A 57671-nucleotide genomic window follows, 5' to 3' on the forward strand; every position below is an offset into this window, starting at 1 on the left:
TGGTGCGCGGCTTGCGGTCTGGATTGTCGCCGCAAGCACGAGCGCAGCAGCCCGATTGGACCGCTGGCGGGTCAAGTTTGCCCTGCGCACGCCGGGATTCGAGCGTTTTGCCAGCCTGAGAAATGAAGCAACAGAAGCAAAATTGCTATTAAATTAGTAGCTGTTTGCGCTTATTTATAAAGGGCTCAATGCACTTTTTCTCAAGTTCTGCCGCACGGCGTTGCTTCGATGGACCGAGCTTGCGGTATACCGTGGCGCGGCTGATGCCCAGGGCGCGGGCGGCTTCGGCTACGTTGCCCCGGGCATCCTGCACGGCCTGGCGGATGAGGGCGGTTTCGGCCGCGCGCAGGGGTGCCGTGCCGCTGGCAACAGGCGCAGCCGGGGCTGCGTGGGTCGGGCGCGCAGGCCCACGGGCCCCATGGCTGCGCAGGGCCATGCCCTGCAGGCGCAGGCCCGACCACAGGGGCAGGTCCAGCGGTGCGGCAGGCTGGCGCTGCGCCGCATCGAACAGCAGGGGCCAGGGCAGGGCCAGCAGATCGCTGCAATGCACCGGCATGCCGGGACGGCGCAGCGGCTGCGGCACCAGCTGGCGCGCCATGCTGTTGGTGCCCACCAGGGTGCCGTCGGCGTCCAGTGCCACCAGGCCGTCGCCTTCGCCACCCAGGGTGCTGCCCGGCCAGTTGATGCGCAGCAGCAGCGCATGTGGCCGTTGCAGCAGCAGGGCGTCTTCCATGGCGCGGGCCGAGCGGGCGACCAGGTGGCGCAGCTCGGGCCGCTCGGGCACATCCACGCCCGTCAGGTCCAGCATGCCCACGCACTGGCCCTGGGGGTCGAACAGGGGTGCACCGGCGCAGCTGTAGCCGCTGTTGGCATCAAAGAAATGCTCGCCCCGGTGCAGCCACACCGGCTGCAACTCGGCCAGTGCTGCGCCGATGGCGGTGGTGCCAACGGCGGCCTCGGACAGGTCAATGCCCACGCGGCCGATGGCGCGGGCGCGGGGATCGCGGCGTTCCACCGCGCCCTGCACCTCGATCACCACGCCGCGCGCGTCGGTCAGCAAGGCGAAATAGTGCATGCCCGCAATGGCGCGGCTCAGTTGCGCCAGCACGGGCCGGGCGGCGCGCAACAGCGTGGCGTGCTGGTCGGCAGTGCGCTGCACGGTGGCGGCGCTGACGGTGTTGAACGCCACCGGCTGCGCGGGCCGGTGCCCATGGGCCAGGCAGCGCTGCCACGAGCGCACGATCCAGGGCTCGACCAGCGCAGCGGGCAGTGGCCGCTGGCTGAGCAGGGCGCTGCGCGCCTGGGCGATCAGCTGCTGGCGCTCGGCGGGCGGTGGCGGGGCAACGGCAAGCATGGAGATTCCCGAAGAAGGTGTTGTGCTGGCCGCCCGGGATGGGGCCCAGCGCTGGGCGTGCACGTTGCACACGCAGTGCGCATGATGCTGCGGGTGTGCGCTGCAACATGTTTCATTTTGAGAATATCCCGCGCAGCCTGCGGAGAATCTAGGGTTCTCCCTAGGGATCGGTGAATGTGCGCGGCCCAAGATGCGGATTGCAATTCCAGCCAACACCGATCCAGGAGACAGCCAGATGCAAGTCCAGTTCACGGTCAACGGGCGCGCCGCCAGTGTTGACGTTCCTCCCAACACCCTGCTTGTCCATGCGCTGCGCGAGCACCTGCTGCTCACCGGCACCCATGTGGGTTGCGACACCAGCCAGTGCGGCGCGTGCACCGTGCTCGTCAACGGCCGGGCTGTCAAATCCTGCGCCATGCTGGCCGTGCAGGCGCAGGGCGCCGAGGTGCAGACCATCGAAGGCCTGGCCGCACCCGACGGCACCATGCACCCCATGCAGGCAGCGTTCAAGGAGTGCCACGGCCTGCAGTGCGGTTTTTGCACGCCCGGCATGGTGATGAGCGCGGTGGACCTGTGCAAGAACCACCCGGGCGCCAGCGAAGGCGAGATCCGCGAGCTGCTCGAAGGCAACATCTGCCGCTGCACGGGCTACCAGAACATCGTGCGTGCGGTGCAGGTCGGCCAAAAAGCCATGGCGTCGGCTTGAGCGCACGCCGATTCACACAAGAATCCAAGGAGACAAGACCATGGGTGCATCCGACTTTTCCAAGCTGCCGCACATCGGCGAGTCGCTCAGGCGCAAGGAAGACTACCGCTTCCTGACCGGCGCGGGCCAGTACACCGATGACGTGGTGCTGGCCGCGCAAAGCCATGCCGTGTTTGTGCGCTCGCCGCACGCGCACGCCCAAATCAACCGCATCAACGTGGATGCCGCCAGGGCCGCGCCCGGTGTGCTGGGCGTGTTCACCGGCGCCGATGTGGCGGCCGACCACATCAACGGCCTGCCCTGCGGCTGGCTCATCACCAGCACCGATGGCCAGCCCATGAAAGAGCCGCCGCATCCCATCCTGGCGCAGGGCAAGGTGCGCTACGTGGGCGACCATGTGGCCATGGTGGTGGCGCAGACCCAGCAGCAGGCACGCGACGCCGCCGAGCTGGTGGAGGTGGACTACGACGTGCTGCCTGCGGTGGTCAACGTGGCCGATGCGGCGTCAGGTGCCGTGGCCGGTGCGGGTCTGCACGACATCGCGCCCGACAACCACTGCTTCAAATGGGCCATTGGCGACAAGGGGGCGGTGGACACCGTGTTCGCCAGCGCCGCGCATGTGACCCGGCTCGACCTGGTCAACAACCGCCTCATCCCCAATGCGATGGAGCCGCGCGCCGCCATTGGCAGCTACAGCCGCGCCAACGACGAATACACGCTGTATGTCAGCAACCAGAACCCGCACGTTGAGCGCCTGCTGATGACAGCCTTTGTGATGGGCCTGCCCGAGCACAAGGTGCGCGTGATCGCGCCGGATGTGGGCGGCGGCTTCGGCTCCAAGATCTTCCTGTATGCCGAAGACGTGTGCCTCACCTGGGCCTCCAAAAAGCTCAACCGCAACATCAAGTGGGTGGCTGACCGCAGCGAGTCGTTCCTCTCGGATGCCCATGGCCGAGACCATGTGAGCCACGCCGAAATGGCGATGGACGCCAACGGCAAGTTCCTGGCCCTGCGGGTGCACACCGATGCGAACGTGGGCGCCTACCTCTCCACCTTTGCCAGCGCGGTGCCCACCATCCTGTATGCCACGCTGCTGGCCGGGCAATACAGCACGCCCCAGGTGTATGTGGAGGTGGACGCGTGGTTCACCAACACGGCGCCGGTCGATGCCTACCGTGGCGCGGGCCGGCCCGAGGCCACCTACCTGCTCGAGCGCCTGGTCACGCGCTGCGCCTGGGACATGGGCCTTGCGCAGGACGAGATCCGCAAGCGCAACTTCATCACCAGCTTCCCCCACCAGACGCCCGTGGCGCTGCAATACGACATTGGCGACTACCACGCCTGCATGAACCAGGCCGAGCAACTGGCCGATGTGGCGGGCTTTGCCGCCCGCCGCGCCGCCAGCGAGGCCAAGGGTCTCAAGCGCGGCATCGGCTACAGCAGCTACATCGAGGCCTGCGGTATTGCGCCGTCGAACATTGCTGGCGCCCTGGGCGCACGCGCGGGCCTGTTCGAATGCGGCGAAGTGCGCGTGCACCCCACCGGCAGCGTGACGGTTTTCACGGGCTCGCACAGCCACGGCCAGGGGCATGAAACCACGTTTGCGCAGGTGGTGGCCGCGCGCCTGGGCATCCCGGTGGAGAACGTGGACATCGTGCACGGCGACACGGGCCGCGTGCCGTTTGGCATGGGCACCTACGGCTCGCGCTCCATCAGCGTGGGCGGCGCGGCCATCATGAAGGCGCTCGACAAGATCGAGGCCAAGGCCAAGAAGATTGCCGCGCACCTGATGGAGGCGAGCGACGCCGACATCGACTTTGCCAATGGCGAATTCACGGTGAAGGGCACCGACAAGAAAATCCCGTTTGGCCAGGTGGCGCTCACGGCCTATGTGCCGCACAACTACCCGCTCGACAAGCTTGAACCCGGGCTCAACGAAACGGCCTTTTACGACCCCACCAACTTCACCTTCCCCGCAGGCACCTACATCTGCGAGGTGGAGGTAGACCCGGCCACCGGCTTGACCCGCGTGGACCGGTTCACGGCGGTGGACGACTTCGGCACCATCATCAACCCCATGATCGTGGAGGGCCAGGTGCATGGCGGGCTGGTGCAGGGCATTGGCCAGGCGCTGATGGAAAACTGCGTGTACGACCGCGAAACCGGCCAGTTGCTCACCGGCAGCCTCATGGATTACGCCATGCCGCGTGCCAATGACTTTCCCACGTTCCAGCTTGGCCATGTGTGCACGCCCTGCACACACAACCCGCTCGGAACCAAGGGTTGCGGCGAAGCGGGCGCCATCGGTTCGCCGCCGGCCGTGATCAACGCCGTGCTCGATGCGCTGCGCCCGCTGGGCGTGCGCGACTTCGACATGCCCGCATCGCCGCACCGCGTGTGGGAAGCCATCCAGTCGGCCAACGCATAAGGAGGTTGAACATGTACGCATTCACCTACGAAACCCCCGCCAGCGTGGCCGACGCCGCCAGGCTGGCCGCTGCGGGCGGCAAACCCATGGCCGGCGGGCAAAGCCTGCTGCCCTCCATGCGCCTGCGCCTGGCCAATCCGGGCCAGGTGATCGACCTCAACAACATCCCCGAACTGGCCGGCATCCGTCTCGACGGCAATGCGCTGGTGGTCGGCGCCATGGCGCGCCACATGGACGTGGCCGCGAGCAGCGAGGTCAAGGCCGCCATCCCGGCCCTGGCTGAGCTGGCCTCGCACATCGGCGACCGCCAGGTGCGCGCGCGCGGCACGCTGGGCGGCTCGGTGGCCAACAACGACCCCGCCGCCTGCTACCCCAGCGCCGTGCTGGGCCTCTCTGCCACCGTCATCACCAACCGGCGCGAGATCGCAGCCGACGACTTCTTTGTGGGCATGTTCACCACCGCCCTGGAAGAGGGCGAACTGATCACGGCCATCCGTTTCCCTATCCCGAAGCGCGCGGCCTACCTCAAGTTCAAGCAGGCGGCATCGCGCTTTTCGCTGGTGGGCGTGTTTGTGGCGCAGACGGATAGCGGCGTGCGCGTGGCCATCACGGGCGCGGCCAGCTGCGTGTTTCGGCACGCGGGGCTGGAGGCTGCGCTCAACCAGAGTTTCACGCCGCAGTCCGCTGCCGCCGTGAAGATTGACACCAGCGACTTGAACGCCGATATCCATGCCAGCGCCGCCTACCGCGCCAATCTGATCAGCGTACAAACCCAGCGGGCCGTGGCGCAGATGCTGGGCTGACGGGCGGTAGAGCACCCGCCGCCACCGTACTGCATCCAGGGGCGGGTGTTTGAATGAAATTGGCCTCTTGCGCTTTTCAATCAAGCGCTGGTAGCTATTAAAAATATAGTGATGAACGTGTCCCTTCCTGCAGCCATGACCGCACCCGCGCTGACCTCCATCGATGCCCTGGTGCAGGCTTTGCAGGGCGTGGGCTACTTTGCCGACCGGCGCCTGGCCACCGCCGTGTTCCTGGCGCTCAAGCTGCAGCGCCCGCTGCTGCTGGAGGGTGAGCCGGGCGTAGGCAAGACGGCGCTGGCCCAGGCGCTGGCCAAAGTGCTCACACGCACCCTGATCCGCCTGCAGTGCTACGACGGGCTGGAGCAGCGCGAGGCGCTGTACGAGTGGAACTACGCCGCCCAGCTGCTGCACATGCGGGCTGCAGAAGGCAAAGGCAGTGCCGACATGGCGCAGCTGGAACGCGAGGTGTACCAGGACCGCTACCTCATCCGCCGCCCCCTGCTGCAGGCGCTGCAGGCTCCGGCGCCCGGTGCGGTGCTGCTGATCGACGAGGTGGACCGCGCTGACGAGCCGTTCGAGGCCTTTTTGCTCGAATACCTGGGCGAGTACCAGGTCAGCATTCCCGAGATCGGCACCGTGCGGGCCACGGCCACGCCGGTCACCATACTCACCAGCAACCGCACGCGCGACCTGCACGACGCCGTCAAGCGCCGCTGCCTTTATCACTGGCTGGACTACCCCGAACGCGAGCGCGAGCTGGCCATCGTGCGCGCCCAGGTGCCGGGTGCCAGCGAGGCGCTGGCGCAGCAGGTGGCGGATTTTGTGGGCCGGCTGCGCAGCCAGCCGTTTGCCAACGCATTTCAGCGCGCACCCGGCATTGCCGAGAGCGTGGAGTGGGCCAAGGCGCTGGTCGCGCTCGACACCATCGTGGTGGATCCCGAAGTGGTGTCCGACACCGCAGGCATTCTGTTCAAGCAGCGCGAGGATGTGGCGGCGCTCACGCGCGACATGGCGGTGCAGTTGCTGCAGCCCGTGCCGGAGCCGTCTTGAGATGAGCCGCTTGAGCGCCGCCGGGCCGCCCCAAGGCGCGAGGACCCCACGGACCAGCGAAGCGCAGGCTGCGCCTGCGAAGGGGGGCGGCGAGGACACGGCAGTGCCGGGCGTGGGGGTTATCTCCCAGCTGGGCGACGCCCGCACCGGCAATCTGGCCGATAACCTGAGCGGCTTTGGCCGCACCCTGCGCCGCGCCGGTGTGCGGGTAGACGCCGCGCGCATGGCGCTGGCCCAGCAGGCGGTGCTGCTGGTGGGCCTGCGGCGCGAGGATTTCAGCGCCGCGCTAGAGGCTGTGCTGGTCAGCCGCGAGCAGGACCGCCTGGTGTTCCGCGAGCTGTTCGACGCGTACTTTCGCAACCCGAATGTGGCGCAGAAGCTGCTGGCGCAGATGCTGCCCAGTGCCGAGTCCAGGGCCGAGCCCATCAAGCGCCGCCCCGCGTGAGCGAGGCGCTGGCCCCGTGCGCGCCGCCCGCAACGCGCCAAGGCCGCGCGAGAACGACAAGGTGGATTTCGACGCCGCTATGACGGCCAGCGACCTGCAGCGCCTGCGGCAGGCCGACTTCAACCAGCTCTCGGCGAGCGAATACCTGCTGGTGGAGCGCCTGGCGCGTGATGTGCCCTTGCCTGTGCCGCGCTATGCGGCCCGACGCACCCGGCCGGGCGTGCGCGGCAGCCGCCCGCACTGGCCGGGCGCCATGCAACAGGCCGCGCGCAATGGCGGTGAGGTGTTTCGCGTACCGCTGCTGCAGCGGCGCCAGCAGCCCCTGCCGCTGTTGGTGCTGGTGGACGTGTCCGGCTCGATGGAGCGCTACGCGCGGCTGTTGCTGGCCTTTTTGCACGCCGCCACTGCGCCGCGCCACACGGGCGTTGCCGTGCGCCGCGATGTGTTTGCCTTTGGCACGGGGCTGACCGACCTCACGCCCGCCTTTCGCCTGGCCGACACCGATGCCCTGCTGCAGATGGCCAGCCATGCGATCACCGACTTTGCCGGTGGCACCCGCATGGGCGACAGCCTCGCGCAACTGCGCCTGCGCCATGCGCGGCGGCTGGTCGGGCGGCGCACGCTGGTGCTGCTGATCAGCGACGGGCTGGACACGGGCGCGCCCGAGGTGCTGGCGCAGGAACTGGGCTGGCTGCGCCGCCACTGTGGCCGGCTTTTGTGGCTCAATCCCTTGCTGCGCTTCGAGGGCTACGCGCCCACGGCGCGGGGCGCGGCCGCGTTGCAGCGCCAGTCCCATGGCACGGTGGCCGTGCACAACCTGAGTCGCCTGCAGGAACTGGCGGGCAGCCTGGCCGCGGTGATGCGCCAGTAGCCGCGCTGCTTTGTGGACCCACAGAATCGTTCAGAACCACGAGAGAGGAAATCCCCATGGAAATGCAAGCCACCCGCACCCTTGCCGTCAGCCAGCAACAGGCCTGGGATGCGCTCAACGACCCCGAGGTGCTCAAGCTGTGCATTCCCGGCTGTGACAAGGTCGAGCCCACGGGCGAGAACCAGTATGCCGTGGCCATGGCCGTCAAGATCGGGCCGGTGTCTGCCAAGTTCGCGGGCAAGATCACGCTGGCCGACATCGTTGCGCCCAAGAGCTACACCATCGCCTTTGATGGTTCGGGCGGCGTGGCCGGCTTTGGCAAGGGCCATGCTCAGGTCTTGCTGGTGCCGCTGCCTGTTGACGCGGCGGGGCAGGAGGGTTGTGAACTGAACTACACCGTGCAAGCCAGCGTGGGCGGCAAGATCGCCCAGCTGGGCCAACGCCTGATTGACGGTGCCGCCAAGGGCATGGCCGAAGATTTTTTCAAGCGTTTTGACAACGAGATGCAGCGCCGTTACCCGCGCGATGACGATGCGCTGGACACGGTGCCGTCGGAATATGACCAATTGCGCGGTGCGCCCGATGCCGCGGCGGGTGATGGCAATTCCCCCGGTGGCATCCCGGTATGGGTGTGGGTGGCTGGCGCGGCGGCGCTGGTGCTGGTAGCGTGGTGGTGGACTTGAGCTAACTTTGCGCCGCTTGGCGTCTTGCCTCAGCGGGGAACGCCACCCGTGGTCCGGCAAAGCCGGTTCCACGGGGGTACGCGCAGGGGCGCGCCAGTTTCATCGGGAATGGGTGTGGCGGCGCAGGGTGCTGTTGGAAACCGTGCAAATAGATTTGGTGAAGAAGCCATGGAAAACCTGGATGTGATGGTGTTGCGCACCCTGCACGGCTGGCGTGCTAGCGGCCGGCGCGCGTTGCTGGCCACGGTGGTGCGCACCTGGGGCTCGTCGCCCCGACCGGTGGGCTCCATCATGGCGTTGTGTGACGACGGCGCGGTGGTGGGGTCGGTGTCTGGTGGCTGCATTGAGGACGACCTGATTGACCGGCACACCCGGGCCTATGCGCAGAGTGCGCCGGCAGGCGATGCCCGCCCCGGTGCGGACCACCGCATTCCCAGTGGCCCGCCATCGTTCGTGAAATATGGCGTGTCTGCCGATGAGGCGCACCGCTTTGGCCTGCCCTGCGGCGGCACGCTGGAGCTGCTGCTGGAGTACGACCCCGATCCGGGCAGTCTGGCCGAGCTCATCGCGGCGCTCGAAGCCGGCCGGCTGATGCAGCGCAGCGTGCGCCTGGCCGACGGCCGGGTCACCCTGTCGTTGGCCAACACCCCCGGCGATCTGGTGGTGGATGCGGTTCAGCTCACCAACACCTTCGGGCCGGAGTACCGCATGCTGCTGATCGGGGCGGGCCAGCTGGCCGAATACCTGGCCACCATGGCGCTGTTCAGCGGTTTTGCGGTCACGGTGTGCGATCCGCGCGAGGAATACCGGGGCAACTGGAGCGTGCCCGGCGCCACCGTGGTGAGTGACATGCCCGACGACGTGGTGCGGGCCTTCAAGCCCGACCGCCGCAGTTGCGTGGTGGCGCTGACGCATGACCCCAAGCTGGACGACCTGGCGCTGCTGGAGGCCTTGTCCACCGAGGCGTTCTATGTGGGCGGCATTGGCTCGCGCCGCAACAATGAAGCACGCCGCGCCCGCATGATCGAGCATTTTGACCAGACGCCCGAGAGCCTGGCGCACTTGCGTGGACCGATTGGCATCTACATCGGCAGCAAGACGCCACCCGAGATCGCAGTGAGCGTGATGGCGGAAATCCTCGCCGTGAAGAACGGCGTGACCTTGCCGCGCGACATGGAAGTGGCCCAGGCCAAGAACGACCGGGAGCTTGCGCACAACGGTCCGGGGGCCTTGGTGTGTGGCGTGCGCTAGGCCGAACACCACACGATTGCATTGAAGCCTGTTCGGGGGCGCGTTCTGGTCACGCTTCAGGTGGTCTGGTGGCGCCTGCTGCCAACCGAGCGTTGCATCCATTGCACATACAAGTCCAGTGAGATGAGCATGGCCATGGCAAAGGCGCAGGCCGCCACAACGGAGCCCAGGCCGAGCGAACTCACCAGACCGGTGCCCTGCACGGTGGCGTAGCGGTTGGGCGTAGTGCAGATGAACTCGGCGGCGCCCATGCCGGTGTAGTGCATGGCGCACACGGCCGTGGCCATGAGCAGCGCAGCACCGATGCGGCTGGCGAAGCTGCGGGTGTTGAAGGCGAGCCACAGCGCGGCGGTGCCCGCCGCCACGGCGATCAGCACCGACAGTGCCACGGTGCGCATGTCCCAGTTGATGTAGCCGCCAATTTTCATGCCGTACATGCCCAGGTAGTGCATGCCTGTCACGCCCAGGCCGAGCAGCAAACCGGCGGTCAGGATGCGGGGCAGCTCCTTGGGTGCCTTGGACACGACGATAAGCGCCGCCGACGTGCAGACCACGGCGGCGATCAGCGACACGGCGCTTTCGACAATCCCGTAGCTGCTGGCCACGTCCAGCTTGAGCGCCACCATGCCGACAAAGTGCATGGACCATACACCGATGCCACCGAGCGCCACACCCGCCGTCAACGCAGCCGTGCGGTGCACGGAGCCGTCTTTATGGCGAATTCGCCGCGTGACCATCAGGGCAATCAATGAACCAATGAACGCCAGCGCGAACGAGATGGCAACAAGGTGGGGGCGGTATTCGGAGACGACGACGGGATCCATAGGGCTGCCTTATTTCAGTGGTTGAAGTGGACTTGCGTTGCACCAGGGGTGATTGAAACCATTTGTTTTTATATTAAACCAATTGGTAACAGTGTGTTGTTTGTGGTTATTTTTTGGTTTGCATGGTGATGCCTGATGCCGGACTGGCACATGGCCCGGGTTTTGGACGGTTGACGGGATGGGTGGGCGCAGCCACTGGCACTGCTGCTGCGTGGGCGGAAAGTGATGCGCGCGCAGGTCGGACGGTGCGTTCGGATCCGAATACCCAAGGGGTGGTGGTGGGTTGCAGGCGCGATCTGCCAGAGACCGGTCAGGCGATCGTGCCGGTGGCATCGGCAGCGGATGTCGCCAATAACAAAGCCCTCGATCGAGGGCTTTGTTATTGGTGCGTGGGGCGTTGTGGCGCCCCGGGGGGCGAATCAGCCGCCCTTCTTGGAGCGCTTGCCGGGGTTCTTCTTGCTGCGGGTAGCGACACCGCGCTCCAGGCTCACGCGCTGGCCACGGCCAGACGTTGGCAGGCTCACTCCGGGCATGGGCTTGGGTTGGGGGGTGCGCTTGCGGTCTGCTTCGGTGACGATCTTGTTGCCCATGGTAGGTCTCTGTGATGGTGGAAAAGGGGTGATTTTAGGCCACAGCTGCCCTCGCGGGCGAACAGCAGGCCTTTGCCGAGCCGTCGCCTGATGGTGTGTGCGGGGAAAGCGTGGGTGCAAATCGGCGTGAGGCACGCGCGCCGAGTGATGTGTGCTCAGACCGCGATGGACAGTTTTGCCAGCACCTGGGGCCCTGCATTGCGATGGGCCCGCACAATGAGTGCTTCGCCCGACCGGGTGCTGTCGCTGGCCAGATCGGACTGCACGAACATGTGGGTGAACCACACCTCGAACTGGCCGCTGCGCGCCGACGCGGCTGCCAGTGCCTGGCGCAACTCGCGCAGGTGGGCCGCTCCCGTTGTCTCGGGGTAACCAAGGGGAGAGCCCAGTGCGGCCCATACCTGCGGTGCACCAAAGGCCAGTGAGGCGCTGTCGATGCAGCGGCACCAGGGGCTGGAGAGCACTTTATGGGGTTGCAACTGCCGCTGCTGGAACCATTCACCGATGCGCCGGGCCTGGGCCCGGCCTTCGTCGTTCAGGTTGCGCTGGGTGCTGCAGTCGCCAAGGCGAAAACCCGGCGGATCAAAAGTGCCGGGAGCGAGCGCGTGGCGGAATACGGCTACCACGCCACCGTGGCGCAGCAGTGTCTCGGCATCCGCGTCCTGTGCGGCCCAGGCCTGCAGTGCCATGAGTGCCAGGCCGCCGCCCAGCGCACCGGCCGCACCGGTGCCAAGCAGAGCGCGCCGGGTAACCAGGGCTTCAGTCCGCCGGCTGGAAGGCATAGCCGTTGCCCGAAGCCGCCAAGCGGCCAAAGGCCGGGAACGGGAAGTGGAAACCGCCCAGCATGGCATTGCTGGCGGTGATGCGCTGGAACACCTCGCGGCGCACCTTGCGGGCGGCTTCGGCATCCATGTCAAAGGTCACGGCCCAGTCGGGGTTGCGCGCGAACAGGGCGGGCACATTGGTGAGGTCGGCCACGTAAAAGAAGTTCTGGCCCGCAGAGTGGAGCTCGAACAACGTGTGGCCGGGCGTGTGGCCATAGGCCGCCACCGACTGGATGCCCGGTGCGACTTCGGTGCCCGCGGCAAACTGCACCAGCGTGTCGGCGGGCATGGTGGCAAAGGTACGTCGCACGTTCTCGAATGCACCCTTCATGCCTGCGGGGGCAGCGGCCATGCGGGCGTCGTCCATCCAGAAGGCGTGCTCGGCGGCGGGCACCATCACCTTGGCCTTGGGGAACATGAGCTCTCCTGCCTTGTTGCGCAGGCCGTTGATGTGATCGCCATGGAAGTGGCTGATCAGCACCGTGTCGATGTCGGCGGCCTGCAGGCCCGCTGCGCGCAGGTTCTCCAGCAGCTTGCCCGTGGTGGGGCCACCAAACTCGCCCAGGCCGGTGTCGATGAGGATCCTGCGCGCGCCCGCCACCACCAGGAAGGGTGTGTACGGCACATCGATGTAATCGGTGGGCAGGCCCTGGGACGCCAGCAGCGCACGCACTTCTGCCAGCGGCGCGTTCTTCACAAACTCTTCCCCCAGCGGGCGGCGCGTGATGCCGTCATTCAACGCAATCAGCTCCACATTGCCCAGCTTCATGCGGCTAAAGCCGGGGCGGGGCAGAGTGGGTGTTCCGAAGTTGGGCGCGTTCTGGGCCCATACGGGCACGAACGAGCCCGCTGCGTAAACGGTGGTGGCCAGGCTTGCGCCCAGGAAGTGGCGGCGTGACAGCATGAGACTCTCCAGTTTTGTGTTGAACCAAGGAGTCGCGACTGTAGCGCCAAGCGCATGACGGGTGCAGCCCCACGCATTAACCTGTTTGCAACGTGGGGCTTTGTGCGAGTAACGGGGGTTAACCCGATGCGACCTGCTTATTCAATGCCAAAGGCTTCGCGCAGTGCCGCACAGAAATCGGCGTTGCCGCTGATCGTCAGGGTCATGGTGGTTCGTGGTGGTGCGGGGCTGCCCGCCACGCTGCGGAGTTGTCCCGCGGTTTTATCAAATTCGAGCACCAGTGGCGTGCTGACCTCCTGCACGCCCCGCAGGTCGTACTGCCATGCACCACCTTCTTCCGAGGGGCCGCAGGCATCGGGCCAGTGCTGGTGCGCCCATGCGAGCACGGCGCTTATTTCTGCCTGCAAGGGGGAACCTGCGCTGGCGCAACGCTCGCCATGGCATCAAAGGTGCCTGTGCCTTCGGCGTCTTCACTGAAATCGAAATCAAGGTAGCGCAGGGGCATGGCGGTAAAAGGGCAGCGGGGTGTTGCGGGATTGTCGTGGAGCGTGGCAGGGTTTTTAGAATGCCAGCATTTGCCGACCCCGTTGCGGCGCTTACCGGGCGTTATCGCCGAACTTCATGACCCACCCATCGCCTGACCTGCAGGTGCACGGCCTGTCTTTTGGCTACCCGCAATGCGCAGTGTTGGACAATTTTCACGCCACCTTGTCTGCGGGGCTGACGCTGGTGCGCGGGGACGAAAGCTGTGGCAAGACCACGCTGCTGCGGCTGCTGGCCGGTGAACTGGCGCCGCAGGCGGGCCGGTTGGTGCTGGCGGGGCTGGACGCGCGGACGGACCCCGATGCGTATCGGGCGCGGGTGTTCTGGGCCGACCCGCGCTCGGATGCGCTCAACGATCTGACGCCGCGCGGCTGGTTCACCGGTTTGTCGCAGCAGCACGGCGCCTGGGACGCGGCGGCACTTCAGGCGCACCTCGCCGGGTTTTTGCTGCAAACCCATCTGGACAAGCCGCTGCATGCGCTGTCCGCAGGCAGCCGGCGCAAGGTTCTGATGGCAGGGCGTTGGCCTCTGGAGCGCCGCTTACGCTCATTGATGAGCCCGTTGCGGGGCTGGACAAGTCGTCCGTGGCGTACCTGGCACGGGCGCTGGCCCATCACGGCACCCAGCCTGGTCGCATGGTTGTGGTGGCCCACTACGAAGCGCTGGCAGGTGTGCCGTGGGATCAGGTGGTGGATTTGCCCGGCGTGTGACGCTGCCGCTCTGCCCCGGTAGACTGGCGCTTTCCTCGTTTCGTCCCACAGGATCTGCAATGGACGCTCTCTTATTTGTGCCCGTGGCTGTGGCCATTTCGCTGACGCCCGGCCCGAACAATTTCTGCGGGCTGAACAACGGCATCCGTGCGGGTGTGGGCGCGGCGCTGATTGCCACCCTCGGACGCGTGGCCACCTTTGCCATTTTTCTCGTGGTGTCAGCGGTGGGACTGGGTGCCATGCTGCTGGCGTCCGAAGCGGCTTTCACGGTGGTGAAATGGGCAGGTGCCCTTTACCTCTTCTGGCTGGGCTGGCGGGCCTGGCGAAGCCGCGCGTTCAGCGGGCTGAGCATGGTGGAGGGCGAGGGCGCTTGGGTGGCTGGATCGTCTGTCAATCTGCGCGCCATGATCGCGCAGGAATTTCTGCTGGGCATCACCAACCCCAAGGCCATCATCCTGTTTGCCGCGATCTTTCCGCAATTCATCGACCCGGGCCAGCCTGCCGCACGGCAGTTTCTGGTGCTGGGCTCGATCTATCTGGCGGGCGAGTTTGTGTCGACCGCCGTTTATGCCACTGGCGGCAGGCAGATTCGCCGATTCATCCGCACCTCGCGTGGGGTGGTGCGCCTGAACAAGGCCACGGGCGGTTTTTTCATGGGGGCGGGCGGCCTGTTGCTGGCCACCAACCGCTGAAATCGCGGGCACGTTCTAAAGCCCGGCCACGGCGGCCGTCCATTGCCAGATGCAACCGGGGCGTGACGGTGGGTGGCTACCATTGCCCGACTTCACTTTGCCGCGCTTTCCATGCTACCCCACCGTTTTTCCTGCCCCCCGTTGCGGTCCAACCTGCGCCAGAGCGGGCGTGCGTGGTGGTGGGGGTTGCTGGTGGTGTTGGCGCTCGCAGCGGTCGGGGGCTGGTGGTGGACGCAGCGCCAGGCGGGCTCGGAGGGCGCTGCGGCACCCGTGGGCGTAACAGCGCCGGGCACGCGCGCGCCGGGGCGTTTCAGCGCCGGCGGCAGGTGCAGCCGGTGTCGGTGGGCCTGGTGCGGCGCCAGGATGTGCGCGTGATGGTCCAGGCCATCGGCACCATGAACGCGCGTGCCACGGCGGTGGTGCGGGCCAAGGTCAGCGGCGAGCTGACGGCGCTGCATTTCAAGGAAGGCCAACAGGTCAAGGCAGGCCAGCTGCTGGCCGAGATCGATGCGCGCAGCTACCAGGCCGCGCTGAGCCAGGTGCAGGGCAATCTGCAGCGCGACCAGGCGTTGCTGAAAAACGCGCAACTCGATCTGCAGCGCTACAAAGACCTGCTGGCACAGGATTCGATAGCGACCCAGCAGGTGGATACGCAGGCAGCGCTGGTACGCCAGCTCGAAGGCACCGTGGCCGCCGGCCAGGCGCAGGTGGACGCCGCCCGCCTGCAGCTGGGCTACACGCGCATCACGGCGCCCATTGCCGGGCGCCTGGGCCTGCGCCAGGCCGACCGGGGCAATGTGGTCGGCCCCGCCGATGGGAACGGCATCGTCACCATCAACCTCGTCCAGCCCATCGACGCGGCGTTTTCAGTGCCCGAGGCGTATCTGGCGCAAATCAGCCAGCGCCTGGCCGACGGTGCCGAGCTGCCCGTCGAGCTGTGGGACCGCGAGCAAAAGCACCGTTTGGCGCGCGGGCGCCTGGGCGCGCTCGACAATGCCATCGACCCGACCACCGGCACCATCAAGGTCAAGGCCGCGTTTGCCAATGAGGACGGCGGGCTGTTCCCCAACCAGTTTGTCAACGTGCGGCTGCAGCTCAACCGGTTGCCAAACGCGCTCACCGTGCCCGGCACGGCGGTGCAGAACAACTACGTCTATCTGGTGCAGCCCGATGGCACCGTGACGCAGCGGCGCATCCGTGTGGGCGCGGCCGACGGCGACCGGGTCAGCGTGGAGGGCGACCTCAAAGACGGCGACCAGGTCGTGACCGACGGCCTCGACCGCCTGCGCGAAGGCGCCAAGGTGGCGGTGATTGATGCCGGAGCGGCCACCCGTGCCGACGAGGCCGCGCAAGACGCCGGTGCGCGGCGCGCGGCCCTTATGCGCAGCCTCACCCAGCCCGAGCGCGACAAGCTGGCCACCATGGCGCCCGACGAGCGCCGTGCCTTCCTGCGCGCTCGCCGCACGCAGCAGGCCGACGGGGCCGCTGCGCCGGCATCGGCCGCTGCCTCTGCCGCGGTCGATGCGCGCTGAAACCATGCACCGCGCCGTGCGGCCCCTGCTGCCATGAATCTGTCGCGCATCTTCATCCTGCGCCCCATCGCCACGTCGCTGCTGATGGTGGCGCTGCTGATATCCGGCGTGCTGGCCTACCGGCTTCTGCCCATCTCGGCCCTGCCCGAGGTGGATTACCCGACCATCCAGGTCACCACGCTGTACCCCGGCGCCAGCCCCGATGTGATGACATCGAATGTCACCGCGCCGCTGGAGCGCCAGCTGGGCCAGATGCCGGGCCTGGCGCAGATGTCGTCCACCAGCTCGGGCGGGGCCTCGGTCATCACGCTGCGCTTTGCGCTCGACATGGCGATGGACGTGGCCGAGCAGCAGGTGCAGGCCGCCATCAACGCGGGCAGCAACCTGCTGCCGGGCGACCTGCCCATGCCGCCGATCTACAGCAAGGTCAACCCGGCGGACGCGCCCATCCTCACGCTGGCCATCACGTCGCCCTCGTTGCCGGTGATCCGCCTCAATGATCTGGTGGAGAACCGACTGGCGCCCAAGCTCTCGCAAGTTACCGGCGTGGGGCTGGTGGCGATTGCGGGCGGGCGCCGGCCAGCGGTGCGCATCCAGGCCAATCCCACGGCACTGGCCAGCCTGGGCCTGACGCTGGAGGATGTGCGCACCGTCATCGCGGCCGCCAACGTCAAGCAGGCCAAGGGCGGCTTTGACGGGCCCGCGCGGGCTTCCACCATTGATGCCAACGACCAGCTGCAGTCCGCACAGGAATACCGCGACCTGATCCTGGCCTTCAAGAACGGCAACCCCATCCGACTGCGCGATGTGGCGCAGACGGTGGACGATGCCGAGAACACCCGCCTGGCCGCCTGGGCGGGCACGCCCGAAACAGGGTCCAGGGCCGGCGTCATCCTCAACATCCGCCGCCAGCCTGGCGCCAACGTCATCGAGACGGTGGACCGCATCAAGGCCCTGCTCCCGCAGCTGCAAAGCACGCTGCCCGCATCGCTGGATGTGCAGGTGCTGACCGACCGCACCACCACCATCCGCGCTTCGGTCAAGGACATGCAGGTCGAACTGGCGCTGGCCATCGGCCTGGTGGTGGCCGTGATCTTTGTTTTTTTGCGCAGCGCCTCGGCCACGCTCATCCCCAGCGTGGCGGTGCCGCTGTCGCTGGTGGGTACCCTGGGGGTGATGTATCTGGCGGGCTTTTCCATCAACAACCTCACGCTGATGGCGCTGACCATTTCCACCGGTTTTGTGGTCGATGACGCGATTGTCATGATCGAAAACATCGCCCGCCATGTGGAACAGGGTGAGCTACCCTTGCAGGCTGCGCTCAAGGGCGCAAGGCAGATCGGGTTCACCATCATCTCGCTCACCATTTCGCTGATTGCGGTGCTGATTCCGCTGTTGTTCATGGGCGATGTGGTGGGCAGGTTGTTCCACGAGTTCGCCATCACCATGGCGGTGGCCATCTTGCTGTCGGCGGTGGTGTCGCTCACGCTCACGCCCATGCTGTGCGCCCGCCTGCTGCGCCACACACCCGAAGAAAGCCACGGACGCATTTACCAGGCCACGGGCCGGTTTTTTGACCACACCATCGCGCACTATGGCCGGGCGCTGCAGTGGGTGCTCAACCGCCGGGGCATGACCTGGCTGGTGTTTGCGGCCACGCTGGGGCTGACGGTGCTGCTCTATGTGCTGGTGCCCAAGGGATTTTTCCCGGTGCAGGACACGGGCACGCTGCAGGCCACCACCGAGGCCGACCAGTCCATCTCGTTTGCCGCCATGGCCGAGCGCCAGCAGCAGCTGGCCGAGCGCATCCTGAAAGACCCGGCGGTGAAAAGCGTGTCCTCGTTCATCGGGGTCGATGGGGCCAACACCACGCTCAACACCGGCCGCCTGCTCATCGACTTGAAGTCCCACGCCGAACGCGACCGCGCCCCCGTTGTGCTGCGTCGCTTGGCGGAATCGACCCAGGACATTGCGGGCATCCTTCTGTATGCCCAGCCGGTGCAGGACCTCACCATCGAAGACCGCGTGGCGCGCACGCTATACCAGCTGCTGGTTTCTTCGCCCGACATGGCCCAGCTGCAGACCAGCACCGCCGATCTGGTGCAGCGCATGCGCGCCCTGCCGCAGCTGGCCGACGTGGCGAGCGACCTGCAAAGCCAGGGCCTGCAGGCCTTTGTGCAGATCGACCGCGCCCAGGCCAGCCGCCTGGGCGTGACGGTGGCGGGCATCGACACCGCGCTGTACAACGCCTTTGGCCAGCGGCTGATTTCCACCATCTTCACGCAGTCGAACCAGTACCGCGTGGTGCTGGAAGTGGCGCCCCCGTTCAAGCTGGGCCCGCAGGCATTGAATGCCATCTACGTCACGTCGAGCACGGGCAAACCGGTGGCGCTGTCGTCGGTGGCGCGCATCGAAGAGCGCAGCATGCCCCTGGCCGTGAACCATGTGGGCCAGCTGCCCGCAGCCACCATTTCGTTCAACACCGCGCCCGGTGTTTCGCTGGGCGACGCGGTCAAGGCCATCCAGGCCGAACAGGCGACGGCGCGCGCGGCGGGCTTGATGCCGCTGTCGGTGGACAGCAGCTTCCAGGGCGCGGCGCTGGCGTTTCAGGCCTCGCTGTCGAACACGCTGCTGCTCATCCTGGCGGCGGTGGCCACCATGTACATCGTGCTCGGCGTGCTGTACGAGAGCACCATCCACCCAGTCACCATCCTGTCCACGCTGCCGTCGGCCGGGGTGGGGGCGCTGCTGGCGCTGTGGCTGGCGGGGCTGGATGTGGACATCGTGGCGGTGATCGGGATCGTGCTGCTGATCGGCATCGTCAAGAAGAACGCAATCATGATGATCGACTTCGCGCTGGAAGCGCAGCGCGACCAGGGGCTGCCGGCGCGGGAGGCCATCTTTCAGGCTTGCCTGCTGCGCTTTCGACCGATTTTGATGACCACGATGGCGGCTTTGCTGGGGGCGTTGCCGTTGATGCTGGGCACGGGGGTGGGCAGTGAGTTGCGGCAGCCGCTGGGGGTGACGATGGTGGGGGGGCTGATCGTGAGCCAGTTGCTGACGCTGTTTACCACGCCGGTGATTTACCTGACGTTTGAGGGGTGGGCGCAGCGGTGGCGGGCTCGGCGGGGGGCTGTGTGATGAATGCTCCTGTTTTTGTAGCTGGTTGCGTTTTTTGCTCGGGCGTTAGGGGCTTATTTGGCTATATGCCCCTGCTGAGGCTGTCTGCCGGGATGTGCCCCCGGCGGGGCACCTTCTTTTCTTGCGTCGCCAAGAAAAGAAGGCAAAAGAAGGCGACCCTGCTGTCTGCGACCCCTTCGCTTCGCTGCGGGGCAACCTGGGGTGCTCGTGCGCGGGGTGCGCCGTGGAACTCGCTACGCGCTGGCGCGCTGCGCTCGGACAACCACGGCGAGTCAGATGACGATGCGGGTGTGTCCTGCGGCACACCCGCCACCCCGCGCCCTGCGCGCCCCAGGCGCATCCAGAAGGGGTTGGGGGCAAACAGCCGCACGGGCCATCGCTTTGCTCGGCCCCATTTCGCGGGCGCAAGCGCTTCGCGCTGCGCAGGCGCGGCCGAGCGAAGCGATGGCCCGTATGGCTGTTTGGATGTTCGGCTGTCCAACTCCTGCTGGCTGCGCCTGCGGCGCGGCGGTTGCGGGGTGGGCATGGGCGTCGAAGCGCCCATGCTTCGTCAACTGACTCGCCGCGGTTGTCCGATTGGAGCGCCGCAGGCGCGGAGTGAGTTCTGCGGCGCACCCCGCAACCGCCCCGACGCAGGTTTGCCCCTTCGCACAGCGAAGGGGTCGCAGACTGGGGGTCGCCTTCTTTTGCCTTCTTTTCTTGGCGACGCAAGAAAAGAAGGTGCGCCGCCGGGCGCACATCCCGGCACCCGCCCTCCAACTGAGCACACCGCTCGATCGGGTCCCTGGCTTCGACAGGCTCAGCCCGAACGGGTTGGGGTGGTGCCCCGCCTTCGACCAGTTCAGCCCGAACGGGTGGTTGGCCAACAAAACATCCCTGCGCAAACTATCAATTTCATAGCTTCTAGCGCTTATCCCATAAGCGCTAGAGCAAAAAAATACCAGAAACCCAAGAGGCCCACCCCATGAGCCTCTCCACCCCCTTCATCCACCGCCCCATCGCCACCACGCTCCTCACCCTGGGCCTGGCCCTGGTGGGCGCCGTGTCCTATTTCCTGCTCCCCGTCGCCCCGCTGCCGCAGGTCGACTACCCCACCATCTCGGTCAGCGCCAGCCTACCCGGCGCCAGCCCCGACACCATGGCCGCCACCGTGGCCACGCCACTCGAGCGCTCGCTGGGGGCCATTGCCGGCGTCAACGAGATCACCTCGCGCTCCATCCTGGGCAGCACCTCCATCACGCTGCAGTTCGACCTCAACCGCAACGTGGACAGCGCCGCGCGCGACGTGCAGGCCGCCATCAACGCCGCGCGCACGCTGCTGCCCACGGGCATGCCCAGCAACCCCAGCTACCGCAAGGTGAACCCGGCCGATTCGCCCATCATGATTCTGGCGCTCACGTCCAGTGCGCTCACGCGCGGGCAGATGTACGACGCGGCGTCCACCGTGCTGGCGCAAAAGCTTTCGCAGGTCGAAGGGGTGGGGCAGGCCACCGTAAGCGGCGGGGCGCTGCCGGCGGTGCGCGTGTCGCTCGACCCGGTGCGGCTGGCGGCCAACGGCGTGTCGCTGGAGCAGGTGCGCGGCGCCATCAGCAGCACCAATGCCAACCGCCCCCTGGGCGCGGTGGAGCGTGAAGACCACTACTGGCAGATCGCCGCCAACGACCAGGCCCGCGTGGCGGCGGATTACGCCCCGCTGGTGCTGCGCTGGCAAAACGGCAACGCGATTCGCCTGGCCGATGTGGCCGAGGTGACCGACTCGGTGCAGGATGTGCGCAACTTCGGTGTGGCCAACGGCAAGCCGGCTGTGCTGCTGCAGGTGTACAAGCAGCCCGGCGCCAACATCCTGGAGGCAGTGGACCGCGTGCGCGCGCTGCTGCCGCAGCTCAAGGCGTCGATCCCGGCGGCCATCGATGTGGAGATCGTCTCAGACCGCACGCCCACGCTGCGCGCCTCGGTCAAAGAGGTAGAGCGCGCCTTGCTGATCGCCGTGGCGCTGGTCATCCTGGTGGTGTTCCTGTTCTTGCGCAACGGGCGCGCCACGCTCATTCCGGCGGTGGCGGTGCCGGTGTCGTTGGCGGGCACGTTTGGCGTGATGTATCTGGCGGGCTACACGCTCGACAACCTCTCGCTGATGGCGCTGACCATTGCCACCGGCTTTGTGGTGGATGACGCCATCGTGGTACTGGAAAACATCATGCGCCACATGGAGCGCGGCAAAACGGCGCTGCAGGCATCGCTGGACGGCGCGCGCGAGATTGGCTTTACGGTGGTGTCGATGAGCCTGTCGCTCATTGCCGTGTTCGTGCCCATCTTGTTCATGGGCGGCATTGTGGGGCGGTTTTTCCATGAGTTCGCCATCGTCATGTCGGCCGCCATTCTGGTGTCGCTGCTGGTGTCGCTCACCACCACGCCCATGATGTGCGCGGCGCTGCTCAAGCAGCCGCACCGGCCGCCCGATCGCGCGCCCAGCCTGGCATGGTGGGCGCGCCTTTCGCGGCGGCTGGACGCCCTGCAGGCCCGGGGTTTGCGTGGCTACCGGCGCAGCCTGGCCTGGTGCCTGCGCCACCAGCCCTTGGTGCTGCTGGTGCTGGCCGCGGTGGTGGGGCTCAATGTGTACCTGTACACCGCCATCGAAAAAGGCTTCATGCCCGAGCAGGACACGGGCCGCATCTCGGGCTTCATCCGTGCCGACCAGGCCACGTCCTACCAGGCCATGGAGCAGCGGCTGCAGCGCTTTCTGGCCATCGTGCAGGTTGATCCTGCCGTGGAAAACGTGACCGGCTTCACCGGTGGCTGGCAGCGCAATGCGGCGCAGATGTTCATGACGCTCAAGCGCGGGCCGGGGCAGGAGCGGTCCGAGGCCGTCATCACCCGCCTGCGTGCGCAGCTGAAAGACGAGCCCGGCGCCCGCCTGTTCATGGTGCCCCAGCGCGACATCCGCATCGGCGGGCGGCAAAGCAGTGCGTCATACGACTACACGCTGCAGGCCGATGACATTGCCGAGCTGCGCACCTGGGAGCCGCGCATCCGCCAGGCCCTGGCGCAGCTGCCCGAACTCGAAGACGTGAACAGCGATGTGTCCGACTACGGCCTGCAAACCACGCTGGTCATTGACCGCGATGCCGCCACGCGCGCGGGCCTGACCATGGCGCAGATCGACGCCACGCTGAACGACGCCTTCGGCCAGCGCCAGGTGGGTGTGATCTACAACCCGCTCAACCAATACCGCGTGGTGATGGAAGCCGCACCGCGCTACCTGCAAAGCCCCGAAACGCTGCGCGGCTTCTTCTTCGTCAACAGTGCGGGCCAGCAGGTGCCACTCACGGCGTTTGCGCGCATCACCACCACCAACACGCCGCTGTCGGTCAGCCACGAGCGCGGCACGCCGGCCAGCACCGTGAGCTTCAGCCTGGCGCCGGGCGTTTCGCTGTCACAGGCCACCGATGCCGTGCACAACGCGGTGGCCGAGCTGGGCGTGCCCGTGGGAATCCGTGGCACCTTTGGCGGCACGGCGGGCGCGTTCCAGGACGCACTGGCGGGCCAGCCGCTGCTGATCCTGGCCGCCATCATCACCATCTACCTGGTGCTGGGCATGCTGTATGAAAACCTGCTGCACCCGCTCACCATCCTCTCCACCCTGCCATCGGCCGGGGTGGGGGCGTTGCTGGCGCTGATGCTGTTCAAGACCGAGTTCTCGCTGATCGCGCTGATCGGCGTCATCCTGCTGATCGGCATCGTCAAGAAGAACGCCATCATGATGATTGACTTCGCACTGGTGCGGCAGCGCGCCGGGCACATCACGGCCGCGCAGTCCATCTACCGCGCCTGCAGCCTGCGCCTGCGGCCCATCCTCATGACCACGCTGGCTGCCATCTTTGGCGCGCTGCCGCTGGCGCTGAACCGGGCCGATGGCGCCGAGCTGCGTCAGCCCCTGGGCATTGCCGTGGTGGGCGGGCTGCTGCTGAGCCAGTTGCTCACGCTGTACACCACGCCCGTGGTCTATGTGGCGCTGGACCGGCTGCGCGCCCGTGTGCCGCGATGGGCCCGCTGGCGCCGCCACCCGGCCGCCGGCCCGAAGCCTGCGCTGCAAGGAGATTCCTGATGCACCCTCGTTACTCTATTTTTGATAGCTGCTTGCGCTTATCCAGTAAGCGCTGGAAGGTATTTTTGCTTATGATTTCGGCGCTGCTCACGGCCTGCAGCACCCCGCCGCCCCACGAGCGACCGGCGCTCGACGTGCCCACCACCTACAAGCAAGGCGTGCAAGGCAGCGCCGTGTGGCAAACCGCCCAACCGCAGGACAGCGTGCCCGGCGCGTGGTGGACGCTGTTCGCCGACCCTGCGCTCGATGCGCTGCAAGAACGCGCCGCCAGCGGCAACCAGAACGTAGCTTTGGCCGTGGCCCGGCTGCGCGCTGCGCGCGCCGCACTCGACAGCGCTGGCGCCGCCGGCCTGCCCAGCCTGGGCGCCACGGCCAGCAGCACGCGCGCGCGCAGCGGCACCACCGCCGACAACACCACCCAGGCCCGCACCCGCAACAGTCAGGCCCTGGGCCTGAACGCCAGCTGGGAGCTGGACCTGTGGGGGCGCCTGTCGGGCGGTGTGGATGCCGCGCGCGCCAGCGCCCAGGCCAGCGCCGACGACCTGGCCGCCGCGCGCCTGTCGGTGCAGGCCACGGTGGCGCAAACCTATTTCGCCCTGCGCGCCGCCGAGGCGCAGGTGCTTTTGCTGGATGACACCCTGACCGCCTACGAGCGCAGCTGGCAACTCACGCGCAACCGCCAGCGCGCGGGCGTGGCCTCGGCGGCCGACGTGGCGCAGGCCGAGGCGCAATACAAATCCACCCAGGTGCAACGGCTCGAAGCGCAGACCAGCCGCGCCCAGCTCGAACACGCGCTGGCCGCGCTCACCGGCCAGGCACCGGCCGCGCTCAGCGTGCCCGCTACGGCCTCGCTGCCCGCACCCCCCACCGTGCCGGCGCAACTGCCCTCGCGTCTGCTCGAGCGCCGGCCCGACATCGCTGCCGCACAGCAGCGCGTGGCAGCGGCCAACGCGCAGATCGGCGTGGCGCAGGCGGCTTTCTTTCCGGCGATCACGCTGTCGGGCGCGGCGGGCTATCGGGGCACAGAGCTGTCCAGTTTGCTGAACGCCCCCAACCTGTTCTGGTCGCTGGGCCCTGCGTTGGCTGTATCCCTTTTCGACGGCGGTGCCCGCAGCGCCGCCGTCGAATCGGCCCGCGCCACGCACGACCAGGCCGTGGCCAGCTACCGCCAGACCGTGCTGACCGCGCTGCAGGAAGTGGAGGACAACCTCGCCGCCGCCACCGCGCTGGAGCGCGAACAGCAACTGCAGGCCGAGGCCGTGGCCGCCGCGCAGCGCGCGCTGGATGTGGTGGGCAACCAGTACCGTGCGGGCACCGTGGGCTATCTGAATGTGCTGACCGCGCAGACCACCGTGTTGTCAGCCCAGCGCAACCTGATTGATGTGCGCTCCCGCAGGCTGGCAGCGGTGAACATGCTGCTCAAGAATGTGGCGGGAAGCTGGGCTGCCGAGAGGCTTTAGCGGGGGGCGCGCGGAAGCCACGCTGTGCTCAGGTCACCGGGGCCGGATTGAACAGCACCAGCGCGTTCTGGAGCTTCCAGTGCTCGGCCCAGGTGCGGCGGCCGCTGGCCACGTCGAGCAGCAGGCGAAACAGTTCCCAGCCCGCCTCTTCGATGGTGATTTTGCCATCGGCGATGCGACCGGCGTTCAGGTCCATCAGGTCGTGCCAGCGGTGGGCCAGGTCGGTGCGGGTGGCCACCTTGACCACAGGGCAGGCGGCCAGGCCGTAGGGCGTGCCACGCCCCGTAGTGAACACATGCAGATTCATGCCTGCCGCCAGCTGCAGCGTGCCGCAGATGAAATCGCTGGCGGGTGTGGCTGCGAAGACCAGGCCCTTCTGCCCCGGCGCCAGCTTCTCGCCGGGCGCCAGCACGCTGCCGATGGCCGCGCTACCGCTCTTGACGATCGAGCCCATGGCCTTCTCAACAATGTTGGACAGGCCTCCGGCCTTGTTGCCTGGCGTGGTGTTGGCGCTGCGGTCCACACGGCCGCGATCGAGGTAGCGGTCGTACCAGTCGAGTTCGCGCACGATGGCTTCGGCCACTTCGGGTGTGGCCGCGCGGCTGGTGAGCTGGTCCACGCCGTCGCGCACCTCGGTGTTCTCGCTGAACATCACGGTGGCGCCGGCGCGCACCAGCAGGTCGGCGGCAAAGCCGACCGCCGGATTGGCCGTGGCGCCCGAAAACGCGTCGCTGCCGCCGCACTGCACGCCCACCACCAGCTCGCTGGCCGGCACGGTTTCGCGTCGGCGTGCGTTCAGGCGCGCGAGGTGCGGGCGGGCGCGCTCCACGATGTCGTCGAGCATGGACATGAAACCGACATGGGCTGCGTCCTGCAGGCAGACCACATCCAGGCCGCTGTCCCGCTCGTCCGCGATCGGGAAGCTGCCCGGCGGCAGCAGGCGCTCGGGCTGCAGCTTTTCGCAGCCCAGGCTGACCACCATCACCTCGCCGCCGAAGTTCGGGTTCAGGCTGATGTTCTTCAGCGTGCGGATGGGTATTACCGCGTCGGGCGCGTCAATCGCCACGCCGCAGCCGTAGCTGTGCTCCAGCCCGACCACATCGTCCACGTTCGGGAACAAGGGCAGCAACTCGGTCTTGATGCGGCTCACCGCGTGTGCCACTACGCCGGCCACGCATTGCACGGTGGTGGTGATGGCCAGGATGTTGCGCGTGCCGACCGAGCCGTCGGCGTTGCGGTAGCCCTCGAAGCTGTAGCCGTCCAGCGGCGCCAGCGCTGGTGCCGGGCGGGTTGCCATGGGCAGGCCCTGCAGCGCGCGCGCCGCTGGCATCTGCAGCAGTCGCTCGTGCACCCAGCTGCCGGCGGGGATGGCCTGGCGCGCGTAGCCGATCGGCACGTTGTAGCGGCGCACGGTTTCGCCCTCGGCGAGGTCGGCCAGCGCGACCTTGTGGCCTTGCGGCACCTTGTCGGCCAGTACCAGTCCCGACGGCAGCACGGTGCCTGCCGGCAGGCCGCCATCGTTGGCGACGATGGCCACGTTGTCGGCCGCGTGCATGCGGATCAGCACCGGAGCCGGCGCAGGCGTGGAAGAGCTCATGATCAGCCTTTGTGGATGGGCGGCGCGTTCAGGCCGCAGCCGAGACCAGTCGGCCTTCGGCAAAGAAGGCGGCCAGGTTGTCCAGCACGCGCTGGGCCATGGCCTGGCGCGTCTCTTCGGTGCCGCTGGCAATATGCGGCAGCAGCACCACGTTGTCCAGCGCCAGCAACTCGGCCGGCACCTGCGGTTCGCGCTCGAATACGTCGAGGCCCGCGCCGGCGATGCGTCGCTCGACCAGCGCGCGCACCAGCGCCGCCTCGTCGATCACCGAGCCGCGGGCGACATTGATGAGAAATCCGCGCGGACCTAGCGCGTCGAGCACCGCAGTGTCGATCAGGTGGCGGGTCTCCACCCCGCCGGCGGTGATGATGACCAGATAGTCGGCCCAGCGCGCCAGTTCGCGCAGCGCCGGCTCGTGCGGCCAGGGCACGCCGGCCACCGGGCGGCGGCTGTGGTAGCGCACGTCCATGTCAAAGCCGCCGGCGCGGCGTGCGATGGTCTGGCCGATCCGGCCCAGGCCGACGATGCCCAGCCGCGCGCCACTGACCTTGCGCCCCAGTCCGAAAGATTGACCTGCGGCCCAGCGGCCGGCGCGCACGAAGCGGTCCGCCTCGGCGGTGCGGCGCGCCACATCCAGCAGCAGCGCGAACGCGGTGTCGGCCACACAGTCGTTGAGCACATCGGGCGTGTAGCCGACTGCGATGCCGCGTTCGCGCGCCGCAGCCAGGTCGATCTTGTCCAGGCCGACGCCGAAGCTGGAGATCACGCGCAGCTGCGGCAGCGCGGCGATCAGCGCGGTCGGGGCGCCGGCGCCGCCGGCCGAGGTCACCAGACCGGTGAATTCGGCGCCGTGGCGCGCGAGAAAGGCATTGGGATCGGCCTCTTCAGAGAGCCGGTGCAGGTCGTAGTCTGCCGCCAGACGCTGCTCAAGGGCGGGGAGTAGGCGGCCAGCCTGGAGGATGCGTGGTTTCATGGTTTGGCGTTCTTCCGTCGGTGGTGATGGCGCGCTTGCGGCTAGCGCTGGCCTTTTCGCTGGAGCGGGACGGTTCCGGCCCCGAACACATCATTCCACCGTCACCTTGCCATCCTTGACCACCTTGGCCATGGACTTGACCTCGGACGCCAGCCACTCCTTGAACTGCGGCGGCGACATCTCGTAAGGCTCGGCCCCCAGGGTTTGCAGGCGCGCCTTGATATCGGGCAGGGCCATGATGCGCTTGACCTCGCCGTTGAGCTTGTCCACCACCGGCTGCGGGGTGCCGGCCGGCGCCAGCAGGCCCTGCCAGCTGCCCGTCATGAAGCCCGGCAGCGTTTCAGCCACGGTGGGCACCTCTCCCAGTGTGGGGTTGCGCTTGGCGCTCGATACAGCGATCAGTTTGATCTTGCCGGACTTGACGTGCGGATAGGTGGCCACCATGCCGTTGAAAGTCAAGTCCACCTGTCCGCCGATCAGGTCGGTCATTGCCTGCGCGCCGCCCTTGTAAGGCACGTAGCCCCAGTCCAGGCCGGCGCGCTGCGCAAACAGAACGCCCGCCAGATGCGTGGCCGAGCCCATGCCCGCCGCGGCGGCAAAGTTCGCCTTGCCCTTCTGGGACTTGACCCACTCGATGAGTTCCTGGGTGGTGTTGGCCGGCACCTGGTTGCTGGTGACCAGCAGGTGGGGTGAGTACGCCACCATGGCAACCGGCGAGAAGTCAACACCGAGGTTGAACGGCAGCTTGTACAGCGACGGGCTGATGGAAAGGTTCCCCACGTCCGTCAGCAACAGGGTGTGGCCATCGGGTGCCGCCTTGGCCACCATGTCGGCTCCCAGATTGCCGCTCGATCCGGGCTTGTTGTCCACCACCACGGGCTGGCCCAGTGATTCGGACAGCTTCAGTCCGACCAGTCGGGCCAGCACGTCGGACGTGCCCCCGGCGGGAAATGGCACCACGATCCGTAGCGGCTTGGTGGGCCAGGCCTGAGCCTGGGCGAGTCCGGCCGTGGCGGCCAGTGTGAGGGCATAGAGGGTGCGCTTGATGAACATCGTTGTCTCCTGATGGGTGTCGATGGGGCGGGCTCAGACCGCGCCGTGGGATTCCACATACAAGGCGTACAGCGAATGGGAGCTCGCCATGTAGAGCCGGTTGTTCTTCGGGCCGCCAAAGGTCAGGTTGGCGCAGCGCTCGGGCAGGCGGATGAAACCGATGGCCTTGCCTTGCGGGTTGAACACCATCACGCCATCGAGATCCTCGGACCTGCCGCGCAGCGGATAGACCTGGCGGCCACCCACGTCGAGCGGTTCCGCAGCCAGGGCGCCGTTGCTGCCCCAGCCGCACCACAGGTTGCCGTCACGGTCCACCTTGAAACCGTCCAGCGCGCCCTGGTCGGCCGCGTCGATCAGTTTCGTCTTGTTGGCCAGGCGACCGTCGGGCTGGAGGTCAAAGCTCCAGATGCTGCGGTTGGGCGTGCCCTTCCATTCGACCACGTACAGCTTCGTCTCGTCCGGCGAAAAGGCCAGACCATTGGGATTGACGAGGTCGGTGATCACCGCGGTGAGCTGGCCGTCGGCGCCGAGGCGGTAAACGTTGGTGGACGCCTGCTCTGGCTTGGCGCGCGCCCCCTCCCATTCACCGTTGATACCAAACAACGGGTCGGTGAACCAGATGCTGTCGTCGGACTTCACCACGATGTCGTTCGGCGCGTTCAGGCGCTTGCCTTCGAAGCGATCCGCCAGCACGGTGATCTGGCCGTCGCGCTCGGTGCGCGTCACCCGGCGCGTGACCGAGTGCTCGCAAGTGAGCAGGCGGCCCTGGCGGTCGCGGGTGTTGCCGTTCGAGAAGTTCGCGTTGGAGCGCCAGACGGTGAAGGCGCCGGTCTTCTCGTCGAACTTCATGATGCGGTTGTTCGGGATGTCGCTCAGCAGCACATGGCCCGGCTCGCCCGCCTTGCTGCCCGGGAAATAGACCGGACCCTCGGCCCAGCGCATGCCGGTGGCCACCTGTTCGACGGTGCTGCTGTAGATGCGGTAACGGGCGAAGCTGGGGTCCAGGATCTGCACTGCCGGGTCTGGGTAGCGCTGGCTTGGCGCGAAGGAAAACGCCTGGGCCAGCGCCGGGGCACCGACCACCGCCAGCGCCGAGCCCGCCCCTATTTTTTTTAGCAACTGGCGACGCCCCAACGTGATCGGGTTGTTCATGCTTGTCTCCTGTGATGGCTTCTGGTGATGGAAGGCCAGGGCGCTGCCAGGGCGCCCTGGTGCGAGGTCAGCAGGGCTGGCCCTGCCGCGCGGCCAGCCAGCCGGGTGCATCCTGCAGCGCCACCGGGCGCAGGAAGCGGTCCATCGCGGCCCAGCCCACCGACGTGCTGCCCGGCTGCGTGGAGGAAGGGAAGGGGCCGCCATGCTGTTGGCCGGCCGAGACGGCCACGCCGGTGGGATAGCCCGAGAACAGCACCCGCCCGGCCACCTGCGAGGCGGCGCGCACCAGGGCAACCACTTCCTCGGAAGGTTCGTCGGCACCCCAGATCGTCACCGTGAGCGAGCCGCCAATGGCTTGCAGCACCTGGATCGCCTCGGCCGTGCCGGCCACGCGCACGACCAGGGCGGCAGGGCCAAACACTTCCTCGTGCAAGGCCGGGTCGGCAAGGAAACCGGCGGCGTTGATCTGAGCCAGGAAGGGGCGTGGCGGCTGGCTTTCGGCGGCGGTCTCGCCCAGCACCGTCGTTAGACCGGGGTGTGCGGCCCAGGCCGCGCGGCCGGCGTCGAAGCCCGCGCGCATCTGCGCCGTGAGCATGTGGTGCGGGGTGCTGGCTTTCAGTGCGTCGGCCAACTGCGCGACGAAGGCGTCGCCTGGCGCGCCCTGCGGCACGACGATGACGCCGGGGCTGGTGCAAAACTGGCCGCAGCCCATGGTGATGGAGCCGGCCAGGCCCTGGGCCAGTTCGGCGCCCTTGGCGGCCAGGGCCGACGGCAGGGCGACCAGCGGGTTGACCGAGCCCAGCTCGCCGAAGAACGGAATCGGCCGCGGACGCGACTGCGCCGCCTTCTCCAACGCCAGGCCACCGCGCACCGAGCCGGTGAAGGCGGCGGCCGCGATCAGCGGATGCTGCACGAGCGACACGCCCACTTCCGTACCACGGCCGTCGACCATGCCAAACACGCCGGTTGGCAGGCCTTGCGCGGCGACCACGCCGCGCGCCACGTCGGCCACGGCATGCGACAAGGCGCGGTGCCCGCGATGTGCCTTGACCACCACCGGGCAACCGGCGGCCAGCGCCGCAGCGGTATCGCCGCCCAGCACCGAGAAGGCAAACGGAAAGTTGCTGGCGCTGAACATGGCCACCGGACCCAGCGGCACGCGCACGCGCATCAGGCTCGGGTGGCCCACCGGCGGCGCACCCGCCACAGCCGGGTCATCCGTGAAGGCGAAAGGCACCCCCTGTTCCACCTGGGTGGCAAAGCCGCGCAGCTGGAAGCTTGTGCGATCGAGCTCGCCATTGAGCCGGGCCGTGCCGAGGTGGGTTTCCTGGTCGGCCAGCGCCACCAGCGCTGTGCGCTGGGATTCCAGTGCGTCGGCGAGGCCACGCAACAGTGCGGCCCGGGTTGCCGCCGGGGAGGCGCCATAGGTGGTGAACGCGTTGCTGGCAGCGTTGACAATGGCGTCAAGCTGGCTGACGGTGGTGTCCTGGAAGGTCATGGTGTCGGAGGAGAAGGGGTAGAAATTCAGTGCTGGCAATCCGCTCGCATGCCGTCGAAACGCTGAGCACCCATGCAATGGGTGCGGCGATTCGACGGGGCGATAGCGTCAGTCCGCGGTGATCTTGCGAGCCACGATGAGCTTTGCCCAGCGGGCGTATTCGGCGGCCTGGAAGGCGGCGAACTGCTCGGGGGTGTTCAGCACCATCTCGAAGCCGAGTTCCTGCAGCTTGGCCTTGGTTTGCGGCTCGTTCAGGATCGAGGCGATGGCGCTGTTGAGCTTTGCCTTGACGTCGGCGGGCAGCCCCTTGGGGCCGGCGACGGCCTGCCATGAGTACACGTTCGCGTCCTTGATGCCGCTTTCTTCCAGCGTGGGCACGTTGGGCAGCAAGCTGGAGCGCTTGGCGCTGGTGATGGCCAGAGCCTTGAGCTTGCCCGCCTGGATTTGCGGCATGGCGGTGTTGATGTTCATGAACGATGCATCCACCTGGTTGCCCAGCAGATCGGTCATGACCGGGCCGCCGCCCCGGTAGGGCACATGGATGCCGCTGGTGCCGGTCTGCTGCCAGAACAGTTCGGCTGTCAGGTGGTCGCTGCTGCCGTTGCCCGAGGAGGCGAAGGTCATCTTGTCGGGGTTTGCCTTGATGAAGGCAATCACATCGCCCAGCGCGTTGTGCCGGGATGCGGCGGGCACCACCAGCACGTTCGGGGCCTGCACGGCTACGGTGATCGGATCCAGATCCTTGAGTGCGTCATACGGCACCTTGATCAGGTGCGGTGCAATCACGAAGGGACCGAGCGACGCTACCAGCAAGGTATGGCCGTCGGCGGGGCTGCGCGCCACCTGGGCCGTGCCGATGGTGCCCGTGGCACCGGGTTTGTTGTCCACGATCACCGTGCCGCCTAGCTTCTCGGGCAACTTGCTCGACAGGGTGCGGGCGATCATGTCGGTGGACCCTCCGGGCGGGAATGGCACCACCAGCGTGATCGGCTTGGTGGGCCAGGCGAGGGCGCTGGTGGACGCGAGCGCGCCGAGTGCCACGGCGCAAAGCATTTTCTTGATCATCATGTGTCTCCTCTGGATGGATGGTGTCTGTTACTGGGGGCCCAGTTTGGCAATCAGCGCTGCGAGTTCATCGCACTCGTGCGGCGCCAGTTCGGACAGCGGCGCTCGCACCGGTCCGGCATCGTGGCCCACGATGCGGGCGCCGGCCTTGATCATCGAGACGGCGTAGCCTTGCTTGCGGTTGCGGATATTGAGCAGTGGGTGGAAGAACTCGCGCAGCAGGTGGTGCTGGGTTGCCATGTCGTCGGTACGCACCGCCTCATAGAACTGCATGGCGGTTTTGGGGATGAAGTTGAAGACCGCAGACGAGTACACCGGTGTGCCCAGAGCCTTGTAGGCGGCGGCATAGACCTCGGCGGTCGGCAAACCGCCCAGGTAGGAGAAGCGGTCGCCCATCTTCATGAAGATGGCGCTCATCCGCTCGATGTCGCCCACGCCGTCCTTGAAACCGATCAGGTTGGGGCAGCGTTCGGCCAAAATGGCCAGGGACTCGGGGGTGAACTTGCTGACGCTGCGGCTGTAGACGATCACGCCAAATTTCACGCTCTTGCAGACTTGCTCGACGTGGTTGATCAGGCCTTCCTGGCTGGCTTCAGTCAGGTAGTGGGGCAGCAACAGGATGCCGTGTGCGCCTTGGCGCTCGGCTTCCTGGGCGCATTCGATCGCAAAGCGCGTTGGGCCGCCAGCGCCCGCGATGATGGGCACCTTGCCCCGGCAGGTCTGCACCGCCGTCTTGATGACCTCGGCATATTCGCTGCCCGTCAGGGAAAAGAACTCGCCCGTGCCGCCTGCGGCGAAAAGCGCTTTTGCGCCATAGGGCGCCAGCCATTCAAGGCGTGCGGCGTAACCCTTGGCGTTGAAGTCGCCGTTGGCGTCGAAGTCCGTCAGCGGGAACGACAGCAGACCGCTGGACATGATTTGCTTGAGGTCTTGGGGATTCATCGAAAGGGTTCCTCTGGTTGGGGATTAAAAATGGGCGAACAGGTTGGTGTGAACGGTGGTCAGACGAACGCGCATGGCAACGGCCTGGAGGGCATCTGCAGCGATCGCGATGGGTGCTTGTCGCCATCGCTTGCGTGTTAAAGTCGCTGCAGTCATTGAGTTACGTTATCAGTTGTCGTACAAGTTGAGTCGGATTATTGCGTGAAACCATCTTTTTGAGGCTAGGGATTTCCCTATGAATGTTCCCATCCTGCCCCGTCGCAAACCACGCAGCCTTGCCATCGAAGTGGTGGAAAAGCTGACGGAAGACATCCTTGCCGAGCGCCTGCCCGCTGGCAGCAAGCTGCCCACCGAGGCTTCCTTCATGGAGACCTTTGGCGTGAGCCGCACGGTGGTGCGCGAGGCCATCTCGCGCCTTCAGGCGGCCGGGCTGGTCGAGACCCGGCATGGAATCGGCACCTTTGTGCTGGCCCAGGAAAACGGCCCCTCGTTTCGCATCAGCCCTGACCAGCTGGGAACCTTGCGCGACGTCATCGCCCTGCTGGAATTTCGCATCAGCGTCGAGACAGAAGCCGCCGCCCTGGCCGCCATTCGGCGCAGTGAAGACAACCTGCGGGATATGCGGGCTGCTCTATCGGCATTCACCGGCGCCATGGAAGAGGGGCGCGATGCCGCCAGTGCCGACCTGCAGTTCCACCAGGAAATTGCCCGCGCCACCCAGAATCACCACTTTCTGGATCTGATGAAATCGCTGGGGCTGGGTGTCATACCGCGCACGCGGCTGGAGGCGCCGGCCATGATGCAGCCTGAGCGCATGGCCTATCTGCGCCGCGTCCACCAGGAGCATGAGACCATCTACAACGCGATTGCGGCACAGGATTTCGAGGCGGCTCGCGCGGCGATGCGCACCCATCTTTCCAACAGTCGGGATCGGCATCGGCGCAGTGAGGCAGGGAGTCACTGAACAGGGCGTTGGGGGATTCCAAGGGTTTTCCCTTGAGGTTCTGGGTATGTAGTAGTTGTACGATGTCGGTCAACATTTTGTGCTCTGTCAATCCCATGCCTACATCCAACCCAACCCCCGTCGTAACCCGCATGCAGGTGGTCCCCGTCGCTGGCCGCGACAGTATGCTGCTCAACCTCAGTGGCGCCCACGGCCCCTACTTCACGCGCAACCTGGTGATCCTGACGGACTCCAGCGGCCACACCGGCGTGGGCGAGGTGCCCGGGGGCGAAAAGATCCGGCAAACCCTGGAAGATGCCCGCGCCCTGATCGAGGGGCAACCCATCGGAGATTACAACCGTCTGCTCAACAGCCTGCGCCAGCGCTTTGCCGACCGCGACAGTGGTGGGCGCGGTCTGCAGACCTTTGATTTGCGGATCACCATCCATGCGGTCACGGCGGTCGAGAGCGCTCTGCTGGACCTGCTGGGCCAGCATCTGAATGTCCCGGTGGCGGCGCTGCTGGGCGAAGGCCAGCAGCGCGACCGTGTGCAGATGCTGGGCTACTTGTTCTACATCGCGGATCGCCGCAAGACCGATCTGGCCTACAACAGTGAGCCCGACGCTGCCGATGACTGGCTGCGCCTGCGCCACGAGGAGGTCATGACCCCTGAAGCCGTGGTGCGCCTTGCCGAGGCGGCCCAGGCGCGCTACGGGTTCCAGGACTTCAAGCTCAAAGGCGGCGTGCTGCGCGGCGAAGAAGAGGTCGAGGCCGTCACGGCCCTGCACGAGCGGTTTCCCCAGGCCCGCATTACGCTCGACCCCAATGGCGGCTGGCTGCTCAAGGACGCGGTGCGCCTGATGCGCAACATGCACAACGTCGTTGCCTATGCCGAAGACCCCTGCGGCGGCGAAGGGGTGTTCTCCGGTCGCGAGGTGATGGCCGAGTTCCGCCGTGCAACCGGCTTGCCCACCGCCACCAACATGGTCGCTACCGACTGGCGCGAAATGGCCCACAGCATCCAGTTGCAATCGGTCGATATTCCGCTGGCCGACCCGCATTTCTGGACACTGCAGGGATCGGTGCGCGTGGCGCAGCTCTGCCAGATGTACGACCTGACCTGGGGCTCGCATTCCAACAACCATTTCGACGTGTCGCTGGCGATGTTCACCCATTGCGCCGCGGCCGCGCCCGGCAAGGTCACAGCCATCGATACCCACTGGATCTGGCAAGACGGCCAGTTCCTGACCAAAGAGCCGCTGCAGATCCGGGGTGGCTATGTGGACGTGCCGACCAAGCCCGGCCTGGGCGTTGAACTTGACATGGACGCCGTGAACAAGGCCCATCAGCTGTATCTGCAGCACGGCCTGGGCGCCCGCGACGACGCCGCTGCGATGCAGCACCTGATTCCGGGCTGGAAGTTCAACAACAAGATGCCGTGCATGGTGCGCTGACCCACAAGGGCGCGCGCGGGCCCGCTGGAGGGCTGCTTTGAAAGAGCACGCGCCCCGGTCACAACGCTGGACGGGCGTTTGCTATAGGCGGGGTCAGAGTAGCAAAAAAGACGCCGCCGCCACCGCCGTCGGCATCAGCGCTCCCAGCAGCAACCCGCCCGCGCCAATGGTTTCGTCGGCAAAGCCGCGCTTGAGCAAGGCGACGCCGGCCGGATTGGGCGCGTTGGCAATCACCGTGAGGCCGCCCCCGGCCACTGCACCCGCCACCAGCATGTATTTGGCGGGGTCGGACATCCCCTCGATCAGCGATCCCAGGTAAGTGAGTGCCGCGTTGTCGGTGATGGCCGTCAGGCCCAGGGCGCCCGCGAACAGGGCCAGCGGCTGCAGGCTGGAGACGATGGGCTGCAGCCACCATTGCTGCATGCCACCCAGCACCACCAGCCCGGCAAGGAAGAAACCCACGAGCAGCGCTTCTTTGAGGATCAGCGGGCTCTGGTGGCGTTCGTAGGCCTGCGTGAACGCCAGAAACAGCAGGAACAGCCCGACAAAAACCACCGGGTGGTGTGCAAACAGCACCACGCCGGCCAACAGCGCCAGGTGCACGGCTGCCACCGTGGCGGACACGGGCGCTCGCGCCTGCTGGCCTGCCGCGAGGGCGCTGGCGTGGGGCAAGTGCTTGCGCAGGATGAAGGTGCAGACCGTGGCGTTGAGCAGCACCGCCAGCGCGGCTTTCCACCCGAAGGTGGCCAGCATGAAGGCGCTGTCCCATTGCCAGGTGGCGGCCACCATCAGCACAGGTGGCGCGGCATACGAGGTGAGCGTGCCGCCGATCGACACGTTGACGAACAGCACCCCCAGCGCCAGGTACTTGCGGCCTTCAGGCACATCGGCACGAAAGACTTGCGGCGCCAGCATGAGGGCGGCAATGGTCATGGCGGCTGGCTCGGTGATGAGCGAACCCAGCAGGGGCACGGCGGCCAGCCCCAGCCAGGCGGTGGCCATCGGGGTGGGCAGGGGCATGAGGCGCGCCATGGCATCCACCAGGGCCACCACGGTGCGCAGCACCGGGCGCGAGGCGGCAATCACCATCACCACGAAGACAAACAGCGGCTCGGTGTAGTTGCGCGACTCGGCGTAGTGCAGGGCCTGCGCGCCGCCACCCACCAGGGCCATGACCACAATCAGCACCATGGCCCAGAAGCCAAACACCACTTCGACTTCGCCCAGCAGATGGAACAGGCCCGCGTGGCGCGGAAAGCGGTGCGAGAGCCGTTCGAACTGTTTGGCGGAAAAGGTGTGAATCAGCGCGATGCCGAACAGGGCGGCGGCAATCCATTGGAGGGTGGTGGGTGTCATGTGGGGGCGGTCGTAAAAAAGCCGCGTGGCGGCCCGACCAGCGCATGAACCTGCCGCGCCTGCTGGCGCGTACACCCGGAGAGCAGTTTACCAGCAGCGCTTGTGGCGGCCAGATAGCGCAATAGGATCGCGATTTGCTCCTGAAAACATAGCTATTAGCGCTACTTGGATCCACTTCATGGGCATTTTTTGTGCATGTCCTTGCAGGATCGTGGACTGCGCAGACTCGCGAAGAAACAACCCGACAAAGGCCGATAGCCGTCGCTACAGGTGCCCGTGGTGTCACGCTGCCAGACGATAATTTGATTTTTTGCCAGCCCGAAGGGCTTGAAGGACGAACGCGTGGACATTGTTTTGCTGGTCAAGGCCGCCATCATGGGCGTGGTCGAGGGCCTGACCGAGTTTCTTCCCATCTCATCCACCGGTCACCTGATTCTTGCGGGCTCGCTGCTGGGCTTTGATGACGCGAAGGCCCAGGTGTTTGACATTGCCATCCAGACGGGCGCCATCTTTGCCGTCATCCTGGTGTATTGGCAAAAGATCCGCGCCACGCTGGCGGCCCTTCCCACGCAGCGCCAGGCACAGCGTTTTGCGCTCAATGTGCTGATTGCCTTTGTGCCGGCGGTGGTGCTGGGGCTGCTGTTTGGCAAGGCCATCAAGGCCCATCTGTTCACCCCCGTGGTAGTGGCCAGCACCTTCATCATTGGTGGTTTCATCATCCTGTGGGCCGAACGACGCCCCGCTGCGGCCACCCGCATCCACGAGGTGGAAGACATGACGGGACTCGATGCCCTCAAGGTGGGCCTCGTGCAGTGCCTGGCCATGGTGCCGGGCACCAGCCGCAGCGGCGCCACCATCATCGGCGGCATGCTGCTGGGCCTGTCGCGCAAGGCGGCCACGGATTTTTCCTTTTTTCTGGCCATTCCCACGCTCATCGGCGCGGGCGCATACAGCCTGTACAAGGAACGGGCCCTGCTGTCGGCGGCGGACATTCCGCTGTTTGCCGTGGGGCTGGTGTTTTCATTCATCAGCGCCTGGCTCTGCGTGCGCTGGCTGCTGCGCTACATCAGCACCCACAGCTTCGTGCCGTTCGCCTATTACCGGATCGTGTTCGGGGTGGTGGTGCTGGTTTCGGCTTGGACTGGCCTGGTGCAGTGGGCCGGCTGATAATGGCGCCATGACCTACCAACCGCGCATTTTTCGGGGCCTTTGGGGCTGCACTGTGTTGTGGGGCCTGTGCGCAGGCCTGCCCGCCATGGCCGAAGAAGCGCCCCCCTCGGTCCATGCGGATGGATCGCCCAAACTCAACTATGTGCTGGGCGCCGTTGTGAGCAACGGCCCGGACTATGCTGGCGGCGATGGCCGTTCGTCCCATTTAAGCCCGTCATGGGCGCTGGAATACGGACGGTTTCGCCTGAGCACATCGCGCGGCAGCACCCTCATGGGCCATGGGCTGGAGCAGCGCGAATCGGGCGCCACCGCCATCCTGGCCGAAAGCGACCGGTTCAGCCTGAGTGCGTCGCTGCGTCTGGACAATGGTCGCAAAAACAGTGATTCACCGCGGCTGGCCGGCCTGCCCGAGGTGCGGTCCACCGTGCGCGCCCGTGTCAGCGCAGGCTATGCCATCACGCCCCGGTGGTCGGTGGGCGCAGGGCTTTCGCAAGACATCCTGGGGCGCGACGGGGGTGCGCAGCTGAATACCAGCGTTTCCTACACCCTGCCCGTCACGCAGCAGACCCGCATGGTTTTTGGTGCTGGCGCCAGTTTTGGCGACCGCACCTACCTGCGCGCCCGGTTTGGCGTGCCCGCCGTGGCGGGCGGTGCGGGGGCTGCCCGCCTGCCTGCGTTCGAGCCTGGTGGCGGTCTGTACAGCGTGGACCTGGGGGTGGACGTCATGACGGCGCTCAATCGCCATTGGGTGGTGTGGGGCGGCGTGGGTGTTTCGCAGGTCCAGGGTGACGCGCGCCGCAGCCCCTTGACTGTGCGTCCTACGGGCTATTCCGCCTCGCTGGGGCTGGCCTACCGCTGCTGCCGTTGAGCCGGGTCTGGCGCGGATTCACGCTGGTTCCACGAATCGGGCGGAACCCAGTGCGAGGTCGCCGGTGTTGCGCCGCAGGCAGAACTTGCCGGCCTGCTTGCCGCTGTACATGGCGGCGTCGGCCAGTCTGAGCAAACCCATGGCGTCTGTGCCGTCCTCGGGGGCGAGGGCGTAGCCGATCGTCAGGCCCACGCGGATCTGCCGATGGCCCAGAACGAAGGGCGAGCGAAACGAATCGAGCAGCTTCATTCCCAGGTCGTGCGCCTGCTCTGGCGGGTTGAGCAGGTGGGCAATGACCACGAACTCGTCGCCGCCCAGCCGAGCCACCACGTCCGATTCGCGCAGATGGCCGCGCAGGCGTTGCGCCACGGCGATCAGCAGTTCGTCGCCCACATCGTGGCCGTATTGATCGTTGACCGGCTTGAAGCCGTCCAGGTCGAGCAGGTAAACCGCCACCAGATGCTGGCGGTCGCAACGAAGCAGGCTGCTGGCCAGCGTTACATACAGGCCACGGCGGTTGGTGAGGCCGGTGAGCGGGTCAGTGTGCGCGAGCGAGTGCAGGGCGTCACGCTCGCGGTGTGCATCAAGGGCGGCAAGGTGCAATACCTTGCTGCGCAGGCCCATCACACGCATGAACAGCAGCATGTCGATGGTTGCGCCGAACTGGAACGAGTGCAGCGTCCAGAAGTTCGTGGGCACCCAGCCTTGCACCAGGCACACCATCACCGCTGCGGCTATGCCATAGGCAAGCCACGCGAACAGCAGGGTGGTGCCAATCGGGTCTTTTTTGCGCACCCGCCGAAGCGCTGCGGGAATGCTGAGCAGCGATGGCATCGGTCCTGCCAGGCTCATGAAGATTGTCGCAATGCGGGGCGTCAGTATGTCCAAAACGAAGGCTACGCAGACCAACGCGGTGACGGCGGCTCCCGCATGCATCACGCGCTGGTACCCGCCCCGCGTGGACGGCCCTACCAGGGCGTAGTTCAGAAATAGGAATGATCCCGCCAGAGCGATGAGCCCCGCCATGATGCCCGCGTGGCTCGCCATCCACACATTGCCCGGCCACAGGAACTGCGCGCCAATACCAAAAAACTGGATGGAAAAACCCGTGCTGCCGAGGACGACCAGCGCATAGTAGGCAAACAGTCGCTCGCGCTGGCTGGCCCACTGGATCAGGCTGTACACCAGCAGGCAGAGCGCCAGCCCGATAAGCAGGCCCTGCAGCATCTGTTCGCGCTGGGCCAGGAACAACCCATGGGGCAGCTCGGTGACACTGATCGGCAAAATCATCGGCCCCAGCGTGCGTATGCGGATCAGCACATCGTAGGTTTGCCCTGCCTGCAGATTCAGCAGCATTGCCGGTACACGGCTCTGCAATGTTTCCTTGCCGGGCGGGCGCTGGTAGCCCACCAAGGCTTGTTGAAGCACCCGGCCTGCGCTGGTGAGATAAATGTCCACTTCCTGCAGGGAGCTGTAGCCGATGTGGATGACCCAGGGGCTTTCTGGGGTCTGAGATATCTCCAACGGAACGCGCAGCCATATCGCCTGCTTGTCGCGCACGCCCAGCGATCCGTTCAGGTTTGCGGGCGCTTCGAATTGCTCCAGCCGCCCCAGCATCTCCTGCACATTGCGTCCGAGGGTGCCATCGGCCTGTAGGGTGATGGCGGGCCAGGCGTTCGGGACCTGGCTACCGGGTTGGAGCTGCAGGGGTGGGGCGGCATGGACTGCCGCCGACCAGCTCAGCAAACCCAGCACGCCCAGCAGAAACAGCGCCGCCAGCCTGATGCCCGCGCTGCGCGCTGCGCGCCAATGTCGCACCCATGCCATGAGAACGCGGTCGAGGACGATCATCGGCGCGTGGATGAACGCTTCATCGCGATGCGCTTGCACTGCGGGGCATCGTCACCGGGCCCGCCCTGTGCAGGCCAGTCGCCCAGGATTCGGGCGATGGTGCCGTCGCCCAGGGGGGCGGCGTGCCGCCGCATGTCCTGTAACTGGATGTCCGGGGCTGAGAGAGCGGCGTCATGGACCGTGCGTATCGTTTTGTAACTTGTCAGTGTAGCGGACGCGCTAGCAGTTGGTGTGTCAGATTTTTGGAACCGACCGCCGTTCGGACAGGGGCTGGGCGGGATCGAAGCCAGGTTCAGCAAGGCTGCCTCTGTGGCCGGCGGCTGCCCCATCGCAACCCGGTGGCTGCCAGCCTGCTCCACAAACAAGGGCCACTGGAGTGGCGCACCGCAACCATTTGTGTTGTGCCCGTGGCGCAAATGCAATCGGGCGTTGCCCGCTATGCCGAGGACAGCGCCAGCTCGCCCGCATTGCGCCGTACGCAGAACTTGCCGCTTTGCTTGCCGCTGTACATGGCGGCGTCGGCCCGCTTGAGCAGGGTGCCGGGGTCGCTGCCGTCGTGGGGGGCGATGGCATAGCCGATCGTCAGGCCCACAGCCACCTCGATGTTGCCCAGCACAAACGGGGTGCGAAACGCCTCCAGCAGCTTGAGCCCGAGGTCCTGGGCCTGCTCTGGGGTGCCCAGGCCGCTGGTCATCAGCACGAACTCATCGCCGCCCAGGCGCGCCACCACATCGTTGTGCCGCACCTGGGCCAGCAGACGGCGTGTTGCGGCCACCAGCAAGGCATCGCCCACATCGTGGCCATGCTGGTCGTTAATGGGCTTGAAGCCATCCAGGTCCATCACATACACCGCCAGCAATGACTGGGAATCGCAGCGCCCCAGGGCTAAGGACAGCGCTGCGTGGAGCCCCCGGCGGTTGGGCAGGCCCGTGAGGGGATCGGTATGCGCCAGCGAGCGCATGGCATCGCGCTCCTCGGTGGCAACCTGCGCCGCCGTGTGCAACCGCTGCGCCTGCTGGCCCAGCAAACGCATGAACAGCAGCATGTCGATGGTGGACCCGAACTGGAACGAGTGCAGCGTCCAGAAGTTCACCGGCAACCAGCCGCGTATCACCCCAACCATGGTGGCGGTTGCCCCAAAATAGACGACCCAGGCCAGCAGCAACGTGGTGCCAATGCTGTCGCCGCGGCGCGCGCGCTGCAGGGCGCCAGGAATCCCCATCAGCGCAGGCACCAGCCCCAGCAGGCTGACGATGCCGGTGATGACGTGTGAAGAGAGCAGTTCGAGCACGTAAACCAGTGCCAGTACCCCACACAACACGGCACCGGACCGCATGGCCCACAAAAGCCGGCTGCGCGGCAAATGACCAACCAGCACCTGGCTGATGAACAGGAACGAGCCACAGGTGGCTGTGAGGGCGGCCAGCGAGGCTGCACGCACTTCAAACCATATGGCGTTGATCCAGAGATACTGCTTGCCCACACCAAAAAGATGCAGCGAAAACAGCAGGCTGCCCGTCAGCAGCAGCGCGTATTGCGCAAACAGCGGGTCTCTCAGGCTGGCCCACTGCGCCAGGCTGTACACCAGCAGGCACAGCGCCAGGCCGGTCAGGACGCCTTGCAGCATCTGTTCGTCCACGGCACGGCGCAGTTGCGTGGCCGGCTTGTTGAGGGTGATGGGCAAGACCATGGCCCCCGCGGTTTCCACGCGCAGCCACAACTCATACGGTTGCCCCGGCACCAGGTCCAGCACCAGCGTGTGCGAGCGTGTGTACAGGGGGCGCTGGGAATAGGGCTGCAGATTGCCCAGGGTGGCATGCTGCGCGACTTGTCCGCCCTGGGTGAGGAACACGTCAATGCGGTTGAGAGGGGGATAGTCGATGTCCAGCACCCACCGGCCATCGGACATATGTTCCGCCATCAGGCCCATGCGCAGCCACATGGGCTCGGGGCGTACCCCCAGCGTGCCACTGGTGCCCGCAGGGGCTTGGAACCGGGACGCCTGTGCCTGCATGTCTGCGAGCGTACGCTGCCGCGATGCGTCGGCCAGCACCGTCACGGCGGGCCAGGCCGGCACAGTGCCCGCCGCATCCCGCAGAACGAGCGCTGCGGGCGCAGGCGCGGCGTGCACCCCGGCGCACATGCACAGCCACAGCAACCAGCACAGGGCCCACCGCAGGGTGGGCAGCGGTGGTGTCAGGGCAATAAAGGGCGGCATGGCAAACAGGGTGTGGGGAGGGGTGCGATCAATGTGTCTGTGAATTTGTATCACAGTGTAATTGGATCGCCAGAGAGCGCCATGCCCGAATCGCGCCTCCTGCGCATGGCGCCGCCGCCGGCTGAATCCCGCTGCCGCAGCGCGGTGAGCGGTTTTACCCTTTCACGCAGCGTTCGGCAGCGACGCCAGGTTCAGCAAGGCCGCCTCGATGGCGGCAGCGGTGGCCAGCGGCTGCTCCATCGGAAACAGGTGGCTGCCATCGAGCATCATGATGCGCCCGCCCGTCACCCGCCGCGTCAAAGCCATGCCCACCTGGCGCATCTCCACCGATGCCAGCCCGCCGATGAATGCGGCCGGGCAGCGCAGCGGGTGGCGGCGCAGCAGGCGGTCCAGGTTGTGCGGCAGGGTGTTGTAGATGGCGGTTTCCACCGCCCGGTCAAAGCCCAGCACCCGGCGCCCGTCCTCGTCGTGCAGGCCGTGCGTGACATAGTCGCGCAGCACCTGCGGGTCCCACTGCGCAAACACCTTCTTCTTGCCAAAGTGGTCCAGCGCCTCGTCGGTGCTGGCCCAGCTCATGCGGCGCTGGCGGCTCACGCGGCCGGGCGACACGGCGCTCACCACCTGTGTGCGCTTGGCCACGCCCACGGTGGTGGCGCGCCAGCCGCTAATCAGTGGCGAGTCGAGCATCAACACGCCGCGCGCCAGCTCGGGGTGCTGGGCCGCCGCCATCACGCTCAGAATGCCGCCCAGCGAATGCCCCACCAGAAACACGCGCTCGCCCGAGGCCTCCACCTGCTGCGCCGCAAAGTCGGCCAGCTGCTGCACCAGATGCGGCCAGTTGCTGGTGACCGGGTATTGCGCATCGTGGCCAAAACGGTCGATGGCAGCCACCTCAAAGCCGCGCTGGCGCAATTGCCCAAACAGCACGTTGTAGGTGCCCGCCGGAAAGCTGTTGCCGTGCGAAAAAACGATCTTGGTCATCAATCAGTCAGTGTGCGGGGGGCGGGATGCGTGCGAACTCAGATCAGCTTTTCGCGGAAGTTGGTGATCTTCTTGAGCGGCTTGCTGCGCGCCGGATTCACCAGAATGGGCGCATCGGTCGAGCCGCCGTCCCAGGCCGGGTCCTCGATGCTGTCGAATACCGCGCGCAGCTTTTGCCCCCAGCTGTCGTGCAGCATGCGAAAGTAAGGGTTGTGCTCGTCAATGCACACGATCTTGTCGGTGGTGAAGCGGTCCACCTCATACACCACCAGGTCCATGGGCAGGCCTACCGAAAGGTTGGACTTGAGCGTGCTGTCCATCGACACCAGCGCGCACTTGGCGGCCTCGTTGAGCGGCGTGTCGGGCGTCAGCACGCGGTCGAGCACCGGTTTGCCGTATTTCGACTCGCCCACCTGGAAATATGGCGTCTCGGCCGTCGATTCGATGAAATTGCCCGCCGAATACACCTGGAACAGGCGCATGCCCTCGCCCTTGATCTGGCCGCCAAATACCATCGATACATTGAAATCCACCCCCGCGCGCTTGAGCGCCGCGCCATCGCGCTCATGCACATGGCGCACGGCGGCGCCCAGCACGCGGGCGGCGTCGAACATGCTCTTGGCGTTCCAGATGGTGATGGGCTCGCCGTCGGCATCGTCCTTGATCTGCGTGGTCTGCAAAATCTCGCGCACCGACTGCGAAATGCTCAAGTTGCCCGCCGACAGCAGCACCATGAAGCGATCGCCCGTCTTTTCATAGACCATGATCTTGCGAAACGAGCTGATCTGGTCCAGGCCCGCATTGGTGCGCGAATCGGACAGGAACACCAGCCCGGCATTGAGTTTGATGGCGACGCAATACGTCATGGGGAATGCGAGAAAGAGGAAAGGCACAGAGTGTAGTGCGATGCCGCAACGCGCCTGCAGCACCGAAACCACCCGCCGACAGATTGCGGACAGCTGCTATTAAATAAATAGCTTCTCGCGCTTTTTCCGTAAGCGATACAGGTTGATTTGTGTCAAATTTTCAGGCTGCGCTGATCGTCTGCCGTGCGCGTCATTGCCCCGAAAGCTTTTTGAGCTGGTACAGCGCATCGAGCGCCTCGCGCGGGGTCAGCGCATCGGGGTTGATGCCGGCCAGCGCCGCTTCCACGGGGCTGGCGCCTGCGCTTTCGGGGGCGGCCGGGGTGGCGAACAGGTCCACCTGCAATTGCCCTTCGCCGGCGCGTTCTTCGAGCGCCGCCAGCGTGTGGCGCGCATGGTGCAGCACCGGCGCGGGCACGCCGGCTAATTTTGCAACCTGGATGCCGTAGCTGCGGCTGGCGGGGCCGGGTTGCAGCTCGTGCAGAAACACGATGTCGGTGCCCGCCTCGGCGGCGGCCACATGCATGTTGACGGCGTGGCGGGCCTTGGCGGGCAGCTCGGTCAGCTCAAAGTAATGCGTGGCGAACAGCGTGAAGGCGCGGGTCTTGTCGTGCAGGTGCGTGGCGATGCCGCTGGCCAGCGCCAGGCCGTCGAAGGTGCTGGTGCCGCGGCCGATCTCGTCCATCAGCACCAGGCTGTGCGGCGTGGCGGCGTGCAGTATCTGCGCGGCTTCCACCATCTCCAGCATGAAGGTCGACTGCGCGTTGGCCAGGTCGTCGGCCGCGCCGATGCGGGTGTGGATGGCGTCGATGGGCCCCAGGCGGCAGCTGGCGGCGGGCACATGGCTGCCCATGCTGGCCAGCAGAGCTATGAGCGCCACCTGCCGCATGTAGGTCGATTTACCGCCCATGTTGGGGCCGGTGATGATCTGCATGCGCGTGTTGGCGTTCAGGCGCGTGTGGTTGGCGATGAAGGCGCCGCTCGATGTTTCAGCCAGGCGTGCCTCCACCACGGGGTGGCGGCCGGCCTCGATCTCGATGCAGGGTTCGGGCACGAACTGCGGCGCGCACCAGTTCAGCGTGAGCGAGCGCTCGGCCAGCGTGCACAGCACATCCAGCGTGGCCAGGGCGTGCGCCAGGCGGGTGAGCTGGGGGATGTGGGGCTGGAGCTGGTCGAGCACCTGCTCATACAGCCATTTCTCGCGCGACAGGGCACGCTCGTTGGCCGACAGGGCCTTGTCTTCAAACGTCTTGAGCTCGGGCGTAATGAAGCGCTCGGCGTTTTTCAGCGTCTGGCGGCGGCGGTAGTCGTCGGGAACCTTGTCGAGGTGGCTGCCGGTCACTTCAAAATAAAAGCCGTGTACCTTGTTGAACTGCACGCGCAAATTCGGAATGCCGGTGCGCGCTTTTTCGCGCGTTTCCAGGTCGAGCAGGAAGTCGTCGCAGTGGGTCTGGATGGCGCGCAGCTCGTCGAGTTCGGCATCAAAGCCGCTGGCGATCACACCGCCGTCGCGCACCAGTGCGGCGGGCTCTTGTGCAATGGCGCGGTGCAGCAGGTTGGTGCAACCCTCGGGCGGCCGCAGATGACCAAAAATTTGAGCCAAATAAGGCTCTGGCGCTTGTCCATTCAGCGCAAGCAGCTCTGCTTTTTGTAGCGTTTTGCCCAGGCCCACCAACTCGCGCGGGCGCACCTGACGCAGCGCAATGCGGGCGGTGATGCGCTCTACATCGCTCACACCCTTCAGTTCCGCCCGCAGCGTGGCCCAGGGGCCCGAGCCACCACCGGCGCCGCCCGCACCGCGCAGGGCGGTGGTGGCCGACAGGCGCTGGCGCGCCCCGGTGCGGTCGCGGCGGGGTTCGAGCAGCCAGGTTTTCAGCAGGCGGCTGCCCATGCCGGTCATGCAGGTGTCGAGCAGCGAGAAGAGCGTGGGTGCATCGTCGCCGCGCAGGGTCTTGACGAGTTCGAGATTGCGGCGCGTGCTGGCGGGCAGGTCGATCAGGTCGTCGCCGCGCTGCACCTGCACGCTGTGCACATGGGTGAGCTGGCGGCCCTGGGTGTGCTCGGCGTATTGCAGCAGCGCGGCGGCGGCGGCGTGGGCCTCGCCCAGGTCGTGCGCACCCCAGGCCTGCAGGCTGGCGGCGCCCAGGTGTTCGAGCAGCTTGCGCGCGCCGAGGGCGCTATCAAACTGCCAGTCGGGCCGTGGGCTCATGGGGCAGGTGAAGGCACCGCCCTGGCGCAGCCGCTGCAACTGCTGCTCAAAGCGCTCGGTCACGCCGGCGCTGTAGATCAGCTCGCTGGGCGCCACGCGCGCCAGCCAGGCGCCCAGTTCGTCCTGCGCGCATTCGGCCAGGAACACGCGGCCCTGCGTGACGCTGAGCCACGCCAGGCCACAGCGCGCGCGCGGCGCCTGGTGCACAGCCAGCAACAGCGATTCGGATTTGTCGGACAGCAGCTCGGTATCGGTCAGCGTGCCGGGCGTGACCACGCGCACCACCTTGCGCTCCACCGGGCCCTTGCTGGCGCCGACCTCGCCCACCTGTTCGGCAATGGCCACCGATTCGCCCATCTTGATGAGGCGCGCCAGGTAGTTCTCGAGGGCATGAAACGGCACGCCGGCCATCACGACCGGTTGCCCGCCCGACTGGCCGCGCTGCGTGAGCGTGATGTCGAGCAGGCGCGCGGCCTTTTCGGCGTCTTGCCAGAAGACCTCGTAGAAGTCGCCCATGCGGTAGAACAGGAGCGTTTCGGGGTACCCGGCCTTCAGGGCCAGATACTGCGCCATCATCGGCGTATGCGCACTAATCAACGCATCCACAAGCTGTTGATTTTGTTCGGTCTTGTCCTGCATGTGCTGGATGTGATTCAGGAAAATTGCAACGGGCTATTTTCCCAGCGCCGTGAATCAGGTACAGCAGTTCAGAACGGTGCGTCTTCGCTGGCAGCGGCGGGGCTGTCGGGCGTTTCGCTGGCTGCGGGGGCTTCTGGCGCGGCGGCATCGTTACCGGCGGCCTGGCGCACGGCGGCCTTGTCGCCCGCGCTGGCGAACTTGCTGTATTTGCCCAGAAGGGGCACCAGCTGGCCGTAGATGCGTGGACTGCCGGCCAGGCATTCGCGCTGTTCCAGGAAGTCGGCCTCGCCGGTGAAATTGCCCACCAGGCCACCGGCCTCGGTGATCAGCAGCGAGCCCGCCGCCACGTCCCAGATCGACAGCCCGGTTTCAAAGAAACCATCGGTAAAACCTGCGGCGACGTAGGCCAGGTCGAGCGCGGCGGCGCCGGGGCGGCGCAGGCCGGCCGTGCGCTGCATCACGTCGCTCATCATGTTCAGGTAGTTCTTGAAGTTGTCGCCCGGCCGGAAGGGGAAGCCGGTGGAAATCAGGCAGTCCTTGAGCTGGGTGCGCTTGCTCACGCGGATGCGGCGCTCGTTCATGTAGGCACCGCGGCCCTTGGTGGACGTGAACAGGTCGTTGCGCGAAGGGTCGTAAATGACGGCCTGCTCGATCTTGCCCCGCACGGCCAGCGCAATGCTCACGCAATACACGGGAAAGCCGTGGATGAAGTTGGTGGTGCCGTCCAGCGGGTCGATGATCCAGACGAATTCCGAATCTTTTGCGCCGTATTCGCTGCCCGATTCTTCGGCCAGGATGCCGTGGCCGGGGTAGGCTGTGAGCAGCGTCTCGATGATGACTTTTTCGGACGCGTGGTCCACCTCGGTCACGAAGTCGTTGATCTGCTTTTGCGAGATCCGCACCGATTCCACGTCAAGGGCCGCGCGGTTGATGATGGCGCCGGCGGCGCGTGCGGCCTTGATGGCCACGTTGAGCATGGGGTGCAGGTTGGACGACATAAATTGTGAGAGAAGGACAGGGGCCTCAGTACAAGGCCTGAACCGACGATGCGGCGACAAGGGGAGAGATTCTACCCGCTGTGCCCAAAAAGCGCCTGGTGGCTGGCATTGCGGCGGGTCGGGGGCATGGTTTGTGCCTAATCCGCTTGCGTCAGGGCAGTCGCAGCCACTGGCCTTCGTGCGCCGTGGTTTGCTGCACTGGCCCGTTGCCCAGGCTGAATTCCACCGTCAGGCGCTTGCGTGCGCCGGGGGCAGGGTCGATGCCGGCGAGGTTATTGTTCACCGGCACTTTCAGCCGGCCATCGCGTACCTGGCTGCGCAGGCGCGCGGTGATGTCCACCTGTCGATAGCCGTCGCCATAGAGGGCACGCTGGACGTTCACCCGCCCGTAGCCGTCGTCGTTGCGCCGACCGCCTTGGTCCCACTGGTCGGCGCGGGCTCCCGTGAGGCGCGATCCGTCGATCCAGCTGCCTTCGGCGAATTCGAGGATCTGGGGCTGGCCACCATATCCACCCATGTGGATCTGCAGGGTTTTTCTCTGGCCGGGGGCCGGATCGCCATTGAACAGATCGTTGTTCAACTGGAATCGCTGATGGCGCTGTGCCAGCTGGCGGATGCGTTGCGTCACATCGAAACGGGATTCCGGCGTGCCGTAGGTGGCCTGCAGGATGGCGTCATGGTCCCGGTCCGCGTTGCCGTATCCGCCGGACTGCCAGCCGGGATTGCCGACGCCGCGGCCCCAGCGGCCGCTGCTCCAGCCCGAGAACTGGGCGCCGTCCACCCAGTTGTACTCGCCGAAATCGAAGGTGTGTGGCTGACCGTCTGGTCCGCGGGCAAAAATGCGCAGTGTTTTGCGCTGGCCAGGGGCCGGGTCGGCATCGAACAGGTCATTGGTAAGCCGGAAGCGCTGGTCTCGGCGTGCCAGTTGCCGCAGGCGGTCGGTCACGTCGATGCTGTACTGGTCGGTGCCATAGACGGCCCGCTGGATCTGGTAGGGGCCTTCGTCGCGCTGGGCCCATGCGGTGGATGACAGCAGCAGAGTAAACACCAGCAGTAGCCAGCTGCCGAATGTTCTGGCGATGGGGTTGGGAGCGTGCATGCGGACTTTGTCGGAGGTGTTGATGGAGAGCGTAAACGCCGTGCCTTGTGTTTCGCCATGACACTGCTGCTGCCTTAACGCCTGAAGCGAGTGGCCAGTGCACCCGATTGAGCGCCGGGAACAGAGTTTTACACCGCCGCAGTTGGTGGGGCAATGTGGACGGCATACATCCACACGGGAGCGGTCCCTGCGCCAGGCCCTCGCGGCCAGCGGCGACAATGGCGCATGCCCCGGTGGCCCGCCGTTCCTCTCTGATTTCGCCATGCGTACCCGTTTCATCCTTATTCAGACCAGCCATGCCGGCAATGTGGGCGCCGCCGCGCGCGCCATGAAAACCATGGGTTTTGACGACCTGGTGCTGGTGGCGCCGCGCTGGCCCAACGTGCTGCGGCGCGAGGAAACCATCCAGCGCGCCAGCGGCGCCCTGGATGTGCTGGAGAACGCACGCATCGTCGCCACCCTGGATGAAGCCCTCGACGGCATGAGCCATCTGTGCGCCACGGCGATGACGCCGCGCGACTTTGGTCCGCCCGCCGCCAGCCCCCGGGCGCATTTTGAAATGCTATTGAAAAAAGAGCGACTAGCGCCAGATGGACAAGCGCTGGAGGCCAAAAATGCTTCAAACCCGGATGCTGCGGCGGCACAATCGGGCGTGGCCTTTCTGTTTGGCTCCGAGCGCTTTGGCATGGCCAACGAGGACGTGTACCGCTGCCATGTGGCGCTTTCCATCCCCACCAACCCCCGGTTTGGTTCGCTCAACCTGGGCGCCGCCATCCAGGTGATTGCCTACGAGTGGCGCCAGGCGCTGGGTGGTTTTGCAGTGCAGGATGCCACGCCCGCCCGCGTGCAGGCCGATGCCGCCCAGGTGGCTGGCATGCTGGCCCACTGGGAACAGGCGCTCACCGGCATCGGATTTCTCGACCCCGCCGCGCCCAAGAAACTCATGCCGCGCCTGAACCAGCTTTTCAACCGCGCGCAATTGAGCCCGGAAGAAATCCACATCCTGCGTGGTGTCGCCAAAGCCATGCTCGAGACGGCACAGGCAAAGCGCTAGACTGCATTTCCATATTCCAAAAACAACCAAGCCATGTTTGCCCGCCTGCGTTCCGACATCCAGTGCATTCTTGATCGCGACCCTGCGGCGCGCAGCACCTGGGAGGTCATCACCTGCTACCCCGGCCTGCACGCCGTGTGGCTGCACCGGCCGGCGCACTGGTGCTGGGGCCATGGCTTCAAGTGGCTGGGGCGCTTTATCTCGCATTGCGCGCGCTGGTTCACGGGCATCGAGATCCATCCTGGAGCCAAGCTGGGTGAGCGCGTTTTCTTCGACCACGCCATGGGCGTGGTGGTGGGCGAGACGGCCGAGATTGGCGACGGCTGCACCATCTACCAGGGCGTCACGCTGGGCGGCACCTCGCTCTACAAGGGCACCAAGCGCCACCCCACGCTGGGCCGCGATGTGGTGGTGAGCGCGGGTGCCAAGGTGCTGGGTGGTTTCGAGGTGGGCGACGGCGCCAAAATAGGCAGCAACGCCGTGGTCATCAAGCCCGTGCCGGCTGGCGCCACGGCGGTGGGCATTCCAGCGCGCATCATCCCGTCCAAGGAAGGCCAGAGCGCCGACGTGACCGAGCCGCACCAGGCGCGCAAGTTCGAGGCCTATGGCATCACGCAGGAGGACGACCCGCTGTCGCAGGCCATGCGCGGCCTGATCAACAACGCATCTTCGCAAGAGCACCAGATCGCGCTGCTGTGGCAGGCCATCGAGAAGCTGTCCGAGTGCGTCAAGACGGGCGATTGCGTGCCCGATGGCGCGGCGCTCAAGGAGCAGTTCGAGGCGGGCAAGCTCAACGACCTGGTGGGCAAATAAGCCGCAGCCCGTTGTCCAAAAAAGAAGCACGCCAGGGGCGTGCTTCTTTTTTTATAGCTGCACACGCTTGATACGCAAGCGCTATCGGCCGGTTTGATTAAAAATGCAGGTCGCAGGCCGGTCCGTTCAGAACGGCTTGATGGCCACTTTCAGCACGCCGTCGCGCTGGTTGGAGAACAGGTCGTAGGCCGCGACGATGTCGTTGAGCTTGTAGTGGTGCGTGACCAGCACGCCCAGGTCCAGGCGGCTTGATGCCACCACGTTCATCAGGCGGCGCATGCGCTCCTTGCCGCCGGGGCACAGCGCGGTGCGGATGGTGTGGTCGCCCAGGCCCGCGGCAAACTGGGCCAGCGGGATGGTGAGGTCTTCGGAATACACGCCCAGGCTCGATAGCGTGCCACCGGGCTTGAGCACTTTCATGGCCTGCGCGAACGTGGTCTGGGTGCCCAGCGCCTCGATGGAGCTGTCCGCGCCCTTGCCGCCGGTGAGCTTCATCACTTCCTCGATCACGTCCACGTTGCGGAAGTTCAGTGTCACGTCGGCGCCCATCTTCTTGGCAATGCCCAGGCGGTGGTCGTTGCCATCGACGGCGATGATGGTGGTGGCCCCCAGCAGGCGCGCGCCCGCCGTGGCGCACAGGCCAATGGGGCCCTGCGCAAACACCACCACGGTGTCGCCGATCTTGATGTTGGCGTTTTCAGCGCCCTTGAAGCCGGTGGACATGATGTCGGGGCACATCAGCACCTGCTCGTCGGTCAGGCCGTCGGGGATGGGGGCCAGGTTGGCCTGCGCGTCGGGCACCAGCACATATTCGGCCTGGGTGCCGTCAATCAGGTTGCCAAAGCGCCAGCCGGCGGTGGCCTTATAGCCATGGCAGCCGCACAGGCCGCGCGCCACCAGGTAGCTGCCGTCTTGTGACGGCGCGCCATCCTGGGCGGCATACGAGTTGAAGTTGGGGCAAATGGCACCCGCAATCACGCGCTGGCCTTCGGTGTAGCCCTGCACGGCACTGCCCAGCTTTTCGATCACGCCCACGGGTTCGTGCCCCACGGTCAGGCCCTTGGCCACGGGGTATTCGCCCTTGAGGATGTGCACGTCCGTGCCGCAGATGGTGGTGGTGGTGATGCGCACCAGCGCGTCGTTCGGGCCTACGTCAGGAATCGGCTTGTCGGCCAGCTCGATGCGGCCTTTTTCAACAAAAACAGCGGCTTTCATCATGGCGGTCATGGTCGTGCTCTCCTTGCGTGTGAAAGTGTCACCTTACGCTGTCCGCATGTCCGTGGCGTGGCGGCGCCTGAGTGGGCTGCTCGGGTATCTGAAAAACGCTTGCGGCCTTAGCGGGCGCGCACCGCTGATTTGGGCCGGAAGGCCTTGCAGACCTCGTCGCGCGTTTCGAGGTAAGGCCCGCCGATCAGGTCGATGCAATAGGGCACAGCCGCAAAGATGCCGGGCACCAGTTGCACGCCGGTCGCATCCTTGAGGCCTTCCAGCGTTTCCGCGATGGCCTTGGGCTGGCCGGGCAGGTTGATGATGAGGCTCTGGTCGCGCACCACGGCCACCTGGCGCGAGAGGATGGCGGTGGGCACGAAGCGCAACGATATCTGGCGCATCTGTTCGCCAAAGCCCGGCATCTCCTTGTGCGCCACGGCCAGCGTGGCCTCGGGTGTCACATCGCGCAGGGCAGGGCCCGTGCCGCCGGTGGTCAGCACCAGGTTGCAGCCCTCGTTGACCAGGGCGATCAGCGTGGCGCTGATGCGGTCCTGTTCGTCGGGAATCAGGCGGGGCTCGAACGTGACGGGGTTGAGCAGGGCGCGGGTGAGCCAGTCCTGCAGGGCGGGCAGGCCCTTGTCTTCATACACGCCGGTGCTGGCGCGATCGCTGATTGAGACGATTCCGATCTTGACCGGGTCGTGGAGCGTTTCACTCATCGTGATCCTCGTTGTCGTCCTCGGGCATTTCTTCTTCTGCACCGGCCGCGCTGCCCAGGTGTTCGCGCACCAGCTGGAACAGCTCGCGGTAGGCCCGGCCCTTGCGCGGGGCCAGGCCCTGCGAGACCTGCACATTGGCGGTCTTGCCCGCCGGCGTTGCATCCTTGCGCGCCTGGCGGATCAGGGCGCGCAGTTGCTGGGTGTCGGTGTCGGGGTGCTCGGCCATCCAGGGGGCCAGGGCTTCGTCGTCGGCAATCAGCCGGTCGCGCCAGTGCTCGGCCAGGTGCAGCGAGAGCTTTTCACTGGCCGAGCCCTTGTGCTGCTCTTCCAGGGCCTGGCGCGCGGACTGCACCAGCTCGGGCTCCAGCTTGCGCATGAGCTTGCCCACATATTGCATCTGGCGGCGCTTGCCTTCGAAGTTGGTAATGCGCTTGGCTTCGGCCAGCGCGTCCACCAGCTTGTCGGGCAGACCCACGGCTTCAAACAGGTCGGTGCGCAGCGTCAGAAGTTCTTTGCCCAGGTCTTGCAGCTCATCGCTTTCGCGCTTGAGATCGGTGCGGCTGGCATCGGGCGTGCCTTTGAGTTCGGCCTTGAGCTGAATGTCCAGTTCGCTGCCTTCGGCAACGAACTGGCCTCGCACAAAGTAGCCTTTTTTGGGTTTGCGTGACATGGGTGGGGGCAAAGAGAGAGGTGGCGCAGCGCGCACCACAGCGGCAAGTATCATAGCCGCCGCTATGAATAAACCCACCAAACGCGCCGCGCGCGCTCCCGGCACTGCGGCCACCGCCCCCGCCGCTGCCCATTCTGCCGTTCCGGAACGCGGCTTCAGCTACAGCCGCCCGTTCTTTGAAGGCCTGGTGGACCGCGCGCTGGCCCACGCCAAGAAGCTGGGCGCCACCGATGCGGGCGCCGAGGCGTCCGAGGGCTGTGGCCTGTCGGTCAGCGTGCGCAAGGGCGAGCTCGAAAACGTGGAACGCAACCGCGACAAGTCGCTGGGCGTGACGGTCTACATCGGCCACCGCCGCGGCAACGCCAGCACCTCCGACTTCTCGGACAAGGCCATCGAGCAGACCGTGCAGGCCGCCTACGACATCGCCCGCTTCACCGCCGAAGACCCCATGGCCGGCCTGCCCGATGCAGACGACATTGCGCCACCCGGCACGCACCGCGACCTCGATTTGTTCCACCCCTGGGCCATCGACAGCGAGCAGGCCGCACGCCTGGCCATGGAGTGCGAAGCCGCCGCCCTCAAGACCAGCCGCCGCATCACCAACAGCGAAGGCGCGGGCGTGTCGGCCCAGCAAAGCCATTTTTTCAGCGCACACACGCGCGGCTTTCGCGGCGGCTATGCCAGCTCGCGCCACAGCTTTTCGGTGTCGCCCATTGCCTCGCTACCCGGCCGCAATGCCGAGATGCAGCGCGACGCCTGGTACAGCTCCATGCGCGACGCGGCCGAGCTGGCCTCGCCCGAGGCCGTGGGCCGCTATGCCGCCCAGCGCGCCTTGAGCCGCCTGGGCAGCCGCAAGATCCCCACCACGCAATGCCCGGTGCTGTTCGAGTCCTCTCTGGCCGCAGGCCTGCTGGGCGGCTTCGTGCAGGCCGTGAGCGGTGGCTCGCTTTACCGCAAGAGCAGCTTTTTGCTCGACTCGCTGGGCAAGATGGTTTTCCCCAAGCACATCGACATTCTGGAAGACCCCTTTGTGCCGCGCGGCAAGGGCAGCTCGCCGTTTGACGAAGAAGGCGTGCGCGTGGCACCGCGCAAGGTGGTGCAGGGCGGGCGGGTGCAGGGCTACTTCCTCAGCAGCTACTCGGCACGCAAGCTGGGCATGAAGACCACGGGCAATGCCGGCGGCTCGCACAACCTGACCCTGACCTCGCGCCTCACGCAAGGCTGCGACAACCTCGACGCCATGCTGCAAAAGCTGGGCACGGGCCTGTTCGTGGTGGAGCTGATGGGCCAGGGCGTGAACTACGTGACGGGCGACTATTCGCGCGGCGCCAGCGGCTTTTGGGTGGAGAACGGCCAAATCGCCTTCCCCGTGCACGAGATCACCATTGCCGGCAACCTGAAAGACATGCTCAAGGGTATTGAAGCGGTGGGTGCCGATGCCTACAACTACGGTGCCAAGACGGTGGGTTCCATCCTGGTCAACCGCATGAAGGTGGCTGGGAGCTGACACCAGGGATGTGGCGCAACCCATACGAACCGCTCCGCAGACGAAAAGATAAGGCCCTCGTTCACTGCGAGGGCCTTTTTGCTTCTGAAGGCTGCGTTGTTCCCGTTGCTCCGCGTTACGCGCTGCCAGCCTGCGCACCCGCCAGCAAGGCCTGCACCGCTGCCTGCAGCACGGGCGTTGCCTCCTCGCCGCTGAGCAGGCCTGAACTCACGAACGCCCCATTGATGAGCACGGCCAACTGGGCCGCCAGAGCCTCGGGCCGGGATACGCCCAGCCGCTCTGCAATGCCCTGCAGGCGGCTGCGCAGCGTCACCATATGCTGCTGCGCCACGCGGCGGGCCGGGTGATCCTGCTCGGCAAATTCGGCTGCCACGTTGATCTGCGGGCAGCCCCGGTAGTTGGAGCGCGCGAGCCGCTCGCCGATCCACTGCATGTGGGCCTGCAGCTCGCCGGCTGGGTCGTCGGCGTGTTGCGCCGCCACCGCATCCCACAGGCCCCAGAAGTCCACGTCCTCGCGCTCCAGAAACGCCACGATGAGGTCGTCCTTGGTGGGGAAATAACGGTACAGGCTGGTCTTGGCCACGGCCGCCTCGGCCACCACCAGGTCCACCCCCACGGCGCGCACACCGCGTTGGTAGAACAGGCTCGACGCCGTGTCGAGGATGCGCTCGCGCACGTCCAGCACGGGCTCGCTGGAGGCCATCGCAGTGCGCCGTGACGCGGGCTTGGAGGGGGCGCCTGGCGCGGTTACCGGGAGGGGATGGGAAAAAGAATGTGCAGCCATGCTTGACATGATACAGACCTGTCTGTAATCTTCAAAAAACAGACAGGTCTGTATCGTCAATTTTTCTCTCCCGAAAGGTTCTCCATGACATCCTCTATTCCTTCCATCGCGGTGTACGGTGCCAGCGGTCATACCGGCCAGTTTGTGGTGCAGGAGGCCCTGCGCCGTGGCCTGCGCGTGGTGGCGGTGGGGCGCAATGCCGCCCGGCTGGCTGCGCTGTTTCCCTCGGGTGTGGAGTGCCGCGTGGCGGCGCTGGACGATCCGGCTGCGCTGGTGCAGGCCTTTGCCGGTTGTGGCGTGGTCATTCATTGCGCGGGGCCGTTCATGGACACGGCTGCACCCGTGGCGCAGGCCGCACTGCGGGCCGGTTGCCACTACATCGACGTCACGGCAGAGCAACCCAGCGCCCAGGCCACCTTTGCCGATTTGCAGGCGCCCGCCGTCGCTGCCGGGCGCGTGGTGATTCCCGCCGCAGGTTTCTACGGCGGCCTGGCCGACCTGCTGGCTAGCGCCCTTGCCGCGCCCGGCCCCATCGACGAGATCACCGTGGCCATGGGGCTGGACCGCTGGTGGCCCACCGAAGGCACGCGGCTGACCGGCGAACGCAACAAGGCGCCGCGCCAAGTGGTGTCGGGCGGGCGCCTCGTGCCCCTGGTGCCTTCGCCCGAGGTGCCGGACTGGACCTTTGCCCCGCCCCTGGCGACCCATGCCATGGTCGAGCTGCCATTCAGCGAAACCATCACCCTGGCGCACCACCTGCAGGCCCACACCATCCGCTCGCTCATCAACCGCTCGGCCCTGGCCGACATCCGCGATGCCAGCACCCCGCCGCCCACAGCGGTGGACGACAGCGGCCGGTCGGCCCAACGTTTTGAGCTGGTGGTGCGGCTGGTGCAGAACGGTGTGGCGCGAACGGCCGGTGTGCGCGGCCAGGACATTTACGCGGTGACGGCGCCATTGGTGCTGGAGGCTGCAGAGCGCCTGCTGGCCCCATCATTCCAGCGCAGCGGGGCGTTGGCACTGGGCGAAGCGGTGGACCCTGCAGATGCGCTGCGGGCGTTGAACGGCCAGGC

The 57671-nt window shown here is 66.4% G+C and carries 44 protein-coding genes and 2 pseudogenes (1 of these 46 running past the window's edge); 21 read left to right on the forward strand and 25 right to left on the reverse strand.

Features of this window, described 5'->3' with window-relative positions; all coding sequences use genetic code 11:
* Nucleotides 1–148 precede the first annotated feature (148 nt).
* Complete coding sequence (locus tag CBP34_RS05585; protein WP_094097513.1) at nt 149–1354, reverse strand: helix-turn-helix domain-containing protein; 1206 nt, start codon at nt 1352–1354, stop codon at nt 149–151.
* A gap of 235 nt (nt 1355–1589) precedes the next feature.
* Between CBP34_RS05585 and CBP34_RS05590 the strand changes: the two genes are divergently transcribed.
* From CBP34_RS05590 to CBP34_RS05620, 7 genes and pseudogenes are all read left to right on the forward strand, one after another.
* On the forward strand, nt 1590–2060 hold the full coding sequence (locus CBP34_RS05590) for a (2Fe-2S)-binding protein (protein ID WP_086911788.1): 471 nt from the start codon (nt 1590–1592) through the stop codon (nt 2058–2060).
* Between the two features lie 40 nt (nt 2061–2100).
* Nucleotides 2101–4488, forward strand: coding sequence for a xanthine dehydrogenase family protein molybdopterin-binding subunit (locus CBP34_RS05595; RefSeq protein ID WP_094097514.1), 2388 nt, complete (start codon nt 2101–2103; stop codon nt 4486–4488).
* Between the two features lie 11 nt (nt 4489–4499).
* Nucleotides 4500–5291, forward strand: a complete 792-nt coding sequence (locus CBP34_RS05600) for an FAD binding domain-containing protein (RefSeq protein ID WP_094097515.1) — start codon at nt 4500–4502, stop codon at nt 5289–5291.
* A gap of 135 nt (nt 5292–5426) precedes the next feature.
* On the forward strand, nt 5427–6341 hold the full coding sequence (locus CBP34_RS05605; RefSeq protein WP_086913986.1) for an AAA family ATPase: 915 nt from the start codon (nt 5427–5429) through the stop codon (nt 6339–6341).
* 112 nt (nt 6342–6453) lie between these two features.
* Nucleotides 6454–7657: pseudogene (locus tag CBP34_RS05610) on the forward strand (vWA domain-containing protein).
* 56 nt (nt 7658–7713) lie between these two features.
* Nucleotides 7714–8340 (forward strand): CoxG family protein, encoded by a 627-nt coding sequence (locus tag CBP34_RS05615; protein WP_086926886.1) that lies wholly within the window; start codon nt 7714–7716, stop codon nt 8338–8340.
* A 168-nt stretch (nt 8341–8508) separates the two neighbouring features.
* Nucleotides 8509–9591, forward strand: a complete 1083-nt coding sequence (locus CBP34_RS05620; protein ID WP_086928651.1) for an XdhC family protein — start codon at nt 8509–8511, stop codon at nt 9589–9591.
* Nucleotides 9592–9647: 56 nt separating this feature from the next.
* On the opposite strand, the gene CBP34_RS05625 is transcribed toward CBP34_RS05620, so the two are convergent.
* From CBP34_RS05625 to CBP34_RS05640, 5 genes and pseudogenes are all read right to left on the reverse strand, one after another.
* Complete coding sequence (locus CBP34_RS05625; RefSeq protein ID WP_086911793.1) at nt 9648–10415, reverse strand: MHYT domain-containing protein; 768 nt, start codon at nt 10413–10415, stop codon at nt 9648–9650.
* A gap of 419 nt (nt 10416–10834) precedes the next feature.
* Nucleotides 10835–11005 carry a hypothetical protein gene (locus CBP34_RS19620; protein ID WP_167372724.1) on the reverse strand — a complete coding sequence of 57 codons (171 nt, stop codon included), beginning with the start codon at nt 11003–11005 and terminating at the stop codon, nt 10835–10837.
* A gap of 155 nt (nt 11006–11160) precedes the next feature.
* Nucleotides 11161–11787, reverse strand: coding sequence for a histidine phosphatase family protein (locus CBP34_RS05630; RefSeq protein ID WP_094097516.1), 627 nt, complete (start codon nt 11785–11787; stop codon nt 11161–11163).
* The gene (locus CBP34_RS05635; RefSeq protein ID WP_094097517.1) at nt 11765–12733 is read right to left on the reverse strand and encodes an MBL fold metallo-hydrolase; all 969 of its coding nucleotides are present in this window, start codon (nt 12731–12733) and stop codon (nt 11765–11767) included. Before CBP34_RS05635 ends, CBP34_RS05630 begins: the two co-directional genes overlap by 23 nt.
* Nucleotides 12734–12870: 137 nt before the next feature.
* A pseudogene (locus tag CBP34_RS05640) lies at nt 12871–13238 on the reverse strand (hypothetical protein).
* 116 nt (nt 13239–13354) lie between these two features.
* Between CBP34_RS05640 and CBP34_RS05645 the strand changes: the two are divergent.
* The 6 genes from CBP34_RS05645 (at nt 13355) to CBP34_RS05670 (ending at nt 24913) form a co-directional block, all read left to right on the forward strand.
* The gene (locus tag CBP34_RS05645; protein WP_236748520.1) at nt 13355–14008 is read left to right on the forward strand and encodes an ABC transporter ATP-binding protein; all 654 of its coding nucleotides are present in this window, start codon (nt 13355–13357) and stop codon (nt 14006–14008) included.
* Between the two features lie 37 nt (nt 14009–14045).
* Nucleotides 14046–14678: a LysE family translocator gene (locus CBP34_RS05650; protein WP_094097518.1), complete on the forward strand. Its 633-nt coding sequence runs from the start codon at nt 14046–14048 to the stop codon at nt 14676–14678.
* A 176-nt stretch (nt 14679–14854) separates the two neighbouring features.
* Nucleotides 14855–16210 carry an efflux RND transporter periplasmic adaptor subunit gene (locus CBP34_RS05655; protein WP_236748521.1) on the forward strand — a complete coding sequence of 452 codons (1356 nt, stop codon included), beginning with the start codon at nt 14855–14857 and terminating at the stop codon, nt 16208–16210.
* A 33-nt stretch (nt 16211–16243) separates the two neighbouring features.
* Nucleotides 16244–19351 carry a multidrug efflux RND transporter permease subunit gene (locus CBP34_RS05660; protein WP_094097519.1) on the forward strand — a complete coding sequence of 1036 codons (3108 nt, stop codon included), beginning with the start codon at nt 16244–16246 and terminating at the stop codon, nt 19349–19351.
* Between the two features lie 964 nt (nt 19352–20315).
* Nucleotides 20316–23453, forward strand: a complete 3138-nt coding sequence (locus CBP34_RS05665; protein WP_094097520.1) for an efflux RND transporter permease subunit — start codon at nt 20316–20318, stop codon at nt 23451–23453.
* A 71-nt stretch (nt 23454–23524) separates the two neighbouring features.
* Nucleotides 23525–24913 (forward strand): efflux transporter outer membrane subunit, encoded by a 1389-nt coding sequence (locus CBP34_RS05670; RefSeq protein WP_236748522.1) that lies wholly within the window; start codon nt 23525–23527, stop codon nt 24911–24913.
* Nucleotides 24914–24941: 28 nt separating this feature from the next.
* Here the strand turns inward: CBP34_RS05670 and garD are convergent, their stop codons facing one another.
* From garD to kdgD, 7 genes are all read right to left on the reverse strand, one after another.
* Entirely contained in the window at nt 24942–26510 is a 1569-nt protein-coding gene (gene garD / locus CBP34_RS05675; RefSeq protein WP_094097522.1) for a galactarate dehydratase, read from the reverse strand.
* Between the two features lie 28 nt (nt 26511–26538).
* Nucleotides 26539–27483: a 2-hydroxyacid dehydrogenase gene (locus CBP34_RS05680; protein ID WP_094097523.1), complete on the reverse strand. Its 945-nt coding sequence runs from the start codon at nt 27481–27483 to the stop codon at nt 26539–26541.
* Nucleotides 27484–27573: 90 nt separating this feature from the next.
* Nucleotides 27574–28536 (reverse strand): Bug family tripartite tricarboxylate transporter substrate binding protein, encoded by a 963-nt coding sequence (locus CBP34_RS05685; protein WP_094097524.1) that lies wholly within the window; start codon nt 28534–28536, stop codon nt 27574–27576.
* Between the two features lie 33 nt (nt 28537–28569).
* Nucleotides 28570–29688, reverse strand: a complete 1119-nt coding sequence (locus tag CBP34_RS05690) for an SMP-30/gluconolactonase/LRE family protein (RefSeq protein ID WP_094099077.1) — start codon at nt 29686–29688, stop codon at nt 28570–28572.
* Between the two features lie 67 nt (nt 29689–29755).
* Entirely contained in the window at nt 29756–31186 is a 1431-nt protein-coding gene (locus CBP34_RS05695) for an aldehyde dehydrogenase (NADP(+)) (protein ID WP_094097525.1), read from the reverse strand.
* Between the two features lie 108 nt (nt 31187–31294).
* A complete protein-coding gene (locus tag CBP34_RS05700; RefSeq protein WP_094099078.1) occupies nt 31295–32251 on the reverse strand; it encodes a Bug family tripartite tricarboxylate transporter substrate binding protein in 957 nt (318 codons plus the stop codon).
* A 30-nt stretch (nt 32252–32281) separates the two neighbouring features.
* Nucleotides 32282–33193: a 5-dehydro-4-deoxyglucarate dehydratase gene (kdgD, locus tag CBP34_RS05705; RefSeq protein WP_094097526.1), complete on the reverse strand. Its 912-nt coding sequence runs from the start codon at nt 33191–33193 to the stop codon at nt 32282–32284.
* A gap of 235 nt (nt 33194–33428) precedes the next feature.
* Here kdgD and CBP34_RS05710 point away from each other — a divergent pair, with 235 nt between their 5' ends.
* Both CBP34_RS05710 and gudD read left to right on the forward strand, forming a co-directional pair.
* Nucleotides 33429–34157 (forward strand): FadR/GntR family transcriptional regulator, encoded by a 729-nt coding sequence (locus tag CBP34_RS05710; protein ID WP_086911809.1) that lies wholly within the window; start codon nt 33429–33431, stop codon nt 34155–34157.
* Nucleotides 34158–34252: 95 nt separating this feature from the next.
* Nucleotides 34253–35590 (forward strand): glucarate dehydratase, encoded by a 1338-nt coding sequence (gene gudD, locus CBP34_RS05715; RefSeq protein WP_094097527.1) that lies wholly within the window; start codon nt 34253–34255, stop codon nt 35588–35590.
* A 93-nt stretch (nt 35591–35683) separates the two neighbouring features.
* On the opposite strand, the gene CBP34_RS05720 is transcribed toward gudD, so the two are convergent.
* Entirely contained in the window at nt 35684–36946 is a 1263-nt protein-coding gene (locus tag CBP34_RS05720; protein WP_094097528.1) for a putative Na+/H+ antiporter, read from the reverse strand.
* A 342-nt stretch (nt 36947–37288) separates the two neighbouring features.
* Between CBP34_RS05720 and CBP34_RS05725 the strand changes: the two genes are divergently transcribed.
* Complete coding sequence (locus tag CBP34_RS05725; RefSeq protein WP_094099079.1) at nt 37289–38113, forward strand: undecaprenyl-diphosphate phosphatase; 825 nt, start codon at nt 37289–37291, stop codon at nt 38111–38113.
* Between the two features lie 10 nt (nt 38114–38123).
* Complete coding sequence (locus CBP34_RS05730) at nt 38124–38984, forward strand: MipA/OmpV family protein (RefSeq protein ID WP_236748523.1); 861 nt, start codon at nt 38124–38126, stop codon at nt 38982–38984.
* Nucleotides 38985–39002: 18 nt separating this feature from the next.
* Here the strand turns inward: CBP34_RS05730 and CBP34_RS05735 are convergent, their stop codons facing one another.
* The 7 genes from CBP34_RS05735 to CBP34_RS05765 form a co-directional block, all read right to left on the reverse strand.
* Nucleotides 39003–40874, reverse strand: coding sequence for a diguanylate cyclase (locus CBP34_RS05735; RefSeq protein WP_236748524.1), 1872 nt, complete (start codon nt 40872–40874; stop codon nt 39003–39005).
* A gap of 397 nt (nt 40875–41271) precedes the next feature.
* Nucleotides 41272–43053, reverse strand: a complete 1782-nt coding sequence (locus CBP34_RS05740) for a diguanylate cyclase (RefSeq protein ID WP_094097529.1) — start codon at nt 43051–43053, stop codon at nt 41272–41274.
* Nucleotides 43054–43215: 162 nt separating this feature from the next.
* Nucleotides 43216–44034: an alpha/beta fold hydrolase gene (locus tag CBP34_RS05745; RefSeq protein WP_086926904.1), complete on the reverse strand. Its 819-nt coding sequence runs from the start codon at nt 44032–44034 to the stop codon at nt 43216–43218.
* Nucleotides 44035–44072: 38 nt separating this feature from the next.
* Nucleotides 44073–44900, reverse strand: a complete 828-nt coding sequence (locus tag CBP34_RS05750) for a proteasome-type protease (protein ID WP_086926905.1) — start codon at nt 44898–44900, stop codon at nt 44073–44075.
* 190 nt (nt 44901–45090) lie between these two features.
* Complete coding sequence (gene mutS, locus CBP34_RS05755; RefSeq protein WP_094097530.1) at nt 45091–47745, reverse strand: DNA mismatch repair protein MutS; 2655 nt, start codon at nt 47743–47745, stop codon at nt 45091–45093.
* Between the two features lie 68 nt (nt 47746–47813).
* Entirely contained in the window at nt 47814–48743 is a 930-nt protein-coding gene (locus CBP34_RS05760) for an inositol monophosphatase family protein (RefSeq protein WP_094097531.1), read from the reverse strand.
* Between the two features lie 151 nt (nt 48744–48894).
* Nucleotides 48895–49842 carry a hypothetical protein gene (locus CBP34_RS05765; protein WP_094097532.1) on the reverse strand — a complete coding sequence of 316 codons (948 nt, stop codon included), beginning with the start codon at nt 49840–49842 and terminating at the stop codon, nt 48895–48897.
* A 262-nt stretch (nt 49843–50104) separates the two neighbouring features.
* On the opposite strand from CBP34_RS05765, the gene CBP34_RS05770 reads away from it, so the two are divergent.
* Both CBP34_RS05770 and cysE read left to right on the forward strand, forming a co-directional pair.
* Entirely contained in the window at nt 50105–50896 is a 792-nt protein-coding gene (locus CBP34_RS05770) for an RNA methyltransferase (RefSeq protein WP_094097533.1), read from the forward strand.
* 33 nt (nt 50897–50929) lie between these two features.
* On the forward strand, nt 50930–51709 hold the full coding sequence (gene cysE / locus CBP34_RS05775; protein WP_086911819.1) for a serine O-acetyltransferase: 780 nt from the start codon (nt 50930–50932) through the stop codon (nt 51707–51709).
* Between the two features lie 126 nt (nt 51710–51835).
* Here the strand turns inward: cysE and CBP34_RS05780 are convergent, their stop codons facing one another.
* From CBP34_RS05780 to yjgA, 3 genes are all read right to left on the reverse strand, one after another.
* Complete coding sequence (locus CBP34_RS05780; protein WP_094097534.1) at nt 51836–52936, reverse strand: NAD(P)-dependent alcohol dehydrogenase; 1101 nt, start codon at nt 52934–52936, stop codon at nt 51836–51838.
* A gap of 107 nt (nt 52937–53043) precedes the next feature.
* Nucleotides 53044–53637: a molybdopterin adenylyltransferase gene (mog, locus tag CBP34_RS05785; RefSeq protein WP_094097535.1), complete on the reverse strand. Its 594-nt coding sequence runs from the start codon at nt 53635–53637 to the stop codon at nt 53044–53046.
* Nucleotides 53630–54307, reverse strand: coding sequence for a ribosome biogenesis factor YjgA (gene yjgA / locus CBP34_RS05790; protein ID WP_094097536.1), 678 nt, complete (start codon nt 54305–54307; stop codon nt 53630–53632). The genes mog and yjgA overlap by 8 nt, the downstream gene beginning before the upstream one ends.
* 64 nt (nt 54308–54371) lie before the next feature.
* Between yjgA and pmbA the strand changes: the two genes are divergently transcribed.
* Nucleotides 54372–55814, forward strand: a complete 1443-nt coding sequence (gene pmbA, locus CBP34_RS05795; protein WP_094097537.1) for a metalloprotease PmbA — start codon at nt 54372–54374, stop codon at nt 55812–55814.
* A gap of 115 nt (nt 55815–55929) precedes the next feature.
* Here the strand turns inward: pmbA and CBP34_RS05800 are convergent, their stop codons facing one another.
* Nucleotides 55930–56517, reverse strand: coding sequence for a TetR/AcrR family transcriptional regulator (locus tag CBP34_RS05800; protein WP_094097538.1), 588 nt, complete (start codon nt 56515–56517; stop codon nt 55930–55932).
* 165 nt (nt 56518–56682) lie between these two features.
* Here CBP34_RS05800 and CBP34_RS05805 point away from each other — a divergent pair, with 165 nt between their 5' ends.
* Nucleotides 56683–57671, forward strand: the 5' portion of a protein-coding gene (locus CBP34_RS05805; RefSeq protein ID WP_094097539.1) for a saccharopine dehydrogenase NADP-binding domain-containing protein. The gene runs 34 nt beyond the window's last position; only the first 989 of its 1023 coding nucleotides appear in the window; the start codon lies at nt 56683–56685; its stop codon lies beyond the right edge, outside the window.

This window comes from Acidovorax carolinensis, assembly GCF_002157145.1.
Classification (GTDB): Bacteria; Pseudomonadota; Gammaproteobacteria; order Burkholderiales; family Burkholderiaceae_C; genus Acidovorax; species Acidovorax carolinensis.

Bases quoted from the DNA above. Each gene is read 5' to 3' on its own strand.
- CBP34_RS05685 (WP_094097524.1), bottom strand. From the start codon at position 28,536: ATGTTCATCAAGCGCACCCTCTATGCCCTCACACTGGCCGCCACGGCC.
- CBP34_RS05765 (WP_094097532.1), bottom strand. From the start codon at position 49,842: ATGCACGCTCCCAACCCCATCGCCAGAACATTCGGCAGCTGGCTACTG.
- CBP34_RS05660 (WP_094097519.1), top strand. From the start codon at position 16,244: ATGAATCTGTCGCGCATCTTCATCCTGCGCCCCATCGCCACGTCGCTG.
- CBP34_RS05625 (WP_086911793.1), bottom strand. From the start codon at position 10,415: ATGGATCCCGTCGTCGTCTCCGAATACCGCCCCCACCTTGTTGCCATC.
- mutS (WP_094097530.1), bottom strand. From the start codon at position 47,745: ATGCAGGACAAGACCGAACAAAATCAACAGCTTGTGGATGCGTTGATT.
- CBP34_RS05665 (WP_094097520.1), top strand. From the start codon at position 20,316: ATGAGCCTCTCCACCCCCTTCATCCACCGCCCCATCGCCACCACGCTC.
- CBP34_RS05595 (WP_094097514.1), top strand. From the start codon at position 2,101: ATGGGTGCATCCGACTTTTCCAAGCTGCCGCACATCGGCGAGTCGCTC.
- CBP34_RS05585 (WP_094097513.1), bottom strand. From the start codon at position 1,354: ATGCTTGCCGTTGCCCCGCCACCGCCCGCCGAGCGCCAGCAGCTGATC.
- CBP34_RS05650 (WP_094097518.1), top strand. From the start codon at position 14,046: ATGGACGCTCTCTTATTTGTGCCCGTGGCTGTGGCCATTTCGCTGACG.
- CBP34_RS05600 (WP_094097515.1), top strand. From the start codon at position 4,500: ATGTACGCATTCACCTACGAAACCCCCGCCAGCGTGGCCGACGCCGCC.
- cysE (WP_086911819.1), top strand. From the start codon at position 50,930: ATGTTTGCCCGCCTGCGTTCCGACATCCAGTGCATTCTTGATCGCGAC.
- CBP34_RS05740 (WP_094097529.1), bottom strand. From the start codon at position 43,053: ATGCCGCCCTTTATTGCCCTGACACCACCGCTGCCCACCCTGCGGTGG.
- garD (WP_094097522.1), bottom strand. From the start codon at position 26,510: ATGAGCTCTTCCACGCCTGCGCCGGCTCCGGTGCTGATCCGCATGCAC.
- CBP34_RS05615 (WP_086926886.1), top strand. From the start codon at position 7,714: ATGGAAATGCAAGCCACCCGCACCCTTGCCGTCAGCCAGCAACAGGCC.
- CBP34_RS05620 (WP_086928651.1), top strand. From the start codon at position 8,509: ATGGAAAACCTGGATGTGATGGTGTTGCGCACCCTGCACGGCTGGCGT.
- CBP34_RS05780 (WP_094097534.1), bottom strand. From the start codon at position 52,936: ATGACCGCCATGATGAAAGCCGCTGTTTTTGTTGAAAAAGGCCGCATC.
- CBP34_RS05730 (WP_236748523.1), top strand. From the start codon at position 38,124: ATGACCTACCAACCGCGCATTTTTCGGGGCCTTTGGGGCTGCACTGTG.
- kdgD (WP_094097526.1), bottom strand. From the start codon at position 33,193: ATGAATCCCCAAGACCTCAAGCAAATCATGTCCAGCGGTCTGCTGTCG.
- CBP34_RS05590 (WP_086911788.1), top strand. From the start codon at position 1,590: ATGCAAGTCCAGTTCACGGTCAACGGGCGCGCCGCCAGTGTTGACGTT.
- CBP34_RS05635 (WP_094097517.1), bottom strand. From the start codon at position 12,733: ATGCTGTCACGCCGCCACTTCCTGGGCGCAAGCCTGGCCACCACCGTT.
- CBP34_RS05680 (WP_094097523.1), bottom strand. From the start codon at position 27,483: ATGAAACCACGCATCCTCCAGGCTGGCCGCCTACTCCCCGCCCTTGAG.
- CBP34_RS05645 (WP_236748520.1), top strand. From the start codon at position 13,355: ATGACCCACCCATCGCCTGACCTGCAGGTGCACGGCCTGTCTTTTGGC.
- CBP34_RS05745 (WP_086926904.1), bottom strand. From the start codon at position 44,034: ATGACCAAGATCGTTTTTTCGCACGGCAACAGCTTTCCGGCGGGCACC.
- CBP34_RS05670 (WP_236748522.1), top strand. From the start codon at position 23,525: ATGATTTCGGCGCTGCTCACGGCCTGCAGCACCCCGCCGCCCCACGAG.
- CBP34_RS05760 (WP_094097531.1), bottom strand. From the start codon at position 48,743: ATGTCGTCCAACCTGCACCCCATGCTCAACGTGGCCATCAAGGCCGCA.
- CBP34_RS05710 (WP_086911809.1), top strand. From the start codon at position 33,429: ATGAATGTTCCCATCCTGCCCCGTCGCAAACCACGCAGCCTTGCCATC.
- mog (WP_094097535.1), bottom strand. From the start codon at position 53,637: ATGAGTGAAACGCTCCACGACCCGGTCAAGATCGGAATCGTCTCAATC.
- pmbA (WP_094097537.1), top strand. From the start codon at position 54,372: ATGAATAAACCCACCAAACGCGCCGCGCGCGCTCCCGGCACTGCGGCC.
- CBP34_RS19620 (WP_167372724.1), bottom strand. From the start codon at position 11,005: ATGGGCAACAAGATCGTCACCGAAGCAGACCGCAAGCGCACCCCCCAA.
- gudD (WP_094097527.1), top strand. From the start codon at position 34,253: ATGCCTACATCCAACCCAACCCCCGTCGTAACCCGCATGCAGGTGGTC.
- CBP34_RS05700 (WP_094099078.1), bottom strand. From the start codon at position 32,251: ATGATCAAGAAAATGCTTTGCGCCGTGGCACTCGGCGCGCTCGCGTCC.
- CBP34_RS05630 (WP_094097516.1), bottom strand. From the start codon at position 11,787: ATGCCTTCCAGCCGGCGGACTGAAGCCCTGGTTACCCGGCGCGCTCTG.
- CBP34_RS05750 (WP_086926905.1), bottom strand. From the start codon at position 44,900: ATGACGTATTGCGTCGCCATCAAACTCAATGCCGGGCTGGTGTTCCTG.
- yjgA (WP_094097536.1), bottom strand. From the start codon at position 54,307: ATGTCACGCAAACCCAAAAAAGGCTACTTTGTGCGAGGCCAGTTCGTT.
- CBP34_RS05605 (WP_086913986.1), top strand. From the start codon at position 5,427: ATGACCGCACCCGCGCTGACCTCCATCGATGCCCTGGTGCAGGCTTTG.
- CBP34_RS05695 (WP_094097525.1), bottom strand. From the start codon at position 31,186: ATGACCTTCCAGGACACCACCGTCAGCCAGCTTGACGCCATTGTCAAC.
- CBP34_RS05800 (WP_094097538.1), bottom strand. From the start codon at position 56,517: ATGGCCTCCAGCGAGCCCGTGCTGGACGTGCGCGAGCGCATCCTCGAC.
- CBP34_RS05690 (WP_094099077.1), bottom strand. From the start codon at position 29,688: ATGAACAACCCGATCACGTTGGGGCGTCGCCAGTTGCTAAAAAAAATA.
- CBP34_RS05720 (WP_094097528.1), bottom strand. From the start codon at position 36,946: ATGACACCCACCACCCTCCAATGGATTGCCGCCGCCCTGTTCGGCATC.
- CBP34_RS05770 (WP_094097533.1), top strand. From the start codon at position 50,105: ATGCGTACCCGTTTCATCCTTATTCAGACCAGCCATGCCGGCAATGTG.